Source organism: Bacillus sp. S/N-304-OC-R1, assembly GCF_019749375.1.
Classification (GTDB): domain Bacteria; phylum Bacillota; class Bacilli; order Bacillales; family Cytobacillaceae; genus Cytobacillus.
Map to the genome: position 1 here is coordinate 1 of NZ_JACWFE010000022.1, position 57,671 is coordinate 57,671.

Annotated in this window: 48 protein-coding genes, 3 pseudogenes and 1 riboswitch (1 of these 52 running past the window's edge); of the genes and pseudogenes, 20 read left to right on the forward strand and 31 right to left on the reverse strand. The window is 37.0% G+C overall.

Annotated elements, in window-relative coordinates; all coding sequences use genetic code 11:
* Positions 1–64 precede the first annotated feature (64 nt).
* The 7 genes from H0173_RS16760 to H0173_RS16790 form a co-directional block, all read right to left on the reverse strand.
* Positions 65–805: a glycerophosphodiester phosphodiesterase gene (locus H0173_RS16760; RefSeq protein ID WP_221847663.1), complete on the reverse strand. Its 741-nt coding sequence runs from the start codon at positions 803–805 to the stop codon at positions 65–67.
* Positions 806–972: 167 nt separating this feature from the next.
* On the reverse strand, positions 973–2,334 hold the full coding sequence (locus H0173_RS16765; protein ID WP_221847664.1) for an ABC transporter substrate-binding protein: 1,362 nt from the start codon (positions 2,332–2,334) through the stop codon (positions 973–975).
* Between the two features lie 100 nt (positions 2,335–2,434).
* A complete protein-coding gene (locus H0173_RS16770) occupies positions 2,435–3,241 on the reverse strand; it encodes a carbohydrate ABC transporter permease (RefSeq protein WP_221847665.1) in 807 nt (268 codons plus the stop codon).
* Entirely contained in the window at positions 3,238–4,167 is a 930-nt protein-coding gene (locus tag H0173_RS16775; RefSeq protein ID WP_221847666.1) for a carbohydrate ABC transporter permease, read from the reverse strand. Before H0173_RS16775 ends, H0173_RS16770 begins: the two co-directional genes overlap by 4 nt.
* Positions 4,164–5,291 (reverse strand): ABC transporter ATP-binding protein, encoded by a 1,128-nt coding sequence (locus tag H0173_RS16780; RefSeq protein WP_221847796.1) that lies wholly within the window; start codon positions 5,289–5,291, stop codon positions 4,164–4,166. The genes H0173_RS16775 and H0173_RS16780 overlap by 4 nt, the downstream gene beginning before the upstream one ends.
* A gap of 92 nt (positions 5,292–5,383) precedes the next feature.
* Complete coding sequence (locus H0173_RS16785) at positions 5,384–6,127, reverse strand: MgtC/SapB family protein (protein WP_313770665.1); 744 nt, start codon at positions 6,125–6,127, stop codon at positions 5,384–5,386.
* Complete coding sequence (locus H0173_RS16790) at positions 6,124–6,297, reverse strand: hypothetical protein (RefSeq protein WP_221847667.1); 174 nt, start codon at positions 6,295–6,297, stop codon at positions 6,124–6,126. Before H0173_RS16790 ends, H0173_RS16785 begins: the two co-directional genes overlap by 4 nt.
* A gap of 229 nt (positions 6,298–6,526) precedes the next feature.
* Here H0173_RS16790 and H0173_RS16795 point away from each other — a divergent pair.
* Positions 6,527–6,676 (forward strand): annotated as a pseudogene (locus H0173_RS16795) (glycerophosphodiester phosphodiesterase); the annotation flags it as partial.
* Positions 6,677–6,694: 18 nt separating this feature from the next.
* On the opposite strand, the gene H0173_RS16800 reads toward H0173_RS16795, so the two are convergent.
* From H0173_RS16800 to H0173_RS16815, 4 genes are all read right to left on the reverse strand, one after another.
* Positions 6,695–8,353, reverse strand: coding sequence for a glycerol-3-phosphate dehydrogenase/oxidase (locus H0173_RS16800; RefSeq protein WP_221847668.1), 1,659 nt, complete (start codon positions 8,351–8,353; stop codon positions 6,695–6,697).
* 229 nt (positions 8,354–8,582) lie between these two features.
* Positions 8,583–10,073: a glycerol kinase GlpK gene (glpK, locus tag H0173_RS16805; RefSeq protein WP_221847669.1), complete on the reverse strand. Its 1,491-nt coding sequence runs from the start codon at positions 10,071–10,073 to the stop codon at positions 8,583–8,585.
* A 76-nt stretch (positions 10,074–10,149) separates the two neighbouring features.
* Positions 10,150–10,695, reverse strand: a complete 546-nt coding sequence (locus H0173_RS16810; RefSeq protein ID WP_221847670.1) for a glycerol-3-phosphate responsive antiterminator — start codon at positions 10,693–10,695, stop codon at positions 10,150–10,152.
* 221 nt (positions 10,696–10,916) lie between these two features.
* The gene (locus tag H0173_RS16815; RefSeq protein WP_221847671.1) at positions 10,917–11,297 is read right to left on the reverse strand and encodes a VOC family protein; all 381 of its coding nucleotides are present in this window, start codon (positions 11,295–11,297) and stop codon (positions 10,917–10,919) included.
* 288 nt (positions 11,298–11,585) lie between these two features.
* Between H0173_RS16815 and mprF the strand changes: the two genes are divergently transcribed.
* From mprF to H0173_RS16840, 5 genes are all read left to right on the forward strand, one after another.
* Positions 11,586–14,120 (forward strand): bifunctional lysylphosphatidylglycerol flippase/synthetase MprF, encoded by a 2,535-nt coding sequence (mprF, locus tag H0173_RS16820; RefSeq protein ID WP_221847672.1) that lies wholly within the window; start codon positions 11,586–11,588, stop codon positions 14,118–14,120.
* Between the two features lie 119 nt (positions 14,121–14,239).
* Positions 14,240–15,637 carry an ATP-binding protein gene (locus H0173_RS16825; RefSeq protein WP_221847673.1) on the forward strand — a complete coding sequence of 466 codons (1,398 nt, stop codon included), beginning with the start codon at positions 14,240–14,242 and terminating at the stop codon, positions 15,635–15,637.
* Positions 15,609–16,184, forward strand: coding sequence for a response regulator transcription factor (locus H0173_RS16830; protein WP_221847674.1), 576 nt, complete (start codon positions 15,609–15,611; stop codon positions 16,182–16,184). The genes H0173_RS16825 and H0173_RS16830 overlap by 29 nt, the downstream gene beginning before the upstream one ends.
* Before the next feature lie 86 nt (positions 16,185–16,270).
* Positions 16,271–17,689: a serine hydrolase domain-containing protein gene (locus H0173_RS16835; RefSeq protein ID WP_221847675.1), complete on the forward strand. Its 1,419-nt coding sequence runs from the start codon at positions 16,271–16,273 to the stop codon at positions 17,687–17,689.
* 107 nt (positions 17,690–17,796) lie between these two features.
* Positions 17,797–19,869: a metallophosphoesterase family protein gene (locus tag H0173_RS16840; protein ID WP_221847676.1), complete on the forward strand. Its 2,073-nt coding sequence runs from the start codon at positions 17,797–17,799 to the stop codon at positions 19,867–19,869.
* Between the two features lie 39 nt (positions 19,870–19,908).
* Here the strand turns inward: H0173_RS16840 and H0173_RS16845 are convergent, their stop codons facing one another.
* The 9 genes and pseudogenes from H0173_RS16845 to H0173_RS16875 form a co-directional block, all read right to left on the reverse strand.
* Positions 19,909–20,253 carry a DUF378 domain-containing protein gene (locus H0173_RS16845; RefSeq protein ID WP_221847677.1) on the reverse strand — a complete coding sequence of 115 codons (345 nt, stop codon included), beginning with the start codon at positions 20,251–20,253 and terminating at the stop codon, positions 19,909–19,911.
* Between the two features lie 172 nt (positions 20,254–20,425).
* On the reverse strand, positions 20,426–21,331 hold the full coding sequence (locus H0173_RS16850; RefSeq protein WP_221847678.1) for a GNAT family N-acetyltransferase: 906 nt from the start codon (positions 21,329–21,331) through the stop codon (positions 20,426–20,428).
* A 284-nt stretch (positions 21,332–21,615) separates the two neighbouring features.
* A complete protein-coding gene (locus H0173_RS22815; protein WP_396021262.1) occupies positions 21,616–22,668 on the reverse strand; it encodes a two-component system sensor histidine kinase NtrB in 1,053 nt (350 codons plus the stop codon).
* Between the two features lie 90 nt (positions 22,669–22,758).
* Positions 22,759–23,028 (reverse strand): annotated as a pseudogene (locus H0173_RS22820) (GAF domain-containing protein); the annotation flags it as partial.
* Positions 23,010–23,703 (reverse strand): annotated as a pseudogene (locus H0173_RS22825) (GAF domain-containing protein); the annotation flags it as partial. The pseudogenes H0173_RS22820 and H0173_RS22825, both read right to left, overlap by 19 nt.
* Positions 23,704–23,957: 254 nt before the next feature.
* Positions 23,958–24,043, reverse strand: a riboswitch (cyclic di-GMP riboswitch).
* A 132-nt stretch (positions 24,044–24,175) separates the two neighbouring features.
* The gene (locus tag H0173_RS16860; protein WP_221847680.1) at positions 24,176–24,841 is read right to left on the reverse strand and encodes a CoA transferase subunit B; all 666 of its coding nucleotides are present in this window, start codon (positions 24,839–24,841) and stop codon (positions 24,176–24,178) included.
* 15 nt (positions 24,842–24,856) lie between these two features.
* The gene (locus H0173_RS16865) at positions 24,857–25,549 is read right to left on the reverse strand and encodes a CoA transferase subunit A (protein WP_221847681.1); all 693 of its coding nucleotides are present in this window, start codon (positions 25,547–25,549) and stop codon (positions 24,857–24,859) included.
* Positions 25,550–25,880: 331 nt separating this feature from the next.
* Positions 25,881–26,783, reverse strand: coding sequence for an HD-GYP domain-containing protein (locus H0173_RS16870; RefSeq protein ID WP_221847682.1), 903 nt, complete (start codon positions 26,781–26,783; stop codon positions 25,881–25,883).
* 105 nt (positions 26,784–26,888) lie between these two features.
* Positions 26,889–27,578 (reverse strand): hypothetical protein, encoded by a 690-nt coding sequence (locus H0173_RS16875; protein ID WP_221847683.1) that lies wholly within the window; start codon positions 27,576–27,578, stop codon positions 26,889–26,891.
* A 446-nt stretch (positions 27,579–28,024) separates the two neighbouring features.
* Here H0173_RS16875 and H0173_RS16880 point away from each other — a divergent pair, with 446 nt between their 5' ends.
* Positions 28,025–29,245 carry an MFS transporter gene (locus H0173_RS16880; RefSeq protein WP_260631237.1) on the forward strand — a complete coding sequence of 407 codons (1,221 nt, stop codon included), beginning with the start codon at positions 28,025–28,027 and terminating at the stop codon, positions 29,243–29,245.
* A gap of 46 nt (positions 29,246–29,291) precedes the next feature.
* On the opposite strand, the gene proC is transcribed toward H0173_RS16880, so the two are convergent.
* The gene (gene proC, locus H0173_RS16885) at positions 29,292–30,104 is read right to left on the reverse strand and encodes a pyrroline-5-carboxylate reductase (protein WP_221847684.1); all 813 of its coding nucleotides are present in this window, start codon (positions 30,102–30,104) and stop codon (positions 29,292–29,294) included.
* A 157-nt stretch (positions 30,105–30,261) separates the two neighbouring features.
* Positions 30,262–31,206: a TRM11 family SAM-dependent methyltransferase gene (locus H0173_RS16890; protein WP_221847685.1), complete on the reverse strand. Its 945-nt coding sequence runs from the start codon at positions 31,204–31,206 to the stop codon at positions 30,262–30,264.
* Between the two features lie 185 nt (positions 31,207–31,391).
* Between H0173_RS16890 and H0173_RS16895 the strand changes: the two genes are divergently transcribed.
* The 5 genes from H0173_RS16895 (at position 31,392) to H0173_RS22830 (ending at position 36,579) form a co-directional block, all read left to right on the forward strand.
* Positions 31,392–31,835, forward strand: coding sequence for a GNAT family N-acetyltransferase (locus H0173_RS16895; RefSeq protein ID WP_221847686.1), 444 nt, complete (start codon positions 31,392–31,394; stop codon positions 31,833–31,835).
* A gap of 177 nt (positions 31,836–32,012) precedes the next feature.
* Positions 32,013–32,447: a MarR family winged helix-turn-helix transcriptional regulator gene (locus H0173_RS16900; RefSeq protein ID WP_221847687.1), complete on the forward strand. Its 435-nt coding sequence runs from the start codon at positions 32,013–32,015 to the stop codon at positions 32,445–32,447.
* Positions 32,448–32,519: 72 nt separating this feature from the next.
* A complete protein-coding gene (locus tag H0173_RS16905) occupies positions 32,520–33,167 on the forward strand; it encodes a beta-barrel domain-containing protein (RefSeq protein ID WP_221847688.1) in 648 nt (215 codons plus the stop codon).
* An 8-nt stretch (positions 33,168–33,175) separates the two neighbouring features.
* Positions 33,176–34,942, forward strand: coding sequence for a DHA2 family efflux MFS transporter permease subunit (locus H0173_RS16910; RefSeq protein ID WP_221847689.1), 1,767 nt, complete (start codon positions 33,176–33,178; stop codon positions 34,940–34,942).
* A 1,022-nt stretch (positions 34,943–35,964) separates the two neighbouring features.
* Positions 35,965–36,579, forward strand: coding sequence for a methyl-accepting chemotaxis protein (locus H0173_RS22830; protein WP_396021263.1), 615 nt, complete (start codon positions 35,965–35,967; stop codon positions 36,577–36,579).
* Between the two features lie 655 nt (positions 36,580–37,234).
* On the opposite strand, the gene H0173_RS16920 is transcribed toward H0173_RS22830, so the two are convergent.
* The gene (locus H0173_RS16920; protein ID WP_221847691.1) at positions 37,235–38,350 is read right to left on the reverse strand and encodes a M20 metallopeptidase family protein; all 1,116 of its coding nucleotides are present in this window, start codon (positions 38,348–38,350) and stop codon (positions 37,235–37,237) included.
* 318 nt (positions 38,351–38,668) lie between these two features.
* Positions 38,669–38,821: a hypothetical protein gene (locus tag H0173_RS16925; RefSeq protein ID WP_221847692.1), complete on the reverse strand. Its 153-nt coding sequence runs from the start codon at positions 38,819–38,821 to the stop codon at positions 38,669–38,671.
* Between the two features lie 322 nt (positions 38,822–39,143).
* Between H0173_RS16925 and H0173_RS16930 the strand changes: the two genes are divergently transcribed.
* Both H0173_RS16930 and H0173_RS16935 read left to right on the forward strand, forming a co-directional pair.
* A complete protein-coding gene (locus tag H0173_RS16930) occupies positions 39,144–39,635 on the forward strand; it encodes a CcdC protein domain-containing protein (protein ID WP_221847693.1) in 492 nt (163 codons plus the stop codon).
* Between the two features lie 157 nt (positions 39,636–39,792).
* Positions 39,793–42,072, forward strand: a complete 2,280-nt coding sequence (locus H0173_RS16935) for an outer membrane protein assembly factor BamB family protein (protein WP_313770661.1) — start codon at positions 39,793–39,795, stop codon at positions 42,070–42,072.
* A 66-nt stretch (positions 42,073–42,138) separates the two neighbouring features.
* Here the strand turns inward: H0173_RS16935 and H0173_RS16940 are convergent, their stop codons facing one another.
* On the reverse strand, positions 42,139–43,287 hold the full coding sequence (locus H0173_RS16940) for a PQQ-dependent sugar dehydrogenase (protein WP_221847694.1): 1,149 nt from the start codon (positions 43,285–43,287) through the stop codon (positions 42,139–42,141).
* Between the two features lie 230 nt (positions 43,288–43,517).
* Between H0173_RS16940 and H0173_RS16945 the strand changes: the two genes are divergently transcribed.
* Positions 43,518–43,946 carry an exosporium protein C gene (locus H0173_RS16945; RefSeq protein WP_221847695.1) on the forward strand — a complete coding sequence of 143 codons (429 nt, stop codon included), beginning with the start codon at positions 43,518–43,520 and terminating at the stop codon, positions 43,944–43,946.
* 85 nt (positions 43,947–44,031) lie between these two features.
* Here the strand turns inward: H0173_RS16945 and H0173_RS16950 are convergent, their stop codons facing one another.
* Entirely contained in the window at positions 44,032–44,868 is an 837-nt protein-coding gene (locus tag H0173_RS16950; protein WP_221847696.1) for a DMT family transporter, read from the reverse strand.
* A gap of 204 nt (positions 44,869–45,072) precedes the next feature.
* Between H0173_RS16950 and H0173_RS16955 the strand changes: the two genes are divergently transcribed.
* Positions 45,073–45,681, forward strand: a complete 609-nt coding sequence (locus tag H0173_RS16955; protein WP_221847697.1) for a TetR/AcrR family transcriptional regulator — start codon at positions 45,073–45,075, stop codon at positions 45,679–45,681.
* Complete coding sequence (locus H0173_RS16960) at positions 45,681–46,625, forward strand: SDR family NAD(P)-dependent oxidoreductase (RefSeq protein ID WP_221847698.1); 945 nt, start codon at positions 45,681–45,683, stop codon at positions 46,623–46,625. Before H0173_RS16955 ends, H0173_RS16960 begins: the two co-directional genes overlap by 1 nt.
* On the opposite strand, the gene pdxR is transcribed toward H0173_RS16960, so the two are convergent.
* Positions 46,620–48,038 (reverse strand): MocR-like pyridoxine biosynthesis transcription factor PdxR, encoded by a 1,419-nt coding sequence (gene pdxR / locus H0173_RS16965; protein WP_221847699.1) that lies wholly within the window; start codon positions 48,036–48,038, stop codon positions 46,620–46,622. The two genes, H0173_RS16960 and pdxR, sit on opposite strands and share 6 nt — an antisense overlap.
* A gap of 159 nt (positions 48,039–48,197) precedes the next feature.
* Between pdxR and H0173_RS16970 the strand changes: the two genes are divergently transcribed.
* Both H0173_RS16970 and H0173_RS16975 read left to right on the forward strand, forming a co-directional pair.
* Positions 48,198–49,448 carry a M20 family metallopeptidase gene (locus H0173_RS16970; protein WP_221847700.1) on the forward strand — a complete coding sequence of 417 codons (1,251 nt, stop codon included), beginning with the start codon at positions 48,198–48,200 and terminating at the stop codon, positions 49,446–49,448.
* Entirely contained in the window at positions 49,445–51,256 is a 1,812-nt protein-coding gene (locus H0173_RS16975; protein ID WP_221847701.1) for a S9 family peptidase, read from the forward strand. Before H0173_RS16970 ends, H0173_RS16975 begins: the two co-directional genes overlap by 4 nt.
* 67 nt (positions 51,257–51,323) lie before the next feature.
* On the opposite strand, the gene H0173_RS16980 is transcribed toward H0173_RS16975, so the two are convergent.
* Both H0173_RS16980 and yeiL read right to left on the reverse strand, forming a co-directional pair.
* Positions 51,324–53,483: an alkaline phosphatase PhoX gene (locus tag H0173_RS16980; RefSeq protein WP_221847702.1), complete on the reverse strand. Its 2,160-nt coding sequence runs from the start codon at positions 53,481–53,483 to the stop codon at positions 51,324–51,326.
* Positions 53,484–53,655: 172 nt separating this feature from the next.
* Positions 53,656–54,327, reverse strand: a complete 672-nt coding sequence (gene yeiL / locus H0173_RS16985; protein ID WP_221847703.1) for a transcriptional regulator YeiL — start codon at positions 54,325–54,327, stop codon at positions 53,656–53,658.
* Positions 54,328–54,407: 80 nt separating this feature from the next.
* Between yeiL and H0173_RS16990 the strand changes: the two genes are divergently transcribed.
* Complete coding sequence (locus H0173_RS16990) at positions 54,408–55,589, forward strand: MFS transporter (protein WP_221847704.1); 1,182 nt, start codon at positions 54,408–54,410, stop codon at positions 55,587–55,589.
* 36 nt (positions 55,590–55,625) lie between these two features.
* Here the strand turns inward: H0173_RS16990 and H0173_RS16995 are convergent, their stop codons facing one another.
* A complete protein-coding gene (locus tag H0173_RS16995) occupies positions 55,626–56,759 on the reverse strand; it encodes a DHHW family protein (RefSeq protein WP_221847705.1) in 1,134 nt (377 codons plus the stop codon).
* A 12-nt stretch (positions 56,760–56,771) separates the two neighbouring features.
* Positions 56,772–57,671, reverse strand: the 3' portion of a protein-coding gene (locus H0173_RS17000) for an MBOAT family O-acyltransferase (protein ID WP_221847706.1). Its footprint extends 474 nt past the window's final position; the window shows 900 of its 1,374 coding nt (coding positions 475–1,374); its start codon lies off the right edge, out of view — the gene reads right to left on this strand; it ends in the stop codon at positions 56,772–56,774.

Here is a 57,671-nt window from a genome sequence, read left to right on the forward strand (position 1 = left end):
TTTAAGTGTCTACTCTATAGGGTACATTTTAAACAAAGGACAGCCCCTTCTTACCAATTAAAAACTACTTCTTAACCATACTATCTCTAAGCTTCAATGCTTTTTCAGGATAATCTGTCATGATTGTATCAATTTTTAAATCAATTAACTGGTTCATTTGAATTTCTTCATTCACAGTAAAAACCCTAACTGGAAAGCCCATTTTAGTACTTTCCTTACTCATATCTGTAAATGAAACAGGAACGTATACATGGAGTCCAGACGCCCCTAGACTTTTCGCGTAATTCCACGGCTCATACAATAACTCCATAAATAAAATGGCTGTTTCAATACTTGGATTTAACTGATGAACCTTTTTTACACAATAGTGATTAAAGGAAGAAATAATTGTTTTATTATTGTAGTTATATGCATCAATTATCGTTAATACTTTTTCTTCTATTCCTATATAAGGGATAACATCATTTTTAATTTCAACATTTAAGACAATTTCTGTATCTTTTAATAAATCGAGCACTTCATTTAATGTTGGGATTTTTTCACCTGTAAAATCTTTTGAAAACCAAGAACCTGCATCAAGTTTTTGTAATTCTGCTAAAGTAAAATCCTGTACTTTCCCGTTTCCATTCGTCGTACGGTCTACAGTTTCATCATGTATAACGACTACCTCACCATCTTTTGTAAGGTGGACATCCAGCTCAATCCCGTCCACACCAAGACGAACTGCCTCTTTAAATGCAGATAATGTATTTTCAGGATGAGTCCCCTTACTGCCTCTATGTGCAAAAATTAGCGTGTTATTCATGTTATCACCCCAAAAGATATGTCTAGTAAGAAGATGAACATCTTCTCACACAGCTATTTTTAGCTCATTAAACAATCCTAAAAATAAAAGGGGCAACCCTTTAAGTAATACTTATCTTTTGGGTGCCCCTATTATTTACCCTGCTATATTCTATAAGATTTGTTTCATTATTTCTTCTTTGTTTTATTCGCTATTTCAATTGCTCTATCTGTACCTTCAGCAGCTTGGTTTAACACTTCTTGAGGATCTGCACCTTGATACAGATTCTCTAGAGCCGTAACAATTTGTTGACGTGATTCAGGGAATACAGAAATTAATGCTCCTTGAGTAGCAAAAGATGGCTTTGTATCTTGAAGCTGATTAACTGTTACTTTAAATTGAGGGTATTTTTCCCACTCAGTTTTTACAATATCTTGATCATAAGCAGCTGGGTTGATAGCGAAGTACCCTGTACCAACATGCCATTTCGCTTGTACTTCTGGAGTTTGTAAATATTTCATAAACTCCCAAGCTGCATTTTGCTTTTCTTCATCGATTCCTTTTGACATCCATAATGATGCACCACCGATTGCAACACCTTGTCTTTCAACTTCATCTGGATATGGGATATAAGCTACGCCTACTTCAAATGGAGAATTATTAACAGCGTTAGCTACTCCAGCAGATGAATCCATATACATTGCTACTTTTTGTGTTTGGAATGCTGCACGGATATCATCCCAGTTAGTTCCAAAGTTGCCGAATGTACCTGCTTTATTCATATCATCTAAGAATTTAAATACTCTTAAACCTTCTTCACCGTTAAAGACTGACTTTGTTGCATCACCTGAACGGCCATTGTCTTCATTTACATATAAACCACCTTGAGTGGCAACCAATTGCTCAAAGAACCAGCCATAAGTTAACATGGAGAATCCACTGCGCTCTTCCTTTTTAGTTAACTTTGCAGCAGCGTCCTTAATTTCGTTAAATGTTTGCGGCGGATTTTCTGGATCTAAACCTACTTCTTTAAAAGCATCTTTATTATAAAGAAGAACTGGAGTAGAAGAGTTAAACGGCATAGAATATAGTTTGTTATCAACCGTATAATAATTTAAGATATTTTTTTCTAATTGGTTAATATCATAATTATCTTTGTCAATAAATGTTTGAATTGGCTCAATATATCCACTATCAATCATATACTTTGTTCCAACTTCGAATACTTGTGTAATGGCTGGAGCATCTTTTGTTCCGCCGACACTGCGAAGCTTTGTTAAAGATTCTTCATAACTGCCTTGGAATTCTGCTTTAACAACATATTTATCTTGAGAGTTATTGAAATCCTCAACAATGCTATCAAGCGCTGCTTGTCCAGCCCCGGACATTGCATGCCAGAAGTTAATCTCTACCTTACCTGATTTTTCTCCCGAAGATGATGATGATGATCCTTCTGATGATGTAGACTTTTCATTATTAGAACATGCAGTCATGACTACTAAGCTAATCATTAGCATTAGTGTGACCAAATATTTCGTATATTTCTTCATTTGATTAAAACTCCTTTATTATTTTGTCCTGTAGTTTACAGGCAGAACCTATCCCTAGTCCTTTAACAGTTTTAGTGCTTAGATTAGCATTGAAATACCATTACTTTATTGCTCCTTGTGTTAGGCCTTTTTGCAGCTGCTTTTGGCCTAGGAATAATAGCAATAAGGTAGGAATAATTACGATGATAACCCCTGCCATGACCACCCCCCATTCAGTTGCAACTTCTTGGGACTGAAGCTGCTTTAATCCTATTTGAACAGTTCTAACTTGGTCATTATTCGTTACTAACAGCGGCCATAAGTACATATTCCAAGTTGTTAAAAAGCCATACGCACCTAAAGTAACGAGACTCGTTTTAGAAACTGGCAAAATAATTCTCCAAAAGAATGAAAATCTGCTTAAGCCGGCAACCTGTGAAGCCTCATGGAGTTCTTTTGGAATAGTTTTAAAATGCTGACGAAGTAAAAACGTGCCAAATGCTAATGCAAAGAATGGAACGGTTAGACCTTGATATGTATTTGTCCAATCTAATTTCAGAATCGTAAAGAAGTTTGGAATCATCGTTGCTTCCCACGGAATCATCATAGTAGAAATAAACAAGAAGAATATAAAGTCTCTTCCCTTAAACGGAATAAATACAAAAGCGTATGCGGCCATACTACAAACAATTAACTGACCGATCATAACTCCCGTTGAGACAATGAAACTATTAATTAAATATTTCATTAACGGTAAGCGATCAAATACTTTTAAATAGTTTTCAAAGCTAAATGATCTCGGTAATAACTTACCTTGAAGGATTTCTCCCCCTGTCATAAAGCTGATCATAAAGGCATAAATTACAGGGAAAAATAGAAGGAACGCTGAAAAAATTAATAGCAAATACAAAGTGATTTTTTTCATCATTGGTAATGCACCTTCTTTTCTCCTAGCTTAAATTGCAAAATAGTCACAATGAGAATACAAATAAATAGTACAACTGCCTGTGCGCTCGCTGTACCAAACTGATAATTAACGAAAGCCTCACGATAAATCGAGTACACAATTAGATTAGTTGCCTGTGATGGGCCACCTTTTGTTAAAATATCAATCTGTCCAAACGTTTGAAATGAGTTAATTAACGAAATTGTAATAATAAAAAATAATGTTGGTGACAGCATAGGAATCGTGATTCTTCTTAGTTGATACCAATAACTTGCTCCATCAATCTTTGCACTTTCATATAGATACTCATCAATATTCTGGAGCCCTCCCAATAGGATTAGGAACGTAAAGCCAGTATTGAGCCAAATTGTTGAAATAGAAACCGAAACTAACGCCCATTCGGGGTCTAAAAGCCATTGCACCTGTGGGAGATGTATTAAACTCAATATTCTATTAAATACACCGACACTAGGATGGAATAAGAAAAGCCAAACAACTGACGAAGCTGCTACCGAAATACCCATCGTAGAAGAATAAATTGTCCTGAAAAAACCTATTCCTTTCAACTTTTCATTGGCTAGCAGTGCTAAAAATAATGCTAAAATGATTCCTGTTGGAACCGTATAGATAACAAATAAAACAGTTGCTTTAAAGCTCTGTCTAAAGCTTGCCGACTCGAGTAAATATTTATAATTCTCCACTCCAACGAATAGGGCTGCACTTCCCTGTTGATCTGTCAGGAAAAAACTTAGATAGATAGTGCGAAACATTGGGTAGAAAACAAAAACAGAAAATAATAATATAGAAGGAAATAGGTAAAGCATCGCAGTCCTAAAATTTAAAGATCTCTTCCATAAACTCAAATTTTGCTTAGTGCTGACGACATGACTATTTAATTCTGCCTTCATCGTAACACCTCTTTGTCAAAAACATGGTTTTCAATGTTAGACGGGCTTTTAATAATCTCCTTTGTTTCACTATCAAATAAACAAATAGAATCGTAGTCAAATTTAATAGGAATAACATCGCCAATTTGAATATTCCATTGGCCATTCCATTTGGCTAACCAATCATTATTGCCAATTTTGAAGGATAAAATGGTTTCATTCCCTAAAACTTCGACGTTAACGACTTTAACTTTATGTACTCCCGTTTCCCCATTGTTAGGGGCTTTTAAGTGCTCAGGGCGTATACCAACAATTACACTTTTAGTTTTGATTAAACCCTTATCCTTAACTGGAATAACTATTTTCTCACTACCTCCAATTAAAATTTCAGACTTAGTTTGATCAAAAACTCCGTCTGCAATGTTCATTGGAGGTGAACCAATGAAAGTAGCTACAAACGGGTTAGCAGGATTATTATAGATGTCAATTGGTTTTCCAATTTGCTGTATATCCCCCCCATGAAGGATCATAATTCTATCTCCCATTGTCATAGCCTCTACTTGATCATGGGTTACATAAATCATAGTAATTCCAAGACGTCTTTGAATTTGTCTAATCTCTGAACGCATATGAGCCCTTAGCTTTGCATCAAGATTGGATAGTGGTTCATCCATTAAGCAGATTGGCGCCTGATTTACAATTGCTCTTGCTAGAGCTACACGCTGACGTTGTCCACCAGAAAGTTCCCTTGGCTTTCTTTGAAGATAATCCGTTAATCCCAACATACTCGCAACATCTTCACAACGTCTTTTTCGTTCGACTTTACTAACTTTTTTAACATGCAAACCGAATACGATATTTTCTTCAACTGTTAAATGTGGGTAAAGAGCATAATTTTGAAACACCATAGAAATGTCACGTTTGCTTGGCGGTAATAAATTTGCCTCTTGTTCACCAATTTTTAGAGTTCCTCCCGTGATATCTTCTAAGCCTGCAATCATTCTTAGCATTGTACTTTTTCCACATCCGGAAGGACCTACTAAAACGAAAAATTCTCCAGGTTCGATTGTGACATTAATATTTTTTATGACATCATTCTTTTTGTCATAGGATTTTGAGACGTTTATAAGCTCCACTTTCTTCACTTTCATCATCCTTTCTTCTTTTACATCGTGACCTATCTATAAAACGCTTTCAATAACATTTATGCTAATTTTTTGTAAAAATTATGATAAGACTATTCACTTTTCATAGATGGAATATTAATATCATCTACTTGTACACGAATAACCCCTTCTAGCTTATTTAATTTCCCTAAAATTAAAATAATTCTTTCTTTAGAGGAAACCCTTGTCCGAATATCTAAGGCAATTTGCCCTTCCTCTAGAAAGTAATATTCATCAGACATGGTTATTCCTTTAATTTCAGCATTCTCATATTTTAATAGCCTATTTATGGACCCTAATATTTTTGCATCCTCTTTAACCGTCAGACTAAAGGTTACATATTTTTTAGGGTAAAGAAATTTTGATTCTAGGCCTCTTAACACGTAAACATTTAACAAAATAATACCCGTTGTCACAAAAGCAGGGGTGTAATAACCGCTTCCAATACAAAGACCAATTGCAGCTACTACCCACAGAGTTGCAGCGGTAGTAATTCCTGAAATGATTTGGTTATGGTGTTTAATAATAGCACCTGCCCCAAGGAATCCAATTCCACTTATCACACCATGTGCAAGTCTTGCTGGGTCAAATCTCGCATTCACATGATCAATCGTTTCTGCGAAACCATAGATCGATAGAATCATAATTAATGCTGATCCTACAGACACTAACAGATGGGTCTTAAATCCAGCCTGTTTATTTCTTAAATCCCTCTCCCATCCTATAATTCCGCCTAGTAAAGCAGCAAATAGGAGGCGCTCAATAATGGCAGCAGTTGAAATTGTAATAGCTATTGTATAGCCCCCCTTTTCTATTGTCTAGCTCCAGCGCCTACCCCCTCGAGGTCATAAGCCATTCTGTCGAGAAGGTAAAGTGCAACCTTCCCGCCAGACTGTCTTATACTTGTCGGGGGTGATCGAGGCGCTTCTGCTTTTCTTAAAAGTACAAGAGGCGCACAAATATGCTTAGCAAAAAACCTAAGCAAAATATGTGAGCCTCCGATTCTCCATCACGAATATTAACTTATTAATTATATTACCTATACAAATAAGGGAATGTCAAACTATTTTTCTATTATTAACTAACTTATAAAATTATTTACAAATAAGAAAAATTATTTACAAATAAACGATAAAATTATTTATTAGATAGACTAGAATTTTTCTTTATCCTCCCATTAAAAGGAGGAAAAGTAATTTGATACGGATTATGCCTTTGAAACAGCTATAAACTTAGGTGCCGATTATATTGAAATAGATTTACAAATGACAAAGGATCTTGTTCTTATCGCCTTGCATGATTCAACAGTGGATAGGACAACAAACAGTCATGGAAAGGTTAGCTCCTTAACTTATAAAGAATGATATTGTTCAAAAAATAAATCACTTATCTGCAGGTGTACATGCGAATAGCAACTCACGATATAGTTCTTCTAAGTGATTTTCTTTTTCTTTCTCACTCCATGAGAAATAATCAGCCATGAATTCTAAAACCTCATATTTATATTTACGAACTAATTCAATATCAAAAAGCAAATACCCAGTGCGTCTGTACCAAAAATCTAATGGGGTCGCTGCCATTTCCTCTTCTAAAGCATATAAAAGCTTTGCAAACAAAGGCAATGGCAGTCCATATTTCTCTGCACTATCTTTATTCATATCGATTAAATTAAAAACACGATTTATATTAGAACCGAAAAAGGAGCTTAAATCTGTTGTTTCCTCTTCTGACAAGCCTAGGTTTATTCCGGTCTTTATTTGATTCTTAATAAATTGAGGAAATCCCTTTGATCCTCCAACACGGCCACCGGATATTGGGTATTTTTTTGTTCGACAAGTTGGGAATGTCTTATTTTTCTCCCCTTCAATCTTTTTAACGATCAAATCGACGACCATTTCAGACATTTTTCTGTAACCAGTTAACTTTCCTCCAGCAATAGTAATTAATCCAGTCTCTGATTCCCATATTTCATCTTTTCTTGAGATTTCTGATGGCTTTTTTCCTTCTTCAAGAATTAGAGGGCGTATCCCTGCCCAGCTGGATTCTATATCATCTGTTATTAACTTTACGTCAGGGAACATATAATTTACGGCATCGATTATATATTCTCTATCTGCATTTGTTGCTCTTGGTGAAACTAGATCATTATTAAAGAAAGTATCTGTTGTTCCTACATATACCTTTTTACTTCTAGGAATAGCAAAGATCATTCTTCCATCTGGTGTATCAAAATAAATAGCCTGTTTTAAAGGGAATCTCTGTTGGTCAATGACCAGATGGACTCCTTTAGTTAGCTGCAGGGTTTTCCCCTTTTTTGAGCCATCTTTCTCACGAATGGTGTCAACCCAAGGACCTGTTGCATTAATAACCTTTTCAGCAAAAATATCATACGTTTCCCCAGATAGCTGGTCGTGTACTGTAGCCCCTATTACTTTTCCATTCTTATATAGTAATTCTTTCACTTTAGTGTAATTCACCATAACAGCATTTTTTTCAAACGCAGCTTTTGTAACCTCAATGGTAAGGCGGGCATCATCCGTTCTGTATTCAACGTAAAACCCTCCCCCTTTAAGCCCTTCCTTCTTAATTAAAGGCTCCTTATTCAATGTTTCTTGAATGCCTAACATTTTTCTTCGCTCTGATTTCTTTACTCCCGCTAGATAATCATAAACCCTTAACCCAATGGAGGTGCTGAATTTCCCAAAGTTTCCGCCTGCATGTAAAGGCAATAGCATCCATTCTGGAGTGGTCACATGTGGGCCATTTTCATATACGACCTCTCGTTCTTTCCCAACCTCAGCGACCATTTTCACTTCAAATTGCTTTAAATATCTAAGCCCTCCGTGGACTAATTTTGTTGATCGGCTAGATGTTCCAGCACCAAAATCTTGCATTTCTACAAGAGCTGTTTTCATCCCTCTCGTTACAGCATCCAGAGCAATACCAGCTCCAGTTATTCCTCCCCCAATGACTAAAACCTCAAATTCATTCGTCATTAAGCTTTGCTTCATCTGATTTCTATTCTTCTGTGAAAACTCCATTTGCAAGCGCCCCTTTTCTAAATAAAAAAAGAGACCACAAAATTACACTATCGAACGACGATAATGAATATTGTGGTCTCTCCATTTCTCCTACCAATTATTAACTTATTTTTAGATTATCATAGTTTTTGCCTTTTTTCTAACCTAAAAGTAATTCAAATATTTCTGAAAAAAATCCCTTTTAGAAAATTCCATTACTTAATCATATACTTCAGTATATATATTTATGTTACTGAAATGCAATTGTAGCTTGAACAGCCTTTTTCCAGCCGCTAAGTAATTTTTCTCGCTCCATCTCATCCATGGCAGGTTCGAATTTCCGATCGATGGCCCACTGTTTTGTTATTTCATCTTGGTCCTTCCAAAAACCTATTGATAAGCCAGCCAAGTAAGCAGCCCCTAATGCAGTTGTTTCATTTATTTTCGGTCTTTCCACAGGGACATTTAGGATGTCTCCTTGGAATGCCATAAGAAAATCATTTTTGACAGCCCCACCATCTACTCTTAATGTTTTCAGCTTCACATTGGAATCAGCTTCCATTGAGCTTAGAACATCTCTAGTCTGGTAAGCTAAGGACTCTAATGTACCACGAATGAAGTGTTCCTTTGTTGTCCCTCTCGTTAAACCAAAGACGGCTCCCCTTACATTACTTTCCCAATACGGAGTGCCTAATCCTACAAATGCCGGAACGATGTAAACTCCTTCTGTAGAATTAACTCTTTTAGCATATAGCTCGCTATCTTTGGCATCTTTTATCATGCGAAGGCCATCACGCAGCCATTGTATAGCTGATCCTGCGACAAAGATACTTCCTTCAAGGGCATATTCTACTTTTCCATTCATTCCCCATGCGATTGTTGTCAATAAACCATGCTCAGATTTTACAGCCGTTTCACCCGTATTCATTAACATAAAACAGCCTGTTCCGTAAGTATTTTTCGCCATACCTTTCGTAAAGCATGCTTGACCAAACAAAGCTGCTTGCTGATCACCAGCTGCCCCAGCAATAGGAACTTCCTCACCAAAGAAATGGAAACTCGCGGTTTTTGCGTAAATCTCGGAAGAAGGACGTACCTCAGGGAGCATCTTTTTAGGAATATCTAATATTTCTAATAGTTCGTCATCCCATTTTAAATCATAGATATTATACATAAGTGTCCTTGAAGCGTTTGAAAAGTCGGTAACATGGGCTCTTCCGCCTGATAATTTCCATATTAACCATGTATCTATAGTTCCAAATAATAATTTCCCATCCTGAGCTTTTTCCCTTGCTCCATCTACATGATCTAAGATCCACTTTAATTTTGTCCCCGAAAAATAAGCATCAACTATTAAACCCGTTTTGTTTCTAAAAAGATCTTCATACCCTAACTGTTTTAGCTCATCACAGATTTCAGCCGTTTGTCGGGACTGCCAGACAATGGCATGATAAACAGGCAATCCAGTCTCTTTATCCCATACAACCGTTGTCTCCCTTTGATTCGTTATTCCAATGCCAGCAATTTCATTTGGTTTTATTTCTGTTTTAGTAAAAATCTCTGCGATAACAGAAAGAATGGATGTCCAAATTTCATTTGCATCATGCTCTACCCAACCAGGCTTAGGAAATATCTGATTAAATTCCTTTTGGGCAGAAGTAACGATTTCCCCTTGATGATTAAAAATAATAGCTCGAGAACTAGTTGTTCCTTGGTCAAGTGCTAGTATGTATTTCCCCATCTCCAATTTTCCCCAATCTTAATCTACTATATTAGAAGATTACCTATTCAAAACAATAATTGTCAATATTGGGAATTTAAATGAATACCTTCCATAAGTCTGTCTTTGAAGTTGTTATAGCAGTGGCTCCTGCATCAAGCGCGTTTTGAACCTCATCAATAGTTCGTATTAATCCACCTGCAAATATCGGGGTATTCAACTCTTCCTTTACCTCTTTTATCATCCAAGGCATAGAGCCTGGCAAAACTTCTATAAAATCGGGTTTAGTCTTTTTCACTAAATTATAACTATTCTCTAAAGCATGGGAATCTATTAAAAAAATCCTTTGAATGGCAATTACACCCTTTTGCTTTGCCTTTAAAATTACACTTTTCTTCGTAGAAATAAGCCCATAGGGAGAAAACTCCTGACAAATATACTCAGTGGCATAATCATCATTCTTAATCCCATGAATAAGATCCATATGATATATAATTTTTTTATTAAAAGACTTTGCCATTTTACTCACATTTTTCAATTGTGCAATATGTAGATCTAAAAATACTCCAACCTCATATGAACTGTTTAAAAACAATTCAAATTCCTTCATATTTGATGACACAGGCAAGATTTTTTGATTCATTAATCCATCATCTCCACACCTAGAGTATGGTTCAATCATAATGTAAACGCAATTACTTTTACTATAAAATAATCAATTTTTCCCAAATAGGAATTTATTTTCAATCTACTAATCTCCTAATCTAACTATACAAAATAAATACGAAGAGCGATGCCTTTATCAAAACGGCATCGCTTTTTTTAACTGTTTCTAAAGGCAATTTTTTTATGCAGAAAAGGTCCTTAATTTTTTTCCATGACAGCAAAGTAATTTTTCTCATCATCTGCGAAGTTAAACACTCTGCCTGATGGCATAGTAATAATTTCGCCTACTGTGACATTATTGTCGGTTAGATTTTTATACAGTTGATCGAGATTTTCTGTAAAAAACATTAGTGATGGAGTTCCGAGATTCAACTCCGGCTGCATCTTGGCAATTAAATCCTTATTGTGAAGAACAATGCTCGTTTGCGCCCCGTTTGATGGTGCAAGTTCAATCCATCTCATTCCTTGGCCATTATCCTGGTCAGAAAGAACGATAAACCCAGCTTTTTCTGTCCAAAATTTCACTGACTCCTCTTGGTTATTAACATAAAGCATAATTTGGCCGACTTGAGTAATCATCAGGCATCTCCCTTTCAGAAATTGATTTTAGAGATTTAATAATATGGTGACTTAAGACCATAGCTAGGATAGTATTCTTGTCCCTATTGTATAATATTCTGAATCGGCAAGCGAATTGAAGTATGGAATGCGCTATTTCTTGTTATGATGTCATGAGAAAATTAAATAGTCTTTTACGCTGGGACAATGGACCTGTCCCTTCGTCCCGTTTGATAATCTATTCAAAGATTGGGTAAGATTATCATTATTGAGGTTGTGGAAGTGCGGTTATTAGAAAGGATATTGTGTATGCATCAGTTTAAGGGGAAGGTTATTCAGTATTTAAAAATTCTTTTTCCTCTCATTTTGTTAGTTCTTGCGACAATTGAGATAAGGAAGTTTGTGCTGGATCTTGATATACAATTGCTTCGTCATGAGGTTAGTCAAATCCAGCTTTCGAAATTAGTTGGTGTATTATTGATTACGATTGGAATGATTTTTCCTATGTTTTTCTACGATTTGGTAATCGTGAAATTACTAGGAATTCAAATTCCGAAAAAGAAGTTTATAAAGCAGGCTCTTATCGTTAATTCCTTTTCAAATTTAATTGGTTTTGGCGGTCTTGTCGGGATGATGCTTAGAACCTATTTCTACCAAACCGATGAGATGAGTAAGGGAAGATTATTAAAAATCGTTGCATCTGTTTCTTTGTTTTTCCTTACAGGCATCTCTTTTCTTTCATGGATTGTTCTAGCTGGTCACAAAGATATTCCTCTCTTAATGAATATAAGATGGCTCTATCTAGCGGTTATAGGAGTTGGGCTGTATCTTCCTGTTTTAATGATGATTATTTTTATCAAAAACAAAAAGGATTCTGATTCATTTATAACCTTTCGGACAAGATTTCTGTTAATTTTCGTATCTGTCCTTGAATGGGCAGCTGCTTTTTTAGCTATTTGGCTTTTAGCCTCTGTCATGAATATTTCTATTCCGATTAATAAATTTTTCCCTATTTTTGTTGTAGCTGCATGTGCTGGAATTGTCAGTATGATCCCGGGAGGCATCGGATCTTTTGACCTTGTTTTCATTTGGGGGACACAATATGTAGGGATTCAGGATGAGAAGGTTGTTGTACTGCTTCTACTTTATCGAATTGGCTACTTCTTTATTCCGTTCATTGCCGGAGCATTTCTTTTCTTAAAAGATTATTGGGACAAATGGAATCGCGCATGGGGGAATTTGCCTAATGGGCTTATACAGCGAATCAGTCACTGGCTTTTAACTATTTTGGTGTTTGTTTCAGGGCTCATTTTACTTCTTTCAGCTGCTTTGCCAGGGATCATTGAAAGAATCAAGATTGCCGAAGATTTTATATCACTACCGATTATTAGTTTGTCTCATCAGCTTTCTGTTGCAACAGGATTTGTTCTTTTAGGGCTATCAAGAGGGATTCAATATAAAGTAAAACGTGCGTATCATTTGACGATTGTTGCTTTGTCAATGGCTGCATTATTTTCTCTATCTAAAGGATTTGATTATGAGGAAGCAATTTTCCTGCTAATTGTAGCTATACTTCTTCGCATATCCAAGGCACGATTTTATCGGGAAAGCTATGTTTTAACTTGGGGAAAAATGATTTTTGATGTTTTCATTATTGTATTGATTACAGCCATGTACTTGTTAATTGGATATTTGAACCTGCCAGCCTCAAAATTTAGTATTCCAGCAAGATTTGTGCCCTACATGATTACCGATTATCAGGATCTCTTTTATAGTGCCATCATTGGGCTCACGATCGCTTTCTTCATTCTCTTCATTGGCCATTTCGCAGGGAGAGCGAAGAAGTGGAAAATGGAATCTTCAAAGGATCAGGAAGAGCAAATTCTTGAGCATATTAACAAGTACGAGGGAAATGTTTTAACGCATTTAATCCTTCTTCATGATAAATATATCTTTTGGAATGAAAAAAGAAATGTCCTTTTCTCCTTTCAAATTTATGCAGATAAGCTTGTTGTACTAGGTGATCTCGTAGGGGACAATTCTGAATTTCCGCATGCCATTGAGGAATTTTTGACTGTATCTGATTTATTTGGCTATGCACCTGTCTTTTACGAGGTTAGCAAGGATATGCTGCCGACCCTTCATGAAAATGGTTTTGATTTTTTTAAGCTTGGTGAGGAAGCATTTGTTGATTTAGATCAATTCTCATTTACCGGTAAAAAAATGAAAGGGGCACGTGCAGTTAAGAATAAGTTTGAACGGGAAAATTACACCTTCACCATTCTCGAACCGCCATTTCATACCGAATTACTTCAGGAGCTTAAGGAGGTTTCGGATGAATGGCTTGCTGGAAGAACAGAAAAGGGATTTTCACTTGGCTTTTTTAATGAACATTATCTTAACAAATCGGACATGGCTATAATGAAAGACCCTGATGGGAAAATCCTTGGTTTCGCAAGCTTAATGCCTGTTTATGATCATAACCAAACCATTTCAGTTGATTTAATGCGTTTTAAACCAGATGCACCATCCGGAACAATGGATTTTATTTTCTTATCGCTATTTCAATGGGCACAAGAAGAAGGGTATAAGCACTTTAATTTAGGAATGGCTCCACTATCCAATGTTGGGCTTTCCAGGTTTTCCTTCTTTACTGAGAAAATTGCTGCACAAATCTTTTTACACGGACAATTTTTCTATCATTTTCAGGGTCTAAGGAACTTTAAAGAAAAATACGCCGTTTCATGGGTCCCGAAGTACTTGGCATTTAGAAAAAAGTCATCTCTTCCCATTACAATGGCACAGGTAACATTATTAATTAGCAAAACTAAAGCTCCTATGTAATCCGTCATAAAATATGGCTGCTGCCAAAAATAAGCAGCCATATTTTTTATTGTCACTAGAAATTGTCCAGTTATTTGAAGTCTTATATAATATTAGAAAAAAGATTACGGGAGAAAAGTATGACTCCTTATATAATTCAATATTTTTTCATCTATTTATTCATTTCTTTAAGTTCTATTTTCATAGGATTATTTATTTATTCACTTCCTAAGAGAAAACATCCCTATCTTCTATATTTCGGGCTATTCCTTGCGGCGATTTTAGTAAATTTGATTGGCATTTGGCAGCTGCCTGCATCCGTTAAGTTCCCATCATTCATTAAGTATGCTTCCTATAGTGCCGGTCCGTTCTTTTTATTATTTTATGAACAAATTTTTGGCCAAGGTTTTAAGAAGATTAATCGGCGTTTATGGCAGCTTCATTTATTATGCTGGGCGATTATCATGTTCTTCTCCTTGCTATCTATTATTGATCTTGAAGATCTTTTTTTGCCATATAGTCTATTAAATATCAGTTCGGTTTTATACATCGCCATCGTGACAATTACAAAAGCCTATTCTGGAAACAAGGATGCAAAAACTTTCACCTTTGGACTCATTTGCTTTATTTCAACCTTTTTTTATGATCTTACTCAAGCGATTAAAATCGCCAATTATGCTCCATCCCAAACTTTCATTTGGGGATTGTTAATTTTTACCGGCTCTTTGACAGTTATTTTACTGAAGCGATTCAGGGCAAAGGGGTCGGATTTTATTTATGAGGCTTTCACCTTTCAGCACAATCCGCTTGATCTTAAAATGAAAGCTGATTCAATGGTTATGCACACGCTCAAAAATGAGATTAACCGTTTATTGTATTTAAATGAACGCAGCAAAAGGCTGACTCAAACGTTTGATGCATCCAGTGCTGACCCTCTTAGAAAAAATTTCGATGCGATAGACGAAACTCTTCATCATATGAATAATATGATCCAGGCTATTAAAAAAACAGATGATATTCGCTTATCACTCCAAAAACAATCCATAAACGAAGTGATATTAGATACAGTGAATAGCTTCAAGATCGGACTTGAGCATAATACGATTGAATTTATTATAGATTTACCTATACACATTGAGGCGGAGGTTGACCCATTGCATTTAAAAGAATGCATCATCAATCTACTATCCAATAGTGCGGAAGCCATCGACCATCAGAATGGAAAAATACATATTCAGCTTCAACAAAAGGATCAAGATGCAATCATCGAAGTTAGGGATAATGGAAAAGGAATTCATCGGGAGCATTTAGATGATGTCATTACTCCTTTATATACAACAAAAAAATCAGTGTCCCATTATGGAATTGGGCTTTACTATGTTTATTTTGTCATTAGCAAACATGGCGGAACACTATCCATTCCGAATTCGGAAATTGGAAAGGGCACAACAATACGGATTCAGCTTCCAACCAAATCGAAAGCGGAATCTTTCTGGAGTGTGAGAACAATTGGAAAAAATAAAAGTCATGCTGGTTGAAGATGACCCCAGATGGCAAAGAGATATAACTGATGATCTTTGCTTAGAAAGGGATCTTGAGGTAGTAAAGGTCGCGTCTTCAAAGGAAGAAGCGGTCGAAGCTGCTAAGCATTTGTCCATTGATGTCATTTTAATGGATATTAATTTAAGTGAAAGCAACTTAGATGGCATTGAGGCTACCTCAGAAATCACTAACCTTGGAAAAGGGATAAAAATTATTATGCTAACGTCCCTATCCGAGAAAGAAACCATCGTGAAAGCAATCGAATACGGTGCAATCAACTATGTAAATAAATCGAGTATCCAGGATATTCTACAATGCATTCGGGAAGCCTACCACAACCAGGTTTCTCTACATCCCGACGCAACAAGTGCGATTCTGCGAGAAATCCGCTTAAAATCATTAACTCCAATGGAAAAAAATATTTATAGTTTGAAAGAAGAAGGATATACAAGACCGCAAATGGCGGAATATTTCCATACAACATTAGATACGATTGGAACACATATGAAAAACATTTCAAAAAAACTTAAACGCCGGAAATAAGGGAGGGGAGAAAATATCACCCTCCCTTTTTTTCTTGTTTCCTCCTTACACTAAAAAGCAGAAATACTTAGTTAAGGAGAATCAAAATGAAAAAACTTGCTTTTTTAATAGTTAGTTGTTTGTTTATGATAGTAGTCCCATTCTTTTCATGTACAACTCACGCAGAGCAGAATGAACAATCTGAGAAAATAAATCAAATTGATCACTTTATCCAAACCCAAATGAAAGCAGCTCATATCCCTGGTCTTGCAATAGGCATTGTAAAGGGCGATCAAATTGTTTATCTGAAAGGGTACGGAAATGAAGTATCGCCTCAAACCCCATTTATTTTGGGCTCAACCACTAAATCCTTCACAGCCATGGCCGTTATGCAGCTAGTTGAAGAGGGCAAGGTGGATTTAGATTCACCCATCCAAGCATATCTCCCTGCCATAGATACACCAAAAATTACTGTAAGGCAGCTTCTTAATCAGAATAGCGGAATTTCTAGCTCTGAAAAAATGCAGATTAATCAGGAAAATATCGGTCGAGAATTCCAATACTCTAACCAAAATTACAAGCTGCTCGGTCAAATTATTACTTCTGCTTCTAAAATACCTTACGAAGAGTATATTAGGAAAAACATTTTTTCACCGCTAGACATGGCTCACAGCTACACTTCACAAACCACTGCAAAGGAGAACGGATTAGCAGCTGGCCATCGAACATGGTTCGGAATTAATCTTCCTAACGAATTGCCCTTTAACGATGATTATCTTTCTGCAGGATTCCTCATTTCAAGTGCAGAGGACATGACCCATTATTTAATTGCCCAAATGAATAATGGCCAATATTCTAATGTAACAGTCTTATCGGGCTCCAGCGTTAAAGAGATGCACACGCCAAGCGTGAAAGCACCTATTATGGGAGAGGACAGTTATTATGGAATGGGCTGGTTCATCCGGCCAATTAACGGGGTGCCAACAATTATGCATTCCGGGGAAGTTCCTAACTATCATTCCACCATGATCATGATGCCAGATGAAAACTACGGCATCATATTATTGGCAAATATTAATAACTCGATCTTAATTTCAGGATTAATAGAGAAGATTGGGTCAGGGGTTGTTGATCTATTAGCAGAAAAGGAGCCAGAAAGCATCCCTAAATCCGCCTATTATCAAGCCTATTTAATGATTGATGGGGTGATATTAATCATTATCGTTCTCCTATTTTTCCATATAAAGAACATTTCCACCTGGCATTTCAAGTTAGTAAAAGGGGAACTAGGTATATTGAAAAAGTTTATTTATCCCTTATCTATTAATTTTTTAATACCCTTGTTGATTCTAACTCAATTACCAGGTTCCTTGGGCTTTACATGGTCATTCCTGTATGATTTTATCCCTGATATTACAAGTGCAGTATGGTTCATTGCCATTGTATTGCTTACCGGGGGCTGTATAAAGCTCTTTTTAGGTGCTTTATTTTATAAAACTAATAGCAGTCTTAGTTCAAATATCTGAAATCCTGCCCAATGTAAAAAATAATGAAAAGTAGGGTAATTCATCTCCCCAACACACCGCTAAAAATCATGAATATGATAATAGCAACCTAAGAACGGGGTGGATGTATGGATACATTTGAACTGCCGGCTTTATTAGCTGGTCCTATAGTACGCCGGGTTGAGACCCATCAGATTGTGATTTGGATGGCAACAAGCAAACATTATGCTGTTCATCCTGAGCTTTTTACTATTGATACAGATTCCAAGCCTTTTATATATGAGCCGGTTCCTATTCAAAACGAGCAAAATACAGTAAAGCTAGGCAAAAGTCTGTTTGTTCATTTGCTAAAAATAATCCCTGCTAATGGACTTTTTCCAGCTGATCAGCTCCTAGGATATAATTTTACTTTCTCAAATAACGGGGAGTGCTTTGATTTACACGATCTTGGATTGCTTACGGCTGAAAACTCCTGGTCCATCGTATATGGTGATTTAAAGTATCCAAGCCTCTTTATAAAGGGCTCCGATCAAAATAGCCATTTCCTTTATGGCTCCTGCCGAAAGGTCCATGGTGAGGGGGATGACACCCTTATTTTGGGAGATGCTCTTGTTGAGAAGAACCATATAGATATTGTAAACCGGCCTAATTCACTCTTTTTAACAGGAGACCAAATTTATGCTGATGATGTGCCAGATCCATTGATCCGCATCATTTCTAAATTTTCAGAGCTTCTCATCGGAAGAAGGGAAAGTCTGCATGAATTAGATCACCGGTTAAGCCACGAGCCATTTAAGGAATCCATAAATCAGATAAATGGCAGGCAATTTATTATGGAGAACTTCTGCCAATTCACTTCTGGTTCAGCCCATAACCATCTTATCGAATTTGGGGAATATGCTGCGATGTACCTGTTGTCATGGAGTCCCGTGCTTTGGGAATTGGCTCAGGAGTATGATCTATTCGAATCATTCCATGATGCTTTTGACAACAATCATATTTATTTCCGCTTCCCTAACACAGATTATTATCAAAAAGAGCATCTCCAAGAGAAAAAACTTCTAAAAAATCGCTATTTCGCTGAGCAAGAGCTTATTACATCATTTCAGCATTCGTTATATCGGGGAGCAAGACTGTTAGCAAACATCCCTGTGTATATGATTTTTGATGATCACGATGTTACAGATGACTGGAATATCTCAGATGGATGGAGAAGGGCTGTAAGGCAATCTGCTCTAGGAAGGCATGTAGTATCGAATGCCTTAGCCTCTTATTGGGCATTCCAAGGATGGGGCAATAACCCTGACGCTTTTGATGAATGTTTTGTTTCTATTATGAAGGACTACATGGACGGCCTAATAAATGGAGATATGAAAAAACATCATGACAAGTGGGTACAGCTTTTGTGGAGCTTTAATCATTGGAAATTTGTCGCTCCTACCTTCCCTAAAGCGCTTTTTCTAGATACCCGGACACAAAGAAAATTTGATCTTAAACCTAAGCCTGTAAAAATCGGCAGCATCATCGAGGAAACGAATCCGCCGCCACAGCTAATCAATAAAATAGAATGGCAACAAAATATTAAACATCTGCTTTTTAGCAGCGGCTGGAAAAAGAATAGCCCTTTAGTGATTGTTTCAGCTACACCTGTATACGGAATGGGACTTATAGAATCTTTCTTACACAATTATGTATACCCGCTTAAAGTATTAGGTGTTAATGTAAATACAAAATTTGATTTTGAAGCATGGAAGTATAATGGGAAGGGCTTTTCAACCTTTCTTAACCATGTTTCCAAGTGGGAGCCAAGTCCGTGTATTATCCTTTCAGGTGATGTCCATTATGGATCAGCTGTTCATGCTGAGATAGAATTTAACGATGGACGTAAAATGGCAATCAAACAATATACTGCAAGCCCTATAAAAAATATGAGTTTTACAAAATTGTGGGGACTTCTTATGAAGATCGCTGTGAAGGCTAATACGATCAATCGGACAAATAAGGATATTTATCGCTACTGTGATCATTCCTACTGTATTCATCGTCTCGATGAGAGGCAACAACCTGACAAGGACAAATATGTATGGATGGACAAATTAAGATATCAGCCTGTTAGCCATCACTCCATTATTGAAATACAAAATCATCTTGGTCACCTTACGTACTCCGACCAATCATGTAAAAATGAATTATTAAAGTAATCGAATAAGCCATGCAAATGCATGGCTTTAAGTAACTTTTTACTCTGGTTTGTTGGTAGGATCACCAACTTCATAAGGTCTTCTTGAAGAATTCTTCAAATCTGATAAGTCGGATTCCTCACCAAATTCAGTTCCATAGCTGACCTTCCCATAGTTTTGACGGTTCCTATCTGTAGCTGTATCTTTCTCTTCCCATTCCTTAAACAGAAGGGTTAAGCAAACTAAGCCGCTCAATCCTACAAGGCTATAAATTACTCTAGACAAAAAGGAGTCTTGACCGCCAAATATAGCCGCTACTAAATCAAAATCAAAGAAACCAATTAGACCCCAGTTTATAGCACCAATAATCGTTAGCGTTAAGGCGATTCGCTGCAATGTTCTCATGATTATTACACCTCCTTACTAGGCAGTTTTGAAGCTCTTCTAAATAAATCTTAGTTCCTAAGATTCCTTATTATCATTTGTATTCAGTTCACCTTTCATACAAAAAGCATGGTTAAATTATCACATTATTTAAAAACGAAAAAAGGCTGGCATTATGCCAGCTCTTTGTTCATTACTGATCGCCATTAAAATTGTACACATAACATGCAACGCCATGAACCTGCTTAAATCCCTCTTGGAGATATAGGGCTTTTGCTCCTTCATTATCTGCATTTACACAAAGAATGGTTCGGTCATAGGATTTTTCTTTGGCGAATTGAAGTGCTGCTCTTAAAAGGTTCCTTCCTAATCCTTTTCCTTGATATTCCGGCAGGATTGCCAAAGGCCCAATATTCATGATTGGGGAATCTTCGAATTCATCTTTAGCCCCTCGAACAATTCCTACAGGCTTTTCTTTGTGATAAAGTATTTTCATGCCGCCTTCTAAATAGCTACTGGCAGAAATCATCTTTGAAACCATTTCCGCAGTAATGGGCGTTTCACTTCCTTTAAGATTAGCAAATCCCTTATTTCTAATTTTGCACCAAACTTCCTCATCACTGCCTGGCCTAAAAGGCCGTATTTCATAGTCTGCAGGCAGCGAAACATTAGGAACACCCAGGTCATCCCTTACAAGCAGATAGGAATATCTTTCAACCGTAAAGTTTATCTCTTCTGCAAGTTTCATCTCGGTTTCCTGCTCCAGCGGGATAAAGACAAAAGCTTGTTCTAACTCTGAAGTATGGTTTTTAATTGCATTCAACAGCTCTTGATAATATGCCGGATCTTCTATTTCAGAATAAAAAATTCGAAAACGGCCATTTTTTCCTCTTCGATGATAATCATCCATAATTAGAGAAGCCGCTGCATTCACATTTCCATTTTGATCGGTTATGACATAAGCAGGATTTTCATTATCAGGTTGAAAATTTTTTAAATCCTCATCATACAGAAAAGATTCATCCACTTTATGTCTATGATTCGCGCAAAAGGCTATAAAATCTCCTAATTTCTCGTTACTTACATATTCCGCCTTCATTTTCATTCCCCGCTTTTTAATTGACTTTGGGCTGTTTCGTTTAGATTGTTGTTAAAAACCGCAGCTGACATACACTTCGCTTTCCGCGGGCGAACCGCAAGCCTCCTCGCTCGTACCTCCCTGCGGGGTCTTGCATAGCTCGCTTTCCCGCAGGAGTCTACGTGTATGTCAACTGCTGATGAGAATTTAATAACTTATCTTCCGAATAAATTACAATCTTTTAGAAAACAGCCTAATTTTAAAAAAACGGCCATACACATCTATTTTGTATATGACCGCTTGTATTAATAATAAAATTTCGTATAAAAAGTAGTGCCTTCTGAACTAGTTTCAATATCTATGACTGCATTATGACGCGCTGCAATCGCATAACATACTCCTAGCCCTAAGCCTGTTCCATTATCCTTCGTTGTAAAAAATGGCGTTCCAAGCTTTTCTAATATTTCAGGCGTGATCCCGCTTCCTTGGTCCTCAATGGCGAGCACAACACAATTATGTCCTTCTTTAAATGTTCTAATTGATAATACTTTTCCTGGGCCCATCGCATCTAAACCATTACGGTACAGATTGATTAATAATTGCCTAATCTCATTTCGATTCAACAAGAGTTCCGGGATATCATTCGTGTCCACATGAATAAACTTATTTTGACTAGCGGCGTCAATTTTAATTAATGGCGTGATATCATGGATAATTAAGTTTAAGTCTAACATCTGTAAATCGGATGTCCTTGTATTTCCCATTGAAAGAAATTCAGTAATGATGGAGTTGGCACGATCTAGCTCTTCTATCATGAGGTTAAAGTAAACATGATGCTTTTCAAACTCCTGATCTTTTTTCAATAATTGCAAAAAGCCCCGTACCGTCGTCATTGGGTTTCGAATTTCATGACTAATGCCTGCTGCCATTTGCCCAATTAAATCAAGACTGGATAACCGTTTTAACTCCTTCTCATATTTCTTTTTCCCTGTGATATTTTTAAATAGACAGCAAATTCCATCATCAAATGGATAGGCCATTACTTCGTGCCAAGAATCATCATAGATAGAGTTTATTTCAAATTGAACAGGAATTCTTTCTATCATGGCCCGGTGAAACTCTGTGTACATAGGTGATGGGATTATCTCCGGGTAGACTTCCCAAATATTTTTGCCCAATAGCTCTTCTATTGTTTTGTTCTTCGGTAAGTATTGATGTTTATTAATATAACTAAATTTCCATTCTTCATTTAAGGCAAAGAATCCGTCCGTAATACTTTCAATAACACTTGTTACTTTCTCATTAGCTGCAGCGAGTTCCTTTGTTCGTTCCTCTACTACATGTTCAAGCTGATCCATATAAAGGAGATTTGAAAATGTCGGAGCTGTAGCATCAACAATTGACTGGACTAGCTGAATTTTAGAAGAGGTTAGCTCTTTCCGGTCCTTTGCGGAGGAGCTAACAACGACAACAACACCTAGAACATCGCCTACTGAAACTAAAGGAATTAAGAGCAGCGCTTCAATAGCCATGTCTTTACAAACCTTATGATTGAATCGCCCGTCAGCCAGCACATCTGGAACATGGATAACCTCTTTTGTCTCCACAACCTTGTTAATTAGCGCTTGATAATTCAGGCTAATACTTTTAGATATATCACTGCATAACTTTTCAGACCATTGACTGGATTTATTTACTCTTGTAAATTGAATTGTTTTTTTATCAGTAGCATCCAGAAAGTGAACAGCCATTTTTTTACAATTTAATATTTTATCTAAATAGAAAAAACATTTTTCCAGGCTTTGCTGTAAAGACAAACACATTGATAATTCTCTTGTTAAATCAAGCAACAGCTGCTTTTCAGCGATATGATTTTTCTGTTGTCTAATATTATTTGCATTTTGAATAGCTACCGCAGCCATATTTACATAAGCTTCAACACTTTGAATTTCAGATTCCGTCAAATCCATTGGAATTCCATAATCAAATAAAAATACTAAACCAAAAAACTCCTCCTCATATGAAATAGGGAGAACTAATAACGATTTTATCTTAAAGGCATTTACCACTCTCGGATCTGGGCGATGATCCTTTGATGTATCAGGTATGTAAATGGTTTGTTTTGTTTTTATAACTTCTCTCGCCAGCAAGTCTACTTTAGGATCAATAATCTGCGTTTCAATGGTTATACCATTTATCTCTTCAGGTTTTCCTGCAAATCCCCTTAACGTTCCATCTTCTTGGGGCAGATAAACTCCTACAGCATCACATTGTACAATTTCTTCTGAGATGGCAGTTGTTACATGCTGTAATACTTCACGCAGTTCTAGCTTCGTATTTATTATTTTTGTTATATTCGCTAGGCGAGAGTATCTCGTCTGTTCCCTAAACATATAAACGATCTCCTATCATAGGCATACTAACAATTACCATCATGTTATACATGTAATCCTTTTTCCTCTTATTTTACATATATTTCATCAATATTAATACAAAGAATACGTTACTAACTAAATGAAACAAATATGAGGAGAGCAGCATTAACTAACGTTATAAACACCATTAAAATTTATAATTTTCTAATAAATAAAAAAAGTGACATTATATTAATATAATAGCCACTTTGCGTTTGGAATAAAATCACAAACATTGCAACCCGGCTGTCATAGTAAAGTGAACCTTAGACCCGTAGCTTTGCGTCTTTATCTTTCGATAAATTTGCCCTATATTAACATTTTAGTTTATGTTTATTATAAAGAATATTTTGGAAAAATTATAGAGTTTTTTACCTAAAAAATATTATTACTTTTATACTAATTGTATTATAAAAAAAAGAGAAAGGGCCTTTGCCCTTTCCTAAATCATTTAATACGCTTCTAGCTTCACATCATCACCGATTTCAAGCGGTGGTTCTGTTACAGCAATAATATCATCAATTGTATATCCTTTTGCTACTTCTATCAGCTTCAAGCCATTTTCAGTAACATCAATTACTGCACGATCGGTAATAATACGGTTCACAACGTCCATGCCTGTTAAAGGCAGAGAGCATTCATTTAATATTTTGGGCTGACCATCTTTATTGACATGATCCATTATCACAATAATTCTCTTTGCCCCATGGACGAGATCCATGGCACCGCCCATTCCTTTAATCATTTTTCCTGGAATCATCCAGTTGGCAAGATCACCTTTTACAGAAACCTCCATTCCGCCGAGAATCGCGAGGTCAATATGGCCACCGCGAATCATGGCAAATGACTCTGCACTCGTAAAGTAGGAGGCGCCTTTTATAGCGGTAACTGTTTCTTTTCCGGCATTGATTAAATCAGGATCTACTTCAGCTTCCGTAGGATAAGGCCCTATACCGAGCAAACCATTTTCCGATTGTAAAACCACTTGCTTACCGTCCGGGATATAATTTGCAACCATCGTTGGGATGCCAATTCCTAAATTGACATAGAAGCCATTTTCAATTTCCTTTTCTGCACGCCTGGCAATCTTTTCTCTCGTTAATTCTTTATTGGACATGTTTATCTCTCCTCTCTATTTACTTTGAATTGTTAACCTTTCAATCTTCTTCTCTTGTTTTCCAACAATTAATTTTTGAACATAAATACTTGGTGTATGGATATGGTCTGGATTAAGTTCACCGATTTCCACCAGCTGCTCAACCTCAGCAATCGTCACTTTTCCAGCAGCCGCGATCATTGGATTGAAGTTTCTTGCTGTTTTGTTATATACGAGATTGCCCATTTTATCTCCAATATGCGCACGCACTAATGAGAAATCTGCTGTTAACCCTCTTTCTAGCAAATATGCCTTCCCATCAAATTCACGTACCTCTTTCCCTTCTGCAACAGGCGTTCCTACCCCTGCTGGCGTATAAAATGCTGGAATTCCAGCACCTCCTGCACGAATACGTTCTGCGAGCGTCCCTTGAGGCACTAATTCTACTTCTATTTCACCGGAAAGAACTTGCCGTTCAAATTCTTTATTTTCACCGACATAAGAGCCTATCATTTTCTTTATCTGTTTATTTTTTAATAGCAGGCCAAGACCCCAATCGTCAACACCGCAGTTATTAGAAATAACCGTTAAATCCTTCACTCCCATTTCAACGAGAGCAAGGATTAGATTTTCAGGAATTCCGACTAATCCGAAGCCCCCGACCATAATCGTTGCACCATCTGTAATATCTTTTACAGCGTCTGTAAACGATGTAAGAATCCGTTTCATAATTCTCATCTCCTTGTATCTTTTTTGCTTTCAAAAGCGGTAAAGCGCTTACATATTATATTTTGAGAAAATTCACAATACCTATATAATTCACTTTACATGGATCATTTGTATAAGTAAAATGAATAAACGGAATAGAAACTATGAATAAAACGAATAAATATTTGATCTGAAAGGAAAAATAAACAGCCTACCAAACTTAGTAAGCTGCTCACCTATAGGTATGAATACAGGTTGAAAAGTTTTAGAAATACATTGCATCCGAATTATTTGTTTGGACGTAATTTTCAACCTAATAAAATTGGGACAAGGTATCTGTCACCTTGTCCCATCATATTCGTCCTTCTTCTTTTAGTATTGTAATTAACGCATCCACAATTTGTTCGTCGTAGTGAGTGCCTGAGAGCCTTTGTAGTTCATCTATGGCAAACTGGCAGTTGAAGCCTTTTCTATAGGCACGATCTTCGGTCATGGCATCAAATGTGTCACTTACGGCAATTATTTTTGCCTCGAGTAAAATTTCATCGCCCTTTAATCCTTTAGGATACCCTGTTCCATTCAGCCTTTCATGGTGTTGCTCGATGATGGTTGAAATTTCATGGTAGTATAAGTCCTTCACCATTTCTGCACCATCTATTGGATGACGCTTTATAATGGCAAATTCCTCGTCTGTTAGTTTACCAGGCTTATTTAAAATCTCACCTGGGGTATTTATTTTTCCAATATCATGGAGTATAGAAGATATATATAAATTTTCTAATCTATCTTTTGACAGCAGTAATTTTTTAGCAATTTTCACAGCATATTCTGAAACTCTTTCACTGTGTTTGAATGTATAACGATCCTTTTTCTCTACTTCGTCTACAATATTTTTGAGATTCGTAATACCTTCACTTAACTGAAAGAAAGTTGGTTCAGTAATCACCCATAAATAAACTACTTCGGTTAGTGTTGTAAAGTAAATTGGTTCTTCTAAATTAATTGCTGAATAATAATCATGAGGACCGAGTTCTATTTTCTCTCCATTTAAATCGCACACCATTTTACCCTTTATTATGTAGAAAAACTCCATGACATTTGGATTTTCACTTGGATAAACATAAAATAAATTATCTTTTGAAATTGTCTGAATCATAATTTCAGCTCCATCCCCTCGAGCTAGCAAACTAATATCAAACTGATCCAAAGTAACTTTTTCTAAATTTTCACCTTTTCTCTTTATTGTAAATGTCACCTATATCACCTCAAAACTTTGTCATTACGGGGGCAAGGCATCATCAATAAAATACTGGCCTCCCCCCTGTCTATACAGCCTCATGCAACATTCCGGTTATTACCATTACATCTTTACAACTCGAACAGGATCAATCCATACCCATTGATCAGCGAAACGAACCAGTGTCCAGCTGCATTCAGCAATGACCCCTTTATCCGCGGCCTTTTTAATTACCTCTGCTGACATTTCTAATGTTTCGTTGTAAACATTATCTATCACCTTTTGTAGTTCTTTTGCATATCTTTCTGTTTTCTCTAATAGTTTCTCTTGTTTTTTATCTAATTTCTCTTCTAACTTGCTGAGCTTTTTGTTTAACTTTTCAGTATTTTTATCTCCTGAGGCTATTTGAACTGTAAGTTCTTCAATATCTAATTGAATTTCATTAATTTTCTCTTCAATTTTTGCTTGCTGTTCTGCGATTTGGTCCTCAATTTTTGCTATTTTCTCTTCCAATTTCTTTTCTTTCTTTTCTTCCTTTGTAGCTTTCTCTAATTCTTTCAAAGCTTTTTCTTTCTCTTCCTTTAACTTGAATACTTTGTCACCTTCTTCTATTTTTCGCACTTCTGTTAAGTATTCAACTTGGAGTTCATCTGCCTTTTTTACTGCTTTTTCAATTTTTTTGTCTATCTCTTTATTTGTCTTTTCAATCATTTCTAATGCCTTTTGAACATCTTCATCTTTAGCAGCAAGGGCTGGTGACCCTACACCTAAAAATAATGCTGCTGAAAATAAAATAGATAATATTTTTTTCATCTCTAAAAACACTCCTTTTTTATTAGTTTGAGAACAAAAGTGTTTGTTAATAGACAGAACAAATTCCCACCGTAAAATAGCAATTCCATTCCGCCTATTAAAAAAATAGTAAACTAGACCTATATATAGTATATTTTAAATTATTTAGAATTTTGTCAAAATAAGTAAATATTTTCGATAAGTTATCGACATAATTCACCATTTAATTGAATATTTAACGGAGTAAAATGGAGAATTGCGGACTCTAGTTAAATAAAGCTGGAATGAGAGCTTGCCTTAGGAACCTGTTCCGATCTATCCCGGTTAATATAATATAGGTTCAATTTCATTAATTGGGTTTACTTAATCCATTTTGTTTTTTTACATACCTACTAATTCTATTAGTGTTAATGGACTCATACATTAGTATTAGGACTAGATAGATATATTTGACTGGGGAGAGGTTTTTGGCAAAGGTAAAAACTCTGAAGGAAAATCATTTAATATTAGCATTATTATTTGCTGGATGGTCACTTGGTAATTTAGATCGATTTGTGATGAACTATGCTGTCATTAACATTAGTAAGGATTTACATCTTAGTGCAGCTTCTACAGGATTTCTCCTCAGCAGTTTTTTTGCTGGGTATGCTCTCATGCAAATTCCTGGAGGCTGGTTAGCTGATCGATTTGGTTCAAGAAAAGTTTTATTAACAGCTATCATTATGTGGTCAATCTTTACCGCTTTAACAGGTGCAGCTTGGTCATTAACCTCTATACTTATTATTCGTTTTTTATTCGGTATTGGTGAAGGGGGCTATATGCCTGCTGGGTCAAAGCTCATTGCTCAAACTTTTCCTTCCTCGGAAAGAGGAAGAGCGATGTCAATTGTTCTTTCATCAGGGGCTTTTCTAGGAATTCTTACACCTATATTTGCGACAACAATGATGGCAACTATTGGGTGGCGTGCAATGTTTTGGATTATTGGCGGAATTGGAGTTTTATTAGCTACTATCTTTTGGTATTACATAAAAGACCCTCAAACGGTTGTAGAGGATGACCAAGAGGAATTACACACTAATGAGCCAAAATCCTTGCTTCAGCTTCTAAAACACCCCTTTGTTTGGAGCCTATTCATAGCTTCATTTAGTGTAAATGCGATAAACTGGGGGCTTTTATCATGGATGCCAACCTATTTAGTTAATGTTCGGGGATTAGAACTGCTTAAACTAGGCTGGATTGCAGCCATTCCAGGGCTGGCTGCCATTATCGGAACATTTGGCGCAGGTTATCTTTTAGATAAATTACCGAAGGGCAAAGAATATATTTACGGTATTGTTAGTTCAGCTTGTGTTGGTATTTTGTTATATCTCATGTTTAAGGCAAGCAGTGTCACTGAATTCATGGTTTACCAAACGATCATCATGATTTTTGGTGCTTTTCTCATCATCTTCCTCCCAACGAATGTATTAAAGACTGTACCAACAGAAATAGTTGGCTCCACAATGGGTTTCGTCAGTTTCGGCGGACAGCTCGCTGGTTTTGTTACCCCTATTGCCATTGGATTTATTGTTGAGGCGTCTAAAGGCTCATTTGATGCAGCATTCTGGCTTCTCATCGGGTTTGCTATCATTTGTACGCTATCATTTATATCTTTTTTTATAAAAAGTGGACCCTCCTCTGGAAAATAAAGAAGGCATGATTTCGTTGTAGATCGAATCATGCCTTATCATTCATTTAGTTTTTCATTAATTCCTCGTCTCTTTTAATCGTAGCATCTACACCCTTAATGACGGTTGAGATGAAAGCATGATCTTCTAATGCTACTAATCCGGCAACGGTTGTTCCGCCGGGAGAGCAGACTCGATTGATGAGCACCCATGGATCCTCGTCACTTTCAAGGATCATTTTTGCGCTTCCTAAGACGGCTTGTGCAGCAATTTTATTCGCCAAATCCTTTGGCATGCCATTTTTCACTGCTCCACGAGCTAAGGAATCAATAAATAAATACGCATAAGCGGGTGAGCTTCCAGCTATGGCAGTAAAGGTACTGAAATGCTGTTCAGGTAATTCAATGGCCATTCCAATCGCATTAAACATGCCTAAAACAAAGTTTACTTGCTCCTGACTGGCAGCTTTATTTCCGCATACAGCAGCAGCACCTTCACCAATCATGACATTCACATTTGGCATCACTCTAATAATTGCGAGGTCGTTTTCTGCCTCTATCAAATTTTGGATTTTTTCAATTGATGTACCAGCTGCAATGGAAACGATTAGCGGATTCTTGTCTTTGATTAATTCCTTCATCGGCGCCAAAACCGTCTCAAACTGATTTGGTTTAACAGCTAACATTACAATGTCCGCCCGCTTCACGACCTCCTGGCCAGATTCACAGGCATTTGTCTTCGTTTCACATACAAACCCATTCATCTTTTCCGTATCGACATCAAATACATAAATGTCTTCTGCTCTTGTATGCTCTGTTTGAATCATCCCTTTAATGATCGCACTAGCCATATTTCCTGTCCCAACAAATCCTACTTTCATCTTAAAAAACTCCTTAGAATCATATTTGTGAAACTTTTAAGAGCTCTATTTTTTAAAAATTATTATAAATATATAGATGGAAAATAACTACATGGCTAAGGAAACGTTCCTTATTTATTCAAACTTATAAGTCGAAAAATGAACAATTTTTCAATTGTCATTCACATACAATCACTTCACGAGTAAATGAGCCTTTCTTTACAACTGCACGATCCACAATAATGAATCCTGTATGTTTAAGAATGTCATCAATCGGTTCAACCGTCACAACTAAAACCTTTTTTGCGAATCGGCGGGCACTTAGGAGCATTTCTGTCTTTTCTTCTAAAGTGATAACTGAACATAAATTATAGGGCAGATCAATCATAGCCACATCATATTCACTAGTGATGTCACGAATATCCGCCAATTTTACTTCTCCAGAAAACCTGAAATGGGCGATATTCTCTCTGGCTCCGCCAAGAACAAGAGGATTTCTGTCGCTCCCTACTATATCTATTCCCATTGATAGGGCTTCAACGAGGACAGTCCCTATTCCGCAGCAAGGATCAATAGCTTTGACCCCACTTGGATCGGGAATAGCGATATTGACAATAGCTCTTGCCACACGTGTATTCAGCGCTGTGGAGTAACTATGTGGCTTCTGCTGATGCTGAAACCATATAGGCTCACCTTCAACATAGTCTCCGAACATCCATCTTCCATTTACGACGATGACGGCAAATATCCGCTGTGGCTGGCGGAGATCGGCTACACCATTTATGTGTAATCCTATTTCCCTTTCCATTTTACGCCTGTCCTCAAATCCCACCTTTTCAGTTTTTGAAGAATAGCGGCTTTTTACAAATAACACTTTATATGTTTCACTCACTTGAAGATCAGCCAACTGGATAAGAAGATGTTGAAGACTGTCTGCTTCATATAGGACAGAAATTCTCTCCTTCATAAACGGACTTCTGCTCGGGTCGATTTTTATGCAGCTTTCCACAATTCCAGCTGCAGGCTCCACTCCAAATAATGTACGCATTTCTAAGGCGCATAACGATTGTTCCTCCTCGTAGCAGGAGTATGTGTATATATGTTTTCTATGCAAGTTACTCATCCTTTAGAAGTCTCTGTTAGTTTTAACTAATGCTATCATATCCTTTAATGAAAAACCTTACTGATAAGACTATTATTCTTTTTTACAACCATCCCCTAAATAATTGTATATTTTTCCTATTTAATAAAATAAAATGAAAATAAAGTGTCCTTATAAAAATATACCTGGAAGAAGGAAAATAACGTATGCTGCATTTAGAAACTATTACGAAAGATAACTGGCTAAAGGCGATTTCGCTGCGAGTAAGGGAAGATCAAACAAAATTTGTTGCATCAAATGCGGTGTCTCTTGCCCAGTTAAATTTTCTTGAAAATTTTAACGCAAAAGGAATTTATCTTGGAGAAGAAATGATTGGTTTCACGCTCTATGGAATTGACGAAGACGACCACGAATATTGGATTTATCGTATGATGATTGATCAGAAACATCAAGGGAAAGGATATGGAAAGGAAGCTGTCCAGCTCGTAATAGACGACATTAGGAATAAAAAAGAGGAACGCCACCAAACTATTACCCTCTCCTATGAACCTACCAATGTACACGCAAAACGAATATACGAAAAAATGGGCTTTCAAGAAGTTGAAGGACTTATTATTGGGGACGAACAAGTATCCCGCTATACGTATTAATATGACAAAGCTGATAAGGTCAATTTAGCCATATCAGCTTTGTCTTTTTACATGCAAATAATGGAGATAGTTATACTCTTGACTTAATGGAAGAAAATATGCAATTATATATCATGTTAAATATTTCGCATACGAAATATTCGCATGGAAAGTAATAAATAAAGGAGTGTGATGGTATTGAAAAATGCTTTTAACAATGAAGTACTGAATTCCTTTTCAGATATAAATAGGCTGATTTTTAAATTAGCGAAGTCCGATGCAGAACGAAATGATTTAACGGTCGTTCAGCTTAAAACATTATATAAGGTTTCTTCTTTTCCAAATATTGGATTAGTCGAATTGGCTGAGCATTTAAAGCTGACCAACAGTACGGTTAGCGGAGTCATTGATCGCTTAGTGCAAAGTGAGCTTATTCAGCGAAATGTGTCTCCAGCTGATAGGCGAGCTATTACGATCCATTTAACGGAAAAAGGGGAACTAAAGCTTAAACAAATTATTAAAGAAGAATCAGATTTAGTTCAGAAGCTTATTGAAATTAAACAGAAACTTTCAGAAGAAGAACTCAATCAACTTTTAGAAATTCATAAGAAAATTGCAGAGATATTATCATAATCGCTCATGCAACTTGAAAGACTAAATGGATAAGCATTGTATTTATAACTACAAATATCGGAGGAAACAAGCATGAATACAAAACGGATGTTATTAATCAATGTTGTATTGCTAGTCCTGCTCGTAGGCGGCGGATTCTTTGGTTACTATTATTACAATCAATCAGTCAATTATATTTCTACTGATAACGCGCAAGTCGCTGGACAGCAGGTGAAAATTTCTGCTCCGGCAAATGGTGTTTTAACAGAGTGGAATGGGAATATAGGAGATGTGTTTAAAAAAGGAGACACAATTGGAGTCATCCAATCTATTGGGGAAAATGGTCGAGTGGATATCCCTGTTACAGCACCGGATAACGGAACCATTGTTCAATCAAATGCGGTCGAGAACTCTTTTCTAGCTGCAGGTACACCACTTGCGATCAGCTATGACTTAAATAATCTTTGGATTACAGCAAACATTGAAGAAACTTCCATTAACGAAGTAAAGGTCGGTCAAGAGGTTGATATCAAAGTAGATGCTTATCCAAACTTGGAAATCAGCGGAAATGTTGAGCAAATTGGGCTAGCAACTGCTGGTACATTCTCATTATTGCCAAATAATAATACATCAGGAAACTATACAAAACAGACTCAAGTAATTCCTGTGAAGATTTCGTTAGAAAACCATGTTGAAAAATTAGTTCCTGGGATGAATGCAACTGTACGAATTCATAAGTAGGTGATGAAATGACCATATATTTAACCGGTTATATTCTCGTAGCGATCATCCTTCTTGTGACAGTCAACTATATGATCCGCAAGCAAGACAAAGGCAAAATAGTTCGTACAGTGAAGGAGGATCTCGTTACAGATGTAGCAGAAGAAACACAGACAAGTTCATCCGAAAGCATCGAACATGAAGAAGTAAAGCAGGCAGAAACTTCAGTGGTTAAAGAACAGCCTGCACATGACAGCAATCCTGCTGATCAGGAATTTCACAGAGGAAAACTGATTGCTGCCATGATGCTTGGGGCATTTGTTGCTATCCTAAATCAGACATTATTAAATGTGGCCATTCCGCATATTATGAATGATCTAAACGTAACAGCTAGTACAGTTCAATGGCTTTCAACAGGATATATGCTCACAAATGGTATTTTTATTCCCATTACAGCATTTTTGATTGCGCGGCTTGGTACAAGAAAATTATTTATAAGTGCGATTTCCGCCTTTACTGTAGGCTCATTAATTTGTTCATTATCAGCAACATTTTCTATGCTCATGATTGGCCGGGTTATACAAGCAGCAGGGGCAGGCGTGATCATGCCACTGCTTATGACTGTTTTCTTAACGATATACCCGCCAGAAAAACGCGGTGCAGCAATGGGTCTTTTCGGAGTTGCCGTTTTATTCGCGCCGGCCATCGGTCCGACATTATCAGGCTGGCTAATCGGCCATTATTCATGGCGCATCCTATTCGATATTGTCATTCCTTTTGGAATCCTTGCCCTTGTAATGGCTTTTTATTGGATGGTGGATGTAACAAAAATAACAAAGCCTAAATTTGATGTACCTGGGTTTGTATTCTCTACAGTTGGCCTTGGGTTCTTATTATATGGATTTAGTGAGGCTGGAAATAACGGCTGGGATAGTGCGATCGTAATCAGTACACTCATTATCGGAATCATTGGGCTCATTGCTTTTGTTACAAGAGAGCTTACGACTGATGAACCTATGCTTGATTTAAGGGTTTTCAAGTATGAGATTTTCACTTTGACAACAATTATCAGTATGATCATTAATGTGGCAATGTTCGCGGCCATGCTCCTGCTCCCAATTTATTTACAGAATATCCGTGGGTTTAGTGCTCTCGATTCTGGCCTTTTGATGCTTCCTGGAGCCATCGCAATGGCGATCATGATGCCTATTTCCGGGCGTCTATTCGATAAGTTTGGTGCTCGCTGGCTTGCTGTCATTGGCCTTACCATTACAGTCCTTACTACATGGCAATTTACGAAGCTTACAATGTCTACATCCTATGGATTTATTATGTTTTTGTATGTGATGCGCATGTTCGGTATGTCCTTCTTATCTATGACTGTGACAACTGAAGGAATGAATCAGCTGCCAACTAGACTTGCTGGGCACGGAACATCGGTTTCCAATACAGCAAGAACAGTTGCCGGCAGTCTGGGAACAGCCTTCTTGATTACTGTCATGACGACTAGAAGCAATTTCCATACAGCTGGCTTCGCAAATAGTATTACTAGTAATAATCCTTATATTGCTGACTCGCTAGCAGGCCTAGGCAGAAGTGTGGCAGCTCTAGCTGGATTACCCCCTCAAGCCGGACAAACGCTTGCTACAACTGTTGTCTACGGCGAAGCTGTGAAAACAGCAACTATTAACGGAATCAATGATTCATTTGTCGTAGCGACCGGCATTGCCTCTTTAGCCTTGCTCCTTGCCTTCTTTATTAAAAGAGCAAAACCGCCCGCTAATGAGAAAAAGTAAAATAAATTTAATGAAAGACGGCTCAAACATTGGTTTGAGTCGTCTTTTTTTCTGATTAGGAAGTGAAGATCTTAGTTATTTTGCCGATATAACTATATACATTTTTTTACTTAAATTAAGCATTATATGGATTTGAGTGAGATCTACCTAGGAGGAACATCATGAGTGTAATGGAACAATTAATATTATCGGAAATGAGAAGTAAAAACAAACTGATGCTGTTTACATATTTAGCATCAACGATTTTGGGGCTAGTTGGCGTTCTTGCCTTAAAACAAAATTTTTGGCTGACCTTCGCGTATATTTTTCAGATCGTCTTTTATCCAATTGCCTACATCCTTTTAAATCGATTTAAAAAAGAAAGTGTATTCCCTTATCTCATTGTCACTTGCATGAATGTATTTAATATCAGTATTGTGATCCTGAACGGTGGAGAAATATCCTCTGCTTTATCTGTCTTTTTCTTTGCTATTTTCTCAGCTGTGCAGTTTAAAGGGAGAATTTTTGGAATTGGGTACAGCTTTGGAATTGTTACACTTATTTTAATTAGGCTTTATCCGAATAAGGATTTCACTTCTGCAGCGCAAACCATTAATACGTTCCTAATTGTCTATATTTTTATCGGAGTTCTTTTAGGCGTTATTATTTATATGAGTAAAGTCCAATTTAAGAAACTGCAGGAATACATAAACCGTACAGAAGCTGATTCGAAGGCAAAAGAAGAACAAAAGAATCATTTAGAGAGAGAGCTTTTAATTATTGTAGAGAGCATTGGGAAAATTAACGAAAAGATTAAATATAGCTTAGATTCACAAGATGAAATAAAAATAGCTATTAATGAAGTATCGGCAGGCAGCCAGGTTCAAAGTGAACAGATAACAAAAATATCCGAAAATGCCTATAATAATTTAATGGCTATTCAGGCTATGAATGATATTACAGCAGCATTGCTTAAGGACTCTGAAAAATCTAGCACCCTCGCTGGAGAAGGGCAAACGAAAGCCAATCAGCTCATGGGTGAAATGGACAACCTCCAAAAAGTCATTACCCATTTAAAAGAAAATTTTACAACGCTAACACAAAAAATTGAGGAAACCAATCATTTTGCTAAGAACATACAACAAATTACAGAGCAAACAAATTTATTGGCCTTAAATGCTTCAATCGAAGCTGCTCGTGCAGGTGAAGCTGGAAAAGGATTTTCCGTTGTAGCAAATGAAATACGTAATTTAGCAGATTTAACAAAAGATATAACGATCAAAATTACCGAAAATCTAAATGAAGTCAATCAATCAAATGAATCCGCACAAGTGAATATGCAAATTAGCATTGATACATTAAGTGAGAATGTGGATTCTACAAAAGAAGTAACGGCTACATTTAGCGAGCTTGATCATATGTTAGAATCGCTAAACCAACAATTCCTTAAATTTGATGGATACTCTAAAGAAGTCATGAGAAATAGTGAAAATGTTGAAACGTCAACTACTGAATTTGCTGCCATTATTGAAGAAGCAACAGCAAGCTTACAGCAAATCAATGCATCTATTGAGAGCATCACAGCAGATAATCATTCAATTTCTTCGTATATACAAGATACAGCAAAAAGTGCTGATAATATTAAGAACTCTTATTAAAAAGCACAGGAACTGGTTATAGCTATAATTAGTTCAGCGCTTATATTGCCAATCATACTTGCATACAATGGCCTCCAGTTTTTTACTAAGTAGTTCCGATAACGTGGAGAAAACCCAAAATCACAAGTTAAATAACATACGAATTAACAATACAAATAAACACTGTAAATAGCACACAAAAAAGCTTGAGAAACCTCCAAGCTTTTTTCACTTTAAGGTGGAATGTTGCTTATTTAATTAAAGCTCCGATTTGTTGAAGGGGGGAAAATCTATTTATGCTACAGAACGTCCCTGACCTTTTAAATAAAATGTCTTGTCCTTAATTAGTAACCAGCAAAAGTAATATAAGCGGAGATTTTCCTGTTAAATGTAGAATAGAGCTCGTTTTGGGGTAAATAAGGGGGATTTTTCCGTTTATACAAAGAAAAATCCCCGTTTTTTTTATTTTCGAGTAAATAGGAGGAATTTCTCCGCCTATTTAAGCTTATTTTTTAAAAAATTTCTAATTAGGAGGAATTTTTCCGCCTATTTCTCAGAATGGGGCTTAATCTGGTTCCCAAACTGATAGAAAATATTGCAAATCCATACTATTACAATGTTTCTCCACAAAAACCGAACTACTTAGTTTTTTACCGGAAGCCTTTTGCTTTATAATTTACTTTTTAGCTAATCCTTTAAATACTTCTACAGCTGTTTCGATGATATCGTCCTTGAAATCATATTCATAGCTGTGCAGATTCGGATAATTTTCTCCGTTTCCTACATAACAGTAGGAGCCTTTTGTAAGCTTTGTGAAGTGACCGAAGTCTTCGGACCCACGGAATGCCTCTGCTAATTCAGCCATTGGAATGCCTTTTTCTTTACATACCTCGCGAATCTTGTCAGAGCTTTCTTTATCGTTTGCGGTTTCCGGGAATTCATCCTGGTATTCGAACGCAACCTTTAATCCATACTTCTCCGCTTCAGACTTTGCAAGATCTTCTAGATTTTTCTGCAGTTTGTCCATTTCTTTCTCGTAAAGAGCACGAATGGTCATTCTTAATGCACCCTTACTTGCATTTACACCGAATGCTTTTGCACCGATATCCACTTGGACAACTGTGCAGAGAACATCTCCCTCATTGTTCTCTTTGGAAGTGAATTCAGGAATTGCATCAATCACCTTTGCAATTGCAAATGAAGGATTGATCCCCTTTTCAGGTTCACTCGCATGAGAAGGAACCCCCTCCATAAGGATAGTCATTCCTTTAGATGCAAAGTGGGCAGTTCCATCAATGACATGAACGACATTATGTTTAAAGCCGCTCATATTATGGTAAGCAAAAATTTCATCTATATTGTTTTCTTTAATAAACACCGCACATTCAGCAGCACCGTCACCTGTTTCCTCTGCATGCTGGAAAAGGAAGAAGATATTATTGTCAGAACCCTTCTGATCAATTTCCAAAGCTAAGCCGCAAAGAGTAGCAGAATGTCCATCATGGCCACATTTGTGAGAAACTCCTGGGAACTGGGAACCATAAGGTAATTCGATCGTTTCTTCAATAGGAAGAGCATCAAAGTCTGCACGGAAAGCGACATTTCTATTTCCTGCCTTAGAATGATAGATCGCATAGAACCAGCGTCCTCTATCAACAATCTCAAGACTTGTATTTTCTTTTAGAAAATTTATTAAATGCTGCTTCGTCCATACTTCATGATTTGATAATTCGGGATGGGCATGAAGCTCATGGCGAAGTTGAATAGCTAACTCAAGATTTTTCTTTTCCAATTGTGTTGCCTCCCTTAATGTTATTCACTGCTGTTTTTAATAAAATTTGTTAACGCAAAACCCGTTGAACGTTTTCAATATGTTTTATTTAAAAGCGTTTTCAAATGTTATTTATGCAATTTTCGTGCCACTTATTAATTGTTATCAAATCAACGTTTATATTATTTTAAAGAAATAGGCATGAGATAAACTGTAAAAAAATTTTTACTAACGATAATTTTTTTTACCTCGAACGGCTACTCCGTTTTGAATTATCCTTTTCGATACGAGCCTTACTCTGTTGTAAGGCTTTTTTTACTTAGAGTTACTCTCGACTTATTAAAAAAGGTCCGCTAAATAGGATTGAATTGAACTAGGTAATAGCTGAAAGAATAATCCTTCATATTTAATATCAAGCAGACCAGCAATAATAAAAAGAACAATAATTAAAAGAACGATAGACTTTTTATACTTTTTAATCAGCTTCTTCAAACGGTGTGCTCCTCTCCTAATAAAACCTTCATATTCAACCTGTTCATTATATTATTAATTGACGTACAATCTAGTTTTTTGCTTTCCTTAAAAAAAGTTTATTATTGCGTAGAAAAAATCCAATAACATATTTTAAAAACAATTGAAATTATTTGATATGAATGTTATTTTTACCATACAACTTTTTGCAATTGATTCAGGGTGAAAATCCAGGGGAAGGGTGGAATTCGAAGAAAGAAAAGATAAGGACTTTCATCACACGGATAATATGGAGTATCTAAATGAAATTAATATCCTACATAACTAGAAAGGTCGTTTTACTATGAATTATAACCCTATTCTCTACATCATCATCCTTGTCGCTGCTTTTATTTTTTATCGTCAGGTTACCTCAATGTTCAAACCTATTAAAGGCAAAGGTACCCGGATCATTGCCACACTATTTTTGTTATCACCCGGATTTACACTAATTATGAACCCAAAGGCAGATGTATCACCAACCGCTATGGCTGTCGCATTATTGATAGGATTTATCCTTTCTATTCCTTTGATTCTTACAACTAACTATGAGCGTCGAGCGGACGGAAGAATCTATGTTAAGAAAAGTCTGCCTTTTGTCATTTTGTTTATATTGTTATTCGCAATTCGCTGGTCGATTCGCGGAATTATTGATATGGATCCGGATTCACGAATGGCGCTCTTCTTCATCAGTGCATGCGGATATCTGATCCCTTGGAAAATTACTAGTTACTTTAAGTTTCGCGTCGCCTATTCCTCCAACTCAGGAATACCTACGGATAATTCCGCACTATAAATAGTATTGCTCTCCTAAAATAATGTACGAATAAGGGACTCCATGAAGTCCCTTATTTTTTTTCAATCCTTATACACAATAAATCCTTCAATCATTTTAGATAATTTTTTTATATACAGGGTAAATTACAGTAAAAGAATTGAAGGGGTGCGGATAGGTGAAAAAAATCAGTTGGATTTTTATGATGTTATTGCTTTTGATGTTAGCAGTTGCCGGTTGTTCCGGATCAGACAAAGCAAAGAACAATAATACTGACAACACTGGAAAAAACATTGCAAAAACTGAAGAGAAAAAGGGGGACAAGGGTGAGGATAGTAAACAGGACCTCAATAAGGAGCAAACAGGGAATATCTTATCTGGTTCCGAACATAAGTCGTACCAGCATATGAAGTACCCTGCGAAAACTGCTCCAAAGTTTTCTTCCACAGAACTGACACAGCCGCCATCTGGAAACTGGGTAACGAATGGCGGAGATATTCATAACAGTCGATATTCCCCATTAGATCAAATCAAGGCAGACAATGTAAAGAACTTAAAAGTAGAATGGGTCACAAGCCTTGGCTCTGGTAATGAATTTAAATATTCAGGTGAAGCTACGCCACTTGTCTACGATGGAGTCATGTTCACCATTACGGGTGCTAATGATGTCCAAGCAATTGATGCCAAAACAGGAAAAATGATTTGGGAATACAAACCTAAGCTGGCTGAAGGACTGAATACGGTTTGCTGCGGTTGGACAAGCCGCGGTGTTGCACTAGGAGAAGGTTTGGTGTTTGTTGGTCTTCTTGACGCGAGACTCGTTGCTTTAGACCAAAAAACAGGTGAAGTCGTATGGGAAACTCAGGTTGAAAGCTGGGAAAAAGGCTATACGATTACAAGTGCTCCTCTTTATTATGATGGCAAGGTCTATACGGGAATTGCTGGCGGTGAATACCAAATTAGAGGGTTTGTAGCTGCTTATGATGCCCAAATCGGCAGACAGATTTGGCGGACTTATACACTTCCTGCTCCAGGTGAAAAAGGAAGCGAAACTTGGCCAAAGGACAGCCGAAACTGGCTGACAGGCGGCGCACCGGTATGGCAAACCCCAGCCATTGATCCGGAGCTCGGCATGATCTATTTTGCAACTGGGAATACATCCCCTGACCTGGATGGCAGCAACCGTGAAGGAGATAATCTATTTGCCAACTCTGTACTTGCACTTGATGCAAACACAGGGGAGTATAAATGGCATTTCCAAGAGGTGCATCATGATATTTGGGATTTAGATCCGGCTAATCCAGTTGTGTTATTTGATGTAAAGATGAATGGCAAGATGCGAAAAGGAATTGTACAAGCCGGGAAAACAGGCTGGCTGTATATCATCGACCGCACAAACGGGAAACCGCTCATTGGCATTGAGGAAAAGCCTGTTCCGCAAAATAAAAATCAAAAAACATCTCCTACCCAGCCGATCCCAATCGGAGACGCCTTTGTTCCGCAAAAGATTACAGAGGAAGATGTTAAACGCGATCTACCAAAGGATTTTAAGGGAGAATATGGAGATATCTTTACACCATTCTGGGATAAGCCGATCACACTAAAACCATCGCCTCAAGGCGGGGCAAATTGGCCGCCATCAGCTTATAACCCGAACACGGAGTATTTTTACGTGTTAGGAAATGATAATTATTTTGCTTATGCTCATTATGGAGAAGATGAAGATGAGCGATTCCAGGAAGGAAAAGAGTATATCGGAAGCGTCTGGCAGCCGGTAGAAAACTCTCCTCATCTTGGAACGGTAACAGCCCTTGATATTAAAACAAATAAAATTGTTTGGCAAAAAAATTGGGACTCCATTGCTTACAGCGGTATTTTAACAACAAAAGGAAACTTGATTTTTACAGGACATAATGACGGACGAATTATATCCTATGATGCAACCAACGGCAACCAATTATGGGAGTTTAAAATGGATGCAGGTGCAAATGCACCGCCAATCACATATGAAGTCGATGGAAAGCAGTATATCTCAATCTTTGCTGCCGGAAACACACTGGCAGGAACGACACATGGAGATAAAATATATACGTTCTCATTAGATGGAAAATACGGATCTTTAAAGGATATTCCTAAGGATGCAATCAATGTATCACCGACCAAGGGTAAAGAAACAAAAACCCAAAAACAGCAAGCTGCAGAAAAAGGGAAAAATCAAGGAAAAACAAGTACAGCAGAGGGAGAAGGAATCTATAAAAACAATTGTTTAGCCTGTCACGGCGACAAAGGTGCTGGGGGGCATAATGGGCCAAATTTACAAAATACGAAAATGGACCTAAAAGCCATCATCCATCAAATTGAAAACGGCGGAGGCGGAATGCCGCCATTCAAGGATACATTATCAGAGGAAGAGATCAAAGCAGTCGCCGAATATGTAAGAAGCCTTGGCGGAAGTTAATGATTTATTTGAAAATAAAAAGGGTAATCGTCCTATTATAGGATGATTACCTTTTTAAATCATGTATTAATTCGCAGAGGCCTTTTCAGTTAAAGAAATATGAATTAAGCGATCATCCTTATCTGATGGATTGCCACGTTTATCACGATTACTTGTGATAGTAAATAACCCATCTTTATCAACAAGGACATCCCTTAATCTGCCCCCCTCAGTATAAAACTCCTCTAATTCTCTACTCGCGACATCGTACGTAAATATTTTTTTGCCTGCTAATGAAGCTACATAAAGCTTTCCATCATTGAAAGCCATTCCGGAAGGAGCCCAAGTCTTATCACCTGATTGAACAATTGGCTTTACCATGTCTTTTGCTTCTTCGTCCCCTTGAATTAACGGCCAGCCATAGTTCTTCCCGGCTTGAATCAGGTTAATTTCATCATGCCCTGATGCTCCATGTTCAGAACTATAAAGATTCCCTTTATCGTCCCAGGCTAACCCTTGAGGGTTACGGTGACCATAAGAATAAACGTATGAATCCTTAAACGGGTTATCACTAGGAATTTCTCCAGTTAAAGTCATTCTTAGAATTTTCCCAGCTAAGCTCTTAAGATTTTGTGCATTTTCTCCTACTCCAATATCACCAGTAGTTGCGTATAACATTCCATCAGGTCCAATTTTGATCCGACCGCCGGTATTCACATCACCACCAGGAATTCCCTCCAAAAGGACACCGTTTTCTTTCCACATATTCCCTTCCAATTTCAGTGATACAATTCTATTCAGGTTTTTACCATCTTTTTGGTAAGAATGATATGCATAAGCCATGTTTGATTTCTCAAAATCAGGCGCAAGTGTAAACCCTAGAAAGCCACCTTCTCCTTCATGGTAAATCTCCTTAGAAACCTTCACATTTTGTACGTCTACTAAGCCAAGATCTCCATTTATTTGAATCACTGAACCTTCTCTTTGACTTAAGAAAAACAAATTGCCATTCTTGTTTATCGTCCATGGGATATACAAATGATTGGCATTTAGGTTCCCATCATCCGAAACTGAAACTTCGACCGCCTTTTGCGATACCTCTTTTGCTTCCTGTTGTATGGGATCTTGTTTGTTATCGATATTGCTTGCTTCATCATTATCGTTTAAAAGAAATATACTCCCAATTCCAGCTGCTAAAACTAGTCCCAAAACACTATAACTTACTGACTTTTTCAAAGTACCACCTCAAACATAATAATTTTCCCTAACAGCATCGACATATTTCAGATTATTTAAACTTCCGAAAATTTAATCAGTTTCTTTCATACCAATTATGGGCCTCTGTCGTTGCTCTTCTATGTATTATGATTGTTTGGTTCAAGTAAATAACATAGTTTAGTCAGCTGCACAATCAAACTCCGATAAATCTCATAATTTAAAAGTATTCTGCAAAAGGAGGTGATATCATGGTGACAATTCTTGATTACCAAGCAACAGAGCCTAAAAGCAGGTTTAGACCAGCGAATGGATTTACAATTCCAAGATCTCCATTTAGAGTTACTTTAGCCTCGATTCAAATAAGTATCCCAGCCAATGTGTCCAGAAACAATCGTGTTGAGCTAATTTCAACTGTTGGTGTACAAGGAATTACAAACATTTCCCAAATTTTGTTTAGAATTTTTCGCAACGGCAGAGAAATCTTTAATACTCAAAATGGAGTAGAATCAGCTGGTTCAGAACAGAACTACTCCTTCACATTCCAAGCTATTGACTTCAATGTACCAGCAGGCGTCAACGTCTATCAGGTTACCGCTGAAAATGTTACACCTAACACTCAAGCAAACGTTGTTGGTCCGATTTCTTTTAGTGGACTAGCTGTCAAAAAAACAAGATAATGGCCACCAAATTTTCATTGATTGATATGTAAATAGCAAAGAGAGCACCCTAATTTATTAGGGTGCTCTCCTTCTTGATTTTATATTAAATTTTTGTTAGCACAATTCCAGCTAGTGCGGATATAACTCCGATGATTTGATACATTTTAAGTCTTTCTTTATATAACAAACAGCTGCTGAGAACGACAACTAAACAACTTAAGCTGACGATTGGGAATACAATACTCGCCACTCCTGTATCAAGTGCAAAAAAGTAGCTGCTATAACCAATAACACTAATTGAGCCAATAATGGCACCAAATTTCAGCTCTGACCGCTGCCATTTTTCCTTCATAACAAAGCTATTAATAATTAAATAAGCTGCTCCGCCGCCATACATACAAACAAGCGTGTTGATTGAATCAAATTGTAAGTGTGTAGACGTCTTCATAAGTACACCGAGCACACCAAATGACCCAATTGATAATAAAACACGGTACATCCACGGCTTATAATCCAGTTTAACCCCACTGCCTGGTGCATATTGAATGACTGCGGCAGAAGCAAGGATAACAATAATGCCAACCCACTGAATGAGTGTAATATGCTCGTGAAAAATAAGTGCTGCACTTAAGATAGGAATTACTGTATTGGTGCTGATAAGCGGCGACGTTAAACTCGCAGGTCCTTTTTCGAACGCCTTTGACATTTGAATATTGCCGTTCGCATTCAAGATTCCGATAATCGCCCCAAGTATGATTGTTAAGCTATTAAATGGTGCAAACCCTATGACGGTTCCATAGCTTAACATTAATAAAAACGCAATCAGATAAAAGAAAAACTGCATATGTACTTTTGATAGTCCTTTTCCTGACGTAACCTTGAAAATCATATTGTTGATCCCAAAGCAAAACATCGTCAGTACTGCTGCTACAATCCACATTCAAAATCCTTCTCTCTCTTTGATACAATCATTTTAATATAGATTTCCGGTACTTCAAATGATTTTTTTGATTTTAAAAAAACTTAGTATTAAATTGTTAAATTTTATAAAAAATGGTTGCGTTTTTTAAAAAACAACGTAAAATAAATGATATATAACACTTGATATGTATCAAATGAAATTTATTGATTAAAGGAGTACAAAATGGCACCTAAGTCTAAGTTTAAGAAGGAACAAATCATCGATGCCGCTTTTGAAATTGCAAGAACAGAAGGAATAGACAGTATTACAATCCGAAAGGTAGCTGATAAGCTAGGCAGCTCCATCGCTCCGATTTATGTAAATTTTAAAGAGGTAGACGAATTAATCGAAGAGGTAATTAAAAAGACATACGCGGTTAGCAGACAGCTTCTGAATGAGCAAAATACAGGCAATCCTTTTCATGATATAGGAGTCGCAAGTCTTCGGTTCGCTAAGGAGTACAGCGTCCTGTTTCGAGATCTTGTTATGAAGAATTATGATCACATGAATAATCAGGAGCAAGATATGGGGCTTCTTGTGGAAATGATGAAACAAGATCACCTTCTCAAAGGACTTACCGAAGATGAACTGATGACTATTTTATTAAAAATGAAAATTTTCCAAACAGGTTTATGTATCCTGGTGGCTAATGGATTACTGCCAAAAGAGTTTGATGAGGAAAAGATGATTCACATTTTAAACAGCACTGCCAAGGATATTGTAACCGCCGCACAATTGCGTGCTGGGAATACTGAAAGAACAAATATGGTTGAAAAAACAGGAGGTTCGTGATGGAAGACAAAATTGTTATCATTACTGGAGCAAATTCCGGAATTGGTAAAGCAGCATCCTATAAATTTGCGGCAGAAGGATATCGTGTTATTATGGCTTGCCGTAATATGAAAATTAGTTCTGCGGTACAAAAAGAAATCATTGAAACTACTAACAATGCGAATGTTGATCTGATGGAGCTTGATGTTTCTTCCTTTGATTCTATTCGGACATTTTGCACAGCCTTTAAAGCCAAATACCCGCGGTTGGACATCTTAATACACAACGCCGCCTACTTAAATCATGGGGTCAAAGAGTATAAGCTTAGTCCTGAGCATATTGAATTGTCTTTCGCTACGAACACATTCGGTCCCTATTTAATGACTCGTTTATTAGTAGATCATCTTGCAAAATCAGAAGATCCAAGAATTCTAAACGCCTGTACGACAAACATCAAAAATTTCTTCGACCCGAAAAGAAAGATCGAGTTCGACAATTTGCGTGGAGAACTGAAGGACACGCGTCCCTATAGCACGTATAAAATGTACGGAGACTCGAAAATGGCGTTATTAATGCTCACCTTCAAACTGGCGGAAGAATTTAAAAGCATGGGGATCAAAGTCAATGCCATTCAAATTAACAGAGTAAAACTATCAAACGAGACGATTCAAAAAATGAATTCGATTTGGAAAGTGTTTGCTCGGATACAAAATCTCACGAATCCTCTGCCAGCCGGCATGGCAGATAACTATTTTCATATTTGCACCTCAGATGAATTTAAGAATGTAACCGGCCAGCTGATCAATCATAAGCGAGAGATTGTTAAATCATCAACAACTGAAAAAGGCTTTACACAATTGAAGAACATATTCGGTTCAAGCAGCTATCCTCAATACGCAATAAATCCTCTAAATGTTGATCAGATATGGAATATGAGCAATGCGCTAACCGAAGATGTTTTATGAAAACCATGCTTGATTGAGAGTTCGAATTCCGTCCTCAATCTTATCTAATTCAATTCCACAAAAACCGAGAAGAAATTCTTTTGGTCTATTTTCTGCAGGCTCTATCCAGGTAAAGGAGGCTGGGACAATTCTGATACTGGCCTTTTTTGATAGTGCAATGAGCTCTTCTTCAGATTTATTAGTATCTATTTGCAATAAAACATGAAACCCTGCATCTTTTCCAATTAATCTAGCACGATCTTGAAAGTATTTCTGAACAGATCTTACTACTAGGTCGTGCTTTGTTCGATAAATATTTCTCATCTTACGAATATGTTTTTCTAAATATCCTCTCTCGATAAATAGCTGAAGCACCTTCTGATGAAGTCTGGAAGAAGATTGGTCAACTAACATTTCATTTTTATGAAAATGATAAGCTTCTAATAATTTTTCTGGCAAAACCATATAGTTCACACATATTGCTGGAGCTAGAATTTGTGAAAAACCTCCCAAATAAATAACATTAGCATTTTCCATTAATCCTTGAAGGGAGGGAATCGGCCTTCCATGATAGCGGAATTCACCATCATAATCATCTTCAATAATAAATCCATTTACTTCCTTTGCCCATTCAAGTAACTGCAAACGCTTGGAGATCGGCATCGTCATGCCTCTTGGAAATTGGTGAGAAGGGGATACACAAACAAGTTGAATGTCCTTTTCATAGATTTCCTGAATATTAATACCATCCCTTTCCAAAGATATTGGAAAAACCTTATAGTTATGGTTTCTGAATACAGACGGCATGGTTAAATACCCCGGATTTTCTACCCCGATGCTTGTTGTATAGGACTTAAACATAATACTTAGCAATGAAATTAATTGAAATTGATTGGCTCCTATTACTATTTGCTCGGGAGTGCAGATAACCCCTCTATATTGATATAAATACTTAGCTATTTCATACCTTAATTCCTTTTCCCCTTGTAAATCACCATAGAAAAGAAGATGTTTATGCTCCTGTTGAAGAACTTCTGCATATAATCTCCTCCAAATTTGAAACGGAAAGATAGAAAAATCATTCATAGAAAAATGAAAGTCATATCGATAATTCGTTGCATCAAACTTAGGGTAGTTTTGTGATGACCTTGCATTCGTATTCTCTCTATTAAGACTTAATACTGGGTCTGGCAGATTCAAAACAATATACCCGCTTTTTGGCTTACTTTCAATAAACCCTTCTGCCATCAATTGAAGATAGGCATTTTCCACTGTTGTTGTACTAACACTAAGAAAGTTTGCGAGCTTCCGAATAGAGGGAAGTCTTGAGTTCTTTGGAATTTTGTCTGAAATAATTTCATTTTTAATATAATGATAGATTTGTACATAAAGTGGCACATCACTATTCTCATTGAGAAGGGGAATGATCGGCATTTTTCATCTATCCTTTTAAATATTGTAAAACTGTATATTTTTATATATACAGTTTTTTGTTATTTATATTATAAGTCATCAGGAAGGATTATTTATTCTATTTTGTAAAAAAGAACCACTCAAAACACGTTCTCATTTTTGAAAGGGAGGTAAGAGAGAATGAAACAGCTAATTTTGAATGAAATGAAGTCTTTAGAAATTGAAATTGTCTCGTTATTATCTCAAATGATCCAAATCCCAAGTGTTAACCCACCAGGGGACTATGAGGAGATATGTGAATTTCTTTATCGAAAATTAACAAGTTATGGCTTAGACGTTAGTGTTTTACCGGTCCCGGAAGAAATCGTAGAACAAAAAGGGCTACAGACGAAGAGGAAAAATATCATTGCAACTTTGAAGGGAATCGGTTCTGGTCCTTCCCTTATTTTAAATGCCCATTTAGATACTGTTCCAGAAGATGATCATAATAAGTGGACATTTCCGCCATTTTCGGGAATGATTCATGATGGGAAAATATTTGGGCGAGGGGCAACAGACTCAAAAGGGCGACTGGCAGCTTATATTGGTGCAGCATTGGTCCTTAAACGAGCAGGAATTCCACTATATGGTGATATTATTATTGCTGCAACTTGTGATGAAGAAACAGGTGGGGAATTAGGTGCAGGGTACCTAACAAGCAATGGATTATTGAAAGGCGATTTTGCACTAGTTGAAGGTTATAGCCAAGAAATCATTCATGCTATGGCCGGCATGACACAATTAGTTATTAAATCAATTGGAACACCTGCCCACTCCGGATTTAAGTGGAATGGAATCAATGCAATTGAAAAAATGGCAAAAGTCATTAATGGATTAGAAAAGTTACAGGCTGAGCTTATGAATGAACCATCTATGATTAATGGAATGAAGTACACGACTATTAATGTTGGAATTATTTCTGGGGGGACAAAGTCTAACGTCGTTCCAGGAGGCTGCGAAATTGAGGTGGACTTAAGAATCATTCCAGAACACTCTATTGATTCCATCGTGGAACGTATCGAGAACATGATATCCAGCTTAAAAGAAGATGACCAAGATATGAATATTATATTGCAGAAAAAAGGGGAAGCTGAAACAACACCGACAATCGTCGAGCGCAATCATCCGCTTATTGAAGCTCTCCAAGAAGCGAGTAAAGAAATAAATGACGTTGAGCTACCAGTAACTGGGGTAATGGGGCAATCCGACTCTAGATGGTTTATCCAAAATGGCATTCCTGCCATTAACTATGGACCTGGGACACAAGCCAACCGCGTACATGGATTTGATGAATTTATGGAAATTAGCAACCTTCTTAATACAGTTAAAGTCATTTCATTATTTTGCATAAATATGGTCAATAAAAAAATTGAAAAAGAGGTTAAAAGATGATTACAACTAAAAAAATTGAATTAGAGCCTTTTTTAAAACCATTATCTATTTCTGCTTTTTCAATAAATAGTCAAGAAACTGAAATATTCTTAAGCATGAATAAATCTGAGAATTATAATCTTTGGAAAATGGATTTAATAAATGGAAACAAGTTAAGCCAGCTTACTTCCCATAACCAAAAAACTTTCGAAATACATGTTACGCCTAATAAAGAGACTAATCAGGACAACATCTATTTTACAAGTGATCGAGATGGGAATGAGCTATCCCATATATACTCTATTTCAGCCAATGGAGAAAATTGGAGGAACATCAGAACTGATAAAGATAGTATGTATTTTATCGGAAAAATTTCCGATGATGGCAATAGACTCTATTACTCATCAACAAAAAACAATCCACTTTATCTCTCAATCTTTACCTACGATTTAATAAGCAATGAAGAAAAGTTATTGCATAAAGGAAGGGGAGCAGAAACTAGACTTTTAGATGTAAGTCCCAATGAAGAAAACATTGCCTTCTTTGTTCGGAAAAACCATAGCAATATGAAGCTTTATATAAAAAACAGGGATAGGGAAGCCGAAGTTATTTCAAACCCTGCTGAACCGTACCGAGTTTCTAGTCTTATCTTTACTTCTGATGAAATTGCCTACTTTACTACTAACTATATGGAGGAATTTACATACCTCGCTAAATACGATATTGATTCTGGACATTTTGAAAAGGTAGTTGGAATCGACAATGAGGATATTGAATATTTACAATTCAATCCCTCCACTTGTTCACTTTATTTCCAAACAAAGTCCGGCCCGGTCGATAAACTTTATTCCTATCATATAGAAAATCAATTCTTGAAAAATATTACTCTTCCAACTGATACAATCCAGCAATTTATAATAACTGAAAAAGAAAATATATACATTTGCGGGTCTTCTCCGACAATACCTAGCAGTCTTTATAAGAAAACTCCATTCGATGATTGGGAGTGTATACTGGAAAATTCCGTTCCTGATGTACCAGCTAAAAACTTGGTCGATCCAGAACGTATGACATACAGATCATTTGATGGGGTAGAAATCGAAGCAATGTTCTATAAAGCAGATGAAGCTAGGAGTAACAATCATACTATTATTTATACACACGGTGGTCCCCAATTTAATGAACAAAATAGTTACTTTGGGCTTTTCCAATATTTACTCCAACAAGGCTTTAGTATTTTTGCTCCTAACTTTCGAGGAACTCCTAATTACGGAACATCTTTTCTAAAAATGATTGAAGGAGATTGGGGGGGTGGACCACGTTTAGATATCCTTTCTGGAATAGATCTGCTCATAAAGGAAGGGAAAGCAATCGAGGGGAACATTATTGTTTTAGGCTTTAGTTATGGTGGGTATATGTCACTTCTTTTATTTGGACGCCATCAGGAAAAATTCAAGGCATGTGTAGACGCTTTTGGTCCTAGTAGTTTATTTACGTTAATTGAGACAAGTCCACCTCATTGGAAAGAACGAATGGATTCATGGATTGGTAACCCTATACGAGATAAAGAGAAATTAATTGAGCAATCACCAATTTCATATGTAGATCATATGGGTAAGCCCATACTTATTATTCAAGGCGAAAATGATCCACGAGTGAAGAAATCTGAGTCAGATCAAATGGTTTTGGCTCTACAGAACAAAGGTATAGATGTAGATTATCAAGTATTTCATGATGAGGGACATGGCTTTTCAAAAAGAGAAAATGAATTAAATGCTTATAAACGTATGAGCGATTTCTTACTTCGAATAACTGATGAGCTAAATTAATACAAATGAGGGCTGTCGTAAAGTCTTTCTACGACAGCCCTTTTCTTTTTTATAAGCACAATGTTTACTATTTTGAAGAAACTTTTACAATTGTTGATTTGCTCTTATTTCCAGATTCATCTTTAGCCAATACAGTTAGGCTTGTCCCTGCTTTTTGGGCTTTAATTTTCACAGTGAATTTTCCTTTTGAATTTGCTCTTGCTTCCCCTAATAATGTTTTCCCATTATAAACTTGTACAGTAGCATCTTTTTCAGTTGTACCTGTAACTGATTTAGATTTTATTGTAACTTTATCTACTTTAGGAGCAGCAGGTGCAGTGAAATCTGGCATTTTTGTTAAAGAAGGCAGCCCAGAGATATAACCAATTCCGCCTGTTTTATTAATACCAATTTGTTTATCAACAGCTTTAAGCAGCTCATCTTTATTAACAGCTGTAATGGACTTGCCATCTACTTCATCACCAGGATGCTGAAAATTACTGAAAATGTATGAGAATCCGTTACGGTCATCAGCAGCAAATAATCCAGTTGCTTCCGCTCCTGCTGGAACTGATAAAATACGGGCTAATTCCTTCGTATCAACATTATAAGCCCAAACGTAGTTATTTGTGTGGGCACCACTATCTTCACCAATAAAGAGTGTTCTCATTGCTTCAGAGTAGCTTAAGTTATCTGGATTTGCTATCTTTTCAACATTTGCTGTATTCCCATATGCGTCAGCAGCAGGAAGGTCTTCTCCTACTACCAATCCAAACATAGATCGTGCTACATAAGAGCTAGGAATAGCCTTTCCTTCGCTGTCCTTTTGACCGCCTTGTAAATCTAATTGATAAGTGACGCCAGCTTTTATTTTTGGTAATTGAATATGGTCAACTGGATCTTTTCCTGTTGAATCTTTTTCCATAGCCTTACTTTGATCGGAAATAGCAATATATACTTTTTTATCCTTTGCGTTTAATGCGACGCCTTCCATTTTGTTAAATTCAGTCGTTGCGCCAAGCATGGCTGCGTATCGGCGAGTTTCAAGGAAAGCTGCTGCTTTTTCTTTACCTGGTTTTAGTTTTAGGTACTCAACTTTGCCTTCATTTGAGTATGTTTTAATCGCTGTATAACCTTCTTTAGGAGCGTCTGACGTTTCAAAAATATCATTGAATGTAATGCCGCTATCAATAATATCCTTCACTTCTTTATCCGTTGCATGTCCTAAACGGATCCATTGTAAGTCTCCTGAACCGCCATTTTCTGTACCTGTTTGTTTAAATGCAGCTGCATATAATGTACCTGATGATAAATCCTTTTCTTTGTCAGCTACATACATAAACATTCCTGTATTACCGCCATCATCCCCATAAAATACAGTTTTGTTATCAGGCATGACTTTCGCTAATTCATGTGAGAAGCGTCCTGTACTATAATGCTTTACAACGGATGTTTTCCCGTTCTTTTCTACTGTAATTTCAGGAGTGTAGCCATAGAAATAAGGATTAGCCTTTGCTTTATCACCAAAATAGAATTGAGAGAATGTTTCAACTTGGCTTCTTACTTTCGAAGCTGGGTCTAAGAAAAGACGTGCATCCGGTTCGTACTCTTCAGAACCTAAATGTGTATTCCAAGGAGATAATGATCCGTTACATGGAATCCAAAGTCCATTTACTGCTGAAAAGTCAATTTTATCAACTTTTACAGTTTTCAGTTCACCTGTTTTTTTGTCCTGTTCCAACTCAGTTAAAGACATAGAAGCTGGAACTAGACCGTATGCTGATTTACCGGCTGCATCAATAGTTTGATATTCATAATGTGTCACCATATAAAGTTTGCCGTTAATAGGCATCATTAAGCTGTTTGAATCCGGAGCATCGGAGACAAAATATTTTCCATCTGTGCTGCTAGGATCTTTAATTGGATTTCCTTTTACATCAATTGGGGTACCTGCTGGAATTTTTTCACCTTTAACTGTTGCAACTTTATCTTCGGATTTAAATAGGTAGTTGTAAGACAGCGGAAATGTTTTTATTTTTCCATTGTTATATTTCACATCAACAGTTGCATTTGTATACGTTTTAACCATTTCATCAATGGTAGCTGGTGCCTTCATTCCATTGAATTTAATAGATTCGATTTTAATATTTTTCTGAGCAGCCGCAGCCGCTGGTGTAATCGCTGGAACGGTAATTGCTAAAGCAAGTGCTAAGGAAGCTCCTTTTTTCACAAGTTTCTTATTAATCATCTAATAAATCCTCCTAATAGATTTATAGTTTACAATTCAATTAAACCGAATAATTATTAATGCAATATTAATTTTTTGTAATGATATTTTTTATTATTGAATTAAAAAAGAGCAGAATGCTAATTAAATTCAGCACTCTACTCTTTTACTTATTACAACAGGCAAATATCCACTATTCATTCTTTAATAGCACAGAAAGCTCCATTAATTTATGCGGCTGTTGAATACGATATTGATGTCTCTCCTTCTTCAAGTATCCCTTTTCACAAAATTGTGCAAGCACATGCAATAAGTGACGATAAGAAACACCTAAAAAATCACATACCGTTACATGTTTTTCTTTATAGACCTCTTCATCTGCCGTTTGTAAAATAAAATCCGCAAGCCGATTTTCAAGTGGGAAGGCAAGACTTTGTGAATACTTTTCAGCCATTTTTGTTGCTTTCATACTCAAAAATTTCGTTAGTTCACGGAGAAATGTCGTATCCTCAAGCATTTGTGTTCGGCATGGATGAAACGGAATTGCAAAACAAATGGTCTTCGTAGATGCTTGAATTCCTTTTGTATAGTACACCTCATTTAATAACTCCATTTCCCCAATAAACTCTTTCGCATTGATAAAATTGAGTAAAGACACCTTTCCATTTTGATGCGTTACATAGATTTTGACTTTGCCCTCAATGACGTAAAATAAATAATCGGGTCTCATCCCTTCGCGAATAATCCATTCATCACGCTTATATTCGCGTACTTCTATGTACTCTCCTATCGGAAAGGAAAATAAATGCGAAATGGAGTATTCCTCCAAATAACGCTTCCCCTTCTGTTTTTCATAAATTTCCATTATTCACACCCTAAATATGAGATATCTCATATTATTGTAAGCATCCTCCTGTTATGATGCAATTATTGGAGGGATTGACTATGAATACACAACGCTGGATGAGCACTCGTTTCTTCAGCTTCTATATGACTTGGGGGATATTTCTCCCCTATTGGACCGGGTGGCTAATACATGCAAAGGGAATTACAGTGTCAGAAGCAAGTTTGATTATGAGTTTAGGAATGGCTGCACGAGGACTTTCAACATTATTTGCCTTTCCTTATTTTTCAGGGAAATTTAGCAGCAAATCCTTACTAAATGGCATGTCAGTCGCAGCTCTGCTAGCCATTCTATGTTATATCCCGGCAAACTCCTTTTCAAGCTTGCTGATCATTACGTTACTTTTGCATTTATTTTATCCTACATTGATGCCTGCATTAGATAGTGCAGCTAGTGTTCTCGTACAAAATAAGCAATTACAGCATTACGGTAAGAGCCGCTCATGGGGATCACTTGGATTTGTCGTTGCCGGCATGATCATGACGTTCTTTACAGGGGCATTTGGGGATGATGTGATTTTATGGGTGCTGTTAATTGGTACATTGATATTTGTAGGTCTTGGCTTTATGCATGCACCCGTTGTTTTATCTGGTAAACCACAAGCTAGTCAGACAAAAACTGGCGGCCTTCTTAGCTTATTTAAGATCAAACATTTCGGTTTAGTACTCGTCATTGTGATTTTATTACAAGCAGCACATGCTTCTTATTACAGCTATGGGTATATTTATTTACAAGATATTCACGCACCAAAATTTTTAATTGGAATCATTCTTAACATTGCGGTCATTGCTGAAATCCTTTTCTTTTTCTTTGCGGACCGAGCTTTCCGTAAATACTCTATAGGCTCCCTGCTGACCCTGGCAGCATTGGGATCAACATTACGTTGGATCTTAGTATTTGCCTTTCCTAATGTCATTATGTTCTCTATCGCACAAACATTACATGCATGCTCTTTTGCGATGGCACATTATGCCTTTATGCAATACTTAATTAAAAATATTCCACATGAGCAAATTCCGAAAGCACAAGGAATATACTCAGCCTTGGCACTTAGCTGGAGCACTGCAGTGTTCACTCTTTTCGGCGGGTATTTATATGAAATAGAACCAAGATACGCGTTTATCGGAATGATTATTTGTACGATTCCAGCAATGCTCGTTGCCTTTTTTTACAAGAAATTGGAATGTGGAAAAGAAGTGCAAGTTAAAAATTTCGCTAGCTAGTAAAATAAATAGCTAGTTTCCAAAATGCACTTCCTATTAGTTATTCAGTTTCAACAGAGCATCATTGTCGACAAAGGTGGCAGTGTTAAATAAAAACAGAACGTCCTTAATGCCATTTTCGGACATGTATTTACTAATGCTGCCATTATAATAACGAATATCAATCACGTGAATTTCCGGCACATGATTGGTGAGGAAGGGAATGACACTATGTGCATAGGAGTCTTTAATGACTAGCAGCTTCTGCTGTTGTATGCTTTGCGGCTCAAGACTTGTTGTAAGCTTCATTAAAGCGTGTACACCGCCTAAGAAATAGGAATATTGATCCTTCTTATCAAGAAAGCTTGCATCATACATGCTCGTTTTCATTTCATCATGATCCGCGATATACATCTTTGTATGTACAGGTTTGCGAGGGATATAGGCCTGGATAGCATCGGGGAGTATACCGCTATACTGACTCCTTGTATGGTAGCTTCCTAGAAACGAATGACTTACTGTTTGAATTTGGAAATCATTCTGTTGAAAATATGGCCACCCCTTCTGTTTTGCATAGGAGCTATAAGCTAAATAAGCGCCATATGTTGACCAATGATGATCAGTTCGATAATAAATAGGCTCAGCAGCATGCTTGCTAAGAAAATCAAAGCCATCCATAAAGGTCAGCCCATTCCACATATGATCAGCTACAAATTGATTCACCTTTTTTTGAGAATACGTCGGTGCTAACCAAGGCAATCGTTCGGGATAAATGCCTGTTGAGGTAGGTGCCAGCATGAAGGTCATGCTCACCTCCGGATGATGCATGGCAAATTGATTGATAGACTCTGTGTACTGCTCTATTTGCTTATAATTGGGCTCTGAAAATTTTTCAAATAAATAGCCATCTTTTCCTTTATAAATTCCGTTATTTTCTTGTTGAAGTCTCGATTGTTCCACAGTGGATTTCACCCACAACCATTTGCCTCGAAAAGGAAAATGATCTGTTAGGAAATTTTCCGCATCTTCGGCATATTTCTTCGATAATATGTTATTCCAAGATAGCTCTGGGGCTCCTTGCAAATATCTGTTTTCTAAATCGGAGAATCGCTGAGGGGGCAAGATAAGAAAGATCACAGAGATTAGAAATAGTGTTCCAACAAAACCTAAAACGAATAATCGATCTGTCATGATGTACTCCCCCTAGAAGCGAAAATATAAGAATGGGTTAAAAGTGTCGTCAACCAAGTAAGCAATGGAAAGAAAAAAGAGAAATCCATACCAAACGAGTGAAAAGGATGACTCTGGCGGTTGCTTCTTCCGTATTGAGGCAATTATCAGGACCACGAGCAAAATAGCGTTCGTATAAGCATAGTACACTGTGCTATCATTCCAAATCGGCTGATGATTGAGTCCCGCCATGGCCTGCAAATAATGGACGATCAAGGACGGCTGATCAAAAGCGAACAAAACCCAACCTACTAAAATAAGAAAAATTGCATAGATGTGCCTCACCCAATGCGGTAAGCGCTGTAACAGCTTTAACCCCCACCATTTTTCAATCATCAGAATAACGCCGAAGTACAGCCCCCATAAGACGAAATTCCAGCTTGCTCCATGCCATAATCCTGTAAGCAGCCAAACGATGAGGATATTACGCATTTGGATAGCTAACCCCCGGCGGTTTCCCCCAAGCGGAATATAGACATAATCTCGAAACCAGCTACTGAGCGAAATATGCCATCTTCTCCAGAAATCAGTAATGCTTTCTGCAATATACGGCTTGTTGAAGTTCTCTCTAAACCGGAAGCCGAACATGAGGCCGAGGCCAATGGCCATGTCAGAATAACCGCTAAAGTCAAAATAGATTTGGAAAGCAAAAGCGACAATTCCAATCCAGGCTGTTAACGCAGGTAGCGAATCAAGATTTGAATGGGAAATGGTTTGCCAAAGAATACCGATATTATTGGCAAGAAGAACCTTCTTAGTCAGACCAATAATGAACCGGCGAACACCCTCTGCAAACATTTGGATATTTTCCGAGCGTTCCTTAAGCTGTACGGCAAGCGTGTTATATTGGACAATCGGACCTGCTACCAGTTG

Bases quoted from the DNA above. Each gene is read 5' to 3' on its own strand.
- H0173_RS22830 (WP_396021263.1), top strand. From the start codon at position 35,965: ATGGACAACCTCCAAAAAGTCATTACCCATTTAAAAGAAAATTTTACA.
- H0173_RS16835 (WP_221847675.1), top strand. From the start codon at position 16,271: ATGAAAAAACTTGCTTTTTTAATAGTTAGTTGTTTGTTTATGATAGTA.
- H0173_RS16845 (WP_221847677.1), bottom strand. From the start codon at position 20,253: ATGAGAACATTGCAGCGAATCGCCTTAACGCTAACGATTATTGGTGCT.
- H0173_RS16910 (WP_221847689.1), top strand. From the start codon at position 33,176: ATGACCATATATTTAACCGGTTATATTCTCGTAGCGATCATCCTTCTT.
- H0173_RS16895 (WP_221847686.1), top strand. From the start codon at position 31,392: ATGCTGCATTTAGAAACTATTACGAAAGATAACTGGCTAAAGGCGATT.
- H0173_RS16800 (WP_221847668.1), bottom strand. From the start codon at position 8,353: ATGGAGTTTTCACAGAAGAATAGAAATCAGATGAAGCAAAGCTTAATG.
- H0173_RS16890 (WP_221847685.1), bottom strand. From the start codon at position 31,206: ATGAGTAACTTGCATAGAAAACATATATACACATACTCCTGCTACGAG.
- H0173_RS16950 (WP_221847696.1), bottom strand. From the start codon at position 44,868: ATGTGGATTGTAGCAGCAGTACTGACGATGTTTTGCTTTGGGATCAAC.
- yeiL (WP_221847703.1), bottom strand. From the start codon at position 54,327: ATGGAAATTTATGAAAAACAGAAGGGGAAGCGTTATTTGGAGGAATAC.
- H0173_RS16760 (WP_221847663.1), bottom strand. From the start codon at position 805: ATGAATAACACGCTAATTTTTGCACATAGAGGCAGTAAGGGGACTCAT.
- H0173_RS16840 (WP_221847676.1), top strand. From the start codon at position 17,797: ATGGATACATTTGAACTGCCGGCTTTATTAGCTGGTCCTATAGTACGC.
- H0173_RS16815 (WP_221847671.1), bottom strand. From the start codon at position 11,297: ATGATTACTCAAGTCGGCCAAATTATGCTTTATGTTAATAACCAAGAG.
- H0173_RS16975 (WP_221847701.1), top strand. From the start codon at position 49,445: ATGATTACAACTAAAAAAATTGAATTAGAGCCTTTTTTAAAACCATTA.
- H0173_RS16850 (WP_221847678.1), bottom strand. From the start codon at position 21,331: ATGAAGGCGGAATATGTAAGTAACGAGAAATTAGGAGATTTTATAGCC.
- H0173_RS16810 (WP_221847670.1), bottom strand. From the start codon at position 10,695: ATGAATCAAAAAATCTTGCCTGTGTCATCAAATATGAAGGAATTTGAA.
- pdxR (WP_221847699.1), bottom strand. From the start codon at position 48,038: ATGCCGATCATTCCCCTTCTCAATGAGAATAGTGATGTGCCACTTTAT.
- H0173_RS22815 (WP_396021262.1), bottom strand. From the start codon at position 22,668: ATGGATCAGCTTGAACATGTAGTAGAGGAACGAACAAAGGAACTCGCT.
- H0173_RS16930 (WP_221847693.1), top strand. From the start codon at position 39,144: ATGAATTATAACCCTATTCTCTACATCATCATCCTTGTCGCTGCTTTT.
- mprF (WP_221847672.1), top strand. From the start codon at position 11,586: ATGCATCAGTTTAAGGGGAAGGTTATTCAGTATTTAAAAATTCTTTTT.
- glpK (WP_221847669.1), bottom strand. From the start codon at position 10,073: ATGGGGAAATACATACTAGCACTTGACCAAGGAACAACTAGTTCTCGA.
- H0173_RS16765 (WP_221847664.1), bottom strand. From the start codon at position 2,334: ATGAAGAAATATACGAAATATTTGGTCACACTAATGCTAATGATTAGC.
- H0173_RS16860 (WP_221847680.1), bottom strand. From the start codon at position 24,841: ATGTCCAATAAAGAATTAACGAGAGAAAAGATTGCCAGGCGTGCAGAA.
- H0173_RS16945 (WP_221847695.1), top strand. From the start codon at position 43,518: ATGGTGACAATTCTTGATTACCAAGCAACAGAGCCTAAAAGCAGGTTT.
- H0173_RS16960 (WP_221847698.1), top strand. From the start codon at position 45,681: ATGGAAGACAAAATTGTTATCATTACTGGAGCAAATTCCGGAATTGGT.
- H0173_RS16875 (WP_221847683.1), bottom strand. From the start codon at position 27,578: ATGAAAAAAATATTATCTATTTTATTTTCAGCAGCATTATTTTTAGGT.
- H0173_RS16775 (WP_221847666.1), bottom strand. From the start codon at position 4,167: ATGAAGGCAGAATTAAATAGTCATGTCGTCAGCACTAAGCAAAATTTG.
- H0173_RS16770 (WP_221847665.1), bottom strand. From the start codon at position 3,241: ATGATGAAAAAAATCACTTTGTATTTGCTATTAATTTTTTCAGCGTTC.
- H0173_RS16980 (WP_221847702.1), bottom strand. From the start codon at position 53,483: ATGATTAATAAGAAACTTGTGAAAAAAGGAGCTTCCTTAGCACTTGCT.
- H0173_RS16995 (WP_221847705.1), bottom strand. From the start codon at position 56,759: ATGACAGATCGATTATTCGTTTTAGGTTTTGTTGGAACACTATTTCTA.
- proC (WP_221847684.1), bottom strand. From the start codon at position 30,104: ATGAAAGTAGGATTTGTTGGGACAGGAAATATGGCTAGTGCGATCATT.
- H0173_RS16825 (WP_221847673.1), top strand. From the start codon at position 14,240: ATGACTCCTTATATAATTCAATATTTTTTCATCTATTTATTCATTTCT.
- H0173_RS16970 (WP_221847700.1), top strand. From the start codon at position 48,198: ATGAAACAGCTAATTTTGAATGAAATGAAGTCTTTAGAAATTGAAATT.
- H0173_RS16990 (WP_221847704.1), top strand. From the start codon at position 54,408: ATGAATACACAACGCTGGATGAGCACTCGTTTCTTCAGCTTCTATATG.
- H0173_RS16905 (WP_221847688.1), top strand. From the start codon at position 32,520: ATGAATACAAAACGGATGTTATTAATCAATGTTGTATTGCTAGTCCTG.
- H0173_RS16865 (WP_221847681.1), bottom strand. From the start codon at position 25,549: ATGAAACGGATTCTTACATCGTTTACAGACGCTGTAAAAGATATTACA.
- H0173_RS16955 (WP_221847697.1), top strand. From the start codon at position 45,073: ATGGCACCTAAGTCTAAGTTTAAGAAGGAACAAATCATCGATGCCGCT.